46 protein-coding genes and 1 pseudogene (1 of these 47 cut by a window edge) are annotated in these 42,108 nt (G+C 57.2%); 13 read left to right on the top strand and 34 right to left on the bottom strand.

Annotated features, from left to right (window positions below):
- Positions 1-389: 389 nt before the first annotated feature.
- Positions 390-1,346: a GlxA family transcriptional regulator gene (locus tag GM154_RS09980; protein ID WP_219652113.1), complete on the bottom strand. Its 957-nt coding sequence runs from the start codon at positions 1,344-1,346 to the stop codon at positions 390-392.
- A gap of 104 nt (positions 1,347-1,450) precedes the next feature.
- Between GM154_RS09980 and GM154_RS09975 the strand changes: the two genes are divergently transcribed.
- The 4 genes from GM154_RS09975 (at position 1,451) to GM154_RS09960 (ending at position 4,770) form a co-directional block, all read left to right on the top strand.
- Positions 1,451-2,248 carry an SDR family oxidoreductase gene (locus GM154_RS09975; protein ID WP_074825582.1) on the top strand — a complete coding sequence of 266 codons (798 nt, stop codon included), beginning with the start codon at positions 1,451-1,453 and terminating at the stop codon, positions 2,246-2,248.
- A 31-nt stretch (positions 2,249-2,279) separates the two neighbouring features.
- A complete protein-coding gene (locus tag GM154_RS09970; protein ID WP_219652112.1) occupies positions 2,280-3,044 on the top strand; it encodes an SDR family oxidoreductase in 765 nt (254 codons plus the stop codon).
- 54 nt (positions 3,045-3,098) lie between these two features.
- Positions 3,099-4,280 (top strand): MFS transporter, encoded by a 1,182-nt coding sequence (locus GM154_RS09965; protein WP_219652111.1) that lies wholly within the window; start codon positions 3,099-3,101, stop codon positions 4,278-4,280.
- 157 nt (positions 4,281-4,437) lie between these two features.
- Positions 4,438-4,770: a GNAT family N-acetyltransferase gene (locus GM154_RS09960; RefSeq protein ID WP_219652110.1), complete on the top strand. Its 333-nt coding sequence runs from the start codon at positions 4,438-4,440 to the stop codon at positions 4,768-4,770.
- A 59-nt stretch (positions 4,771-4,829) separates the two neighbouring features.
- Here the strand turns inward: GM154_RS09960 and GM154_RS25935 are convergent, their stop codons facing one another.
- The 5 genes and pseudogenes from GM154_RS25935 to GM154_RS09940 all read right to left on the bottom strand — a co-directional run bounded on the left by GM154_RS25935 (position 4,830) and on the right by GM154_RS09940 (position 11,069).
- Positions 4,830-5,585 carry a methyl-accepting chemotaxis protein gene (locus GM154_RS25935; RefSeq protein WP_374940313.1) on the bottom strand — a complete coding sequence of 252 codons (756 nt, stop codon included), beginning with the start codon at positions 5,583-5,585 and terminating at the stop codon, positions 4,830-4,832.
- Between the two features lie 102 nt (positions 5,586-5,687).
- Positions 5,688-6,755 (bottom strand): annotated as a pseudogene (locus GM154_RS25930) (HAMP domain-containing protein); the annotation flags it as partial.
- 323 nt (positions 6,756-7,078) lie between these two features.
- On the bottom strand, positions 7,079-8,509 hold the full coding sequence (locus tag GM154_RS09950; protein WP_219652108.1) for an efflux transporter outer membrane subunit: 1,431 nt from the start codon (positions 8,507-8,509) through the stop codon (positions 7,079-7,081).
- A complete protein-coding gene (locus tag GM154_RS09945) occupies positions 8,509-9,540 on the bottom strand; it encodes an HlyD family secretion protein (RefSeq protein ID WP_219652107.1) in 1,032 nt (343 codons plus the stop codon). Before GM154_RS09945 ends, GM154_RS09950 begins: the two co-directional genes overlap by 1 nt.
- Positions 9,537-11,069 (bottom strand): MFS transporter, encoded by a 1,533-nt coding sequence (locus GM154_RS09940; RefSeq protein WP_219652106.1) that lies wholly within the window; start codon positions 11,067-11,069, stop codon positions 9,537-9,539. Before GM154_RS09940 ends, GM154_RS09945 begins: the two co-directional genes overlap by 4 nt.
- A gap of 96 nt (positions 11,070-11,165) precedes the next feature.
- On the opposite strand from GM154_RS09940, the gene GM154_RS09935 reads away from it, so the two are divergent.
- Positions 11,166-11,945 (top strand): IclR family transcriptional regulator, encoded by a 780-nt coding sequence (locus GM154_RS09935; protein WP_122042642.1) that lies wholly within the window; start codon positions 11,166-11,168, stop codon positions 11,943-11,945.
- A gap of 1 nt (position 11,946) precedes the next feature.
- Here GM154_RS09935 and GM154_RS09930 read toward each other — a convergent pair whose 3' ends face one another.
- The 5 genes from GM154_RS09930 to GM154_RS09910 form a co-directional block, all read right to left on the bottom strand.
- Entirely contained in the window at positions 11,947-13,023 is a 1,077-nt protein-coding gene (locus GM154_RS09930; RefSeq protein ID WP_150347476.1) for an alpha/beta fold hydrolase, read from the bottom strand.
- 151 nt (positions 13,024-13,174) lie between these two features.
- Entirely contained in the window at positions 13,175-13,489 is a 315-nt protein-coding gene (locus GM154_RS09925) for a hypothetical protein (RefSeq protein WP_083397888.1), read from the bottom strand.
- A gap of 79 nt (positions 13,490-13,568) precedes the next feature.
- Entirely contained in the window at positions 13,569-14,390 is an 822-nt protein-coding gene (locus GM154_RS09920) for a cytochrome c oxidase assembly protein (protein ID WP_219652105.1), read from the bottom strand.
- 21 nt (positions 14,391-14,411) lie between these two features.
- Positions 14,412-14,876: a DUF2243 domain-containing protein gene (locus GM154_RS09915; RefSeq protein WP_010798185.1), complete on the bottom strand. Its 465-nt coding sequence runs from the start codon at positions 14,874-14,876 to the stop codon at positions 14,412-14,414.
- A gap of 144 nt (positions 14,877-15,020) precedes the next feature.
- Complete coding sequence (locus tag GM154_RS09910; RefSeq protein WP_219652104.1) at positions 15,021-15,401, bottom strand: hypothetical protein; 381 nt, start codon at positions 15,399-15,401, stop codon at positions 15,021-15,023.
- A 189-nt stretch (positions 15,402-15,590) separates the two neighbouring features.
- Between GM154_RS09910 and GM154_RS09905 the strand changes: the two genes are divergently transcribed.
- Together GM154_RS09905 and GM154_RS09900 are read left to right on the top strand one after the other, a co-directional pair.
- A complete protein-coding gene (locus GM154_RS09905; RefSeq protein WP_037030913.1) occupies positions 15,591-16,529 on the top strand; it encodes an AEC family transporter in 939 nt (312 codons plus the stop codon).
- 89 nt (positions 16,530-16,618) lie between these two features.
- Complete coding sequence (locus GM154_RS09900) at positions 16,619-16,996, top strand: RcnB family protein (protein WP_219652103.1); 378 nt, start codon at positions 16,619-16,621, stop codon at positions 16,994-16,996.
- Between the two features lie 107 nt (positions 16,997-17,103).
- On the opposite strand, the gene GM154_RS09895 is transcribed toward GM154_RS09900, so the two are convergent.
- The 13 genes from GM154_RS09895 to GM154_RS09835 are packed head-to-tail and all read right to left on the bottom strand — an operon-like array spanning position 17,104 to position 26,229.
- Positions 17,104-18,147 carry an EscU/YscU/HrcU family type III secretion system export apparatus switch protein gene (locus tag GM154_RS09895; RefSeq protein ID WP_219652102.1) on the bottom strand — a complete coding sequence of 348 codons (1,044 nt, stop codon included), beginning with the start codon at positions 18,145-18,147 and terminating at the stop codon, positions 17,104-17,106.
- Positions 18,148-18,180: 33 nt separating this feature from the next.
- On the bottom strand, positions 18,181-18,993 hold the full coding sequence (sctT, locus tag GM154_RS09890; protein ID WP_219652101.1) for a type III secretion system export apparatus subunit SctT: 813 nt from the start codon (positions 18,991-18,993) through the stop codon (positions 18,181-18,183).
- Positions 18,994-19,002: 9 nt separating this feature from the next.
- Positions 19,003-19,272: an EscS/YscS/HrcS family type III secretion system export apparatus protein gene (locus GM154_RS09885; RefSeq protein WP_010798179.1), complete on the bottom strand. Its 270-nt coding sequence runs from the start codon at positions 19,270-19,272 to the stop codon at positions 19,003-19,005.
- A gap of 1 nt (position 19,273) precedes the next feature.
- Positions 19,274-19,930, bottom strand: coding sequence for a type III secretion system export apparatus subunit SctR (sctR, locus tag GM154_RS09880; RefSeq protein ID WP_010798178.1), 657 nt, complete (start codon positions 19,928-19,930; stop codon positions 19,274-19,276).
- Positions 19,923-20,921: a type III secretion system cytoplasmic ring protein SctQ gene (gene sctQ / locus GM154_RS09875; RefSeq protein WP_219652100.1), complete on the bottom strand. Its 999-nt coding sequence runs from the start codon at positions 20,919-20,921 to the stop codon at positions 19,923-19,925. The genes sctR and sctQ overlap by 8 nt, the downstream gene beginning before the upstream one ends.
- Before the next feature lie 38 nt (positions 20,922-20,959).
- Complete coding sequence (locus GM154_RS09870) at positions 20,960-21,442, bottom strand: hypothetical protein (protein ID WP_197870416.1); 483 nt, start codon at positions 21,440-21,442, stop codon at positions 20,960-20,962.
- Positions 21,439-22,767, bottom strand: a complete 1,329-nt coding sequence (locus GM154_RS09865; protein WP_374940312.1) for a FliI/YscN family ATPase — start codon at positions 22,765-22,767, stop codon at positions 21,439-21,441. Before GM154_RS09865 ends, GM154_RS09870 begins: the two co-directional genes overlap by 4 nt.
- Before the next feature lie 20 nt (positions 22,768-22,787).
- Positions 22,788-23,381 (bottom strand): type III secretion system stator protein SctL, encoded by a 594-nt coding sequence (gene sctL / locus GM154_RS09860; RefSeq protein WP_219652098.1) that lies wholly within the window; start codon positions 23,379-23,381, stop codon positions 22,788-22,790.
- Complete coding sequence (locus tag GM154_RS09855) at positions 23,378-24,049, bottom strand: hypothetical protein (protein ID WP_219652097.1); 672 nt, start codon at positions 24,047-24,049, stop codon at positions 23,378-23,380. Before GM154_RS09855 ends, sctL begins: the two co-directional genes overlap by 4 nt.
- Positions 24,046-24,828: a type III secretion system inner membrane ring lipoprotein SctJ gene (gene sctJ / locus GM154_RS09850; RefSeq protein ID WP_219652096.1), complete on the bottom strand. Its 783-nt coding sequence runs from the start codon at positions 24,826-24,828 to the stop codon at positions 24,046-24,048. Before sctJ ends, GM154_RS09855 begins: the two co-directional genes overlap by 4 nt.
- Position 24,829: 1 nt before the next feature.
- Positions 24,830-25,231, bottom strand: a complete 402-nt coding sequence (locus tag GM154_RS09845; RefSeq protein WP_219652095.1) for a hypothetical protein — start codon at positions 25,229-25,231, stop codon at positions 24,830-24,832.
- A 44-nt stretch (positions 25,232-25,275) separates the two neighbouring features.
- Complete coding sequence (locus GM154_RS09840; RefSeq protein WP_010798170.1) at positions 25,276-25,485, bottom strand: hypothetical protein; 210 nt, start codon at positions 25,483-25,485, stop codon at positions 25,276-25,278.
- 39 nt (positions 25,486-25,524) lie between these two features.
- Positions 25,525-26,229: a type III secretion protein gene (locus GM154_RS09835; protein WP_219652094.1), complete on the bottom strand. Its 705-nt coding sequence runs from the start codon at positions 26,227-26,229 to the stop codon at positions 25,525-25,527.
- A gap of 244 nt (positions 26,230-26,473) precedes the next feature.
- Between GM154_RS09835 and GM154_RS09830 the strand changes: the two genes are divergently transcribed.
- Positions 26,474-27,262 (top strand): tetratricopeptide repeat protein, encoded by a 789-nt coding sequence (locus tag GM154_RS09830; protein WP_219652093.1) that lies wholly within the window; start codon positions 26,474-26,476, stop codon positions 27,260-27,262.
- Positions 27,263-27,295: 33 nt separating this feature from the next.
- Here GM154_RS09830 and GM154_RS09825 read toward each other — a convergent pair whose 3' ends face one another.
- The 8 genes from GM154_RS09825 to GM154_RS09790 all read right to left on the bottom strand — a co-directional run bounded on the left by GM154_RS09825 (position 27,296) and on the right by GM154_RS09790 (position 34,697).
- Positions 27,296-27,685 (bottom strand): CpaD family pilus assembly lipoprotein, encoded by a 390-nt coding sequence (locus GM154_RS09825; RefSeq protein WP_219652092.1) that lies wholly within the window; start codon positions 27,683-27,685, stop codon positions 27,296-27,298.
- A complete protein-coding gene (locus GM154_RS09820) occupies positions 27,675-29,033 on the bottom strand; it encodes a type II and III secretion system protein family protein (RefSeq protein ID WP_374940311.1) in 1,359 nt (452 codons plus the stop codon). Before GM154_RS09820 ends, GM154_RS09825 begins: the two co-directional genes overlap by 11 nt.
- A gap of 52 nt (positions 29,034-29,085) precedes the next feature.
- On the bottom strand, positions 29,086-31,185 hold the full coding sequence (gene sctV / locus GM154_RS09815) for a type III secretion system export apparatus subunit SctV (RefSeq protein WP_219652125.1): 2,100 nt from the start codon (positions 31,183-31,185) through the stop codon (positions 29,086-29,088).
- A gap of 14 nt (positions 31,186-31,199) precedes the next feature.
- On the bottom strand, positions 31,200-31,547 hold the full coding sequence (locus tag GM154_RS09810) for a lipopolysaccharide assembly protein LapB (RefSeq protein WP_150347488.1): 348 nt from the start codon (positions 31,545-31,547) through the stop codon (positions 31,200-31,202).
- Entirely contained in the window at positions 31,544-31,918 is a 375-nt protein-coding gene (locus tag GM154_RS09805; protein ID WP_219652090.1) for a hypothetical protein, read from the bottom strand. Before GM154_RS09805 ends, GM154_RS09810 begins: the two co-directional genes overlap by 4 nt.
- Before the next feature lie 43 nt (positions 31,919-31,961).
- Positions 31,962-32,867 carry an FHA domain-containing protein gene (locus GM154_RS09800; protein WP_219652089.1) on the bottom strand — a complete coding sequence of 302 codons (906 nt, stop codon included), beginning with the start codon at positions 32,865-32,867 and terminating at the stop codon, positions 31,962-31,964.
- Between the two features lie 120 nt (positions 32,868-32,987).
- Positions 32,988-33,149: a hypothetical protein gene (locus tag GM154_RS09795; protein WP_010798161.1), complete on the bottom strand. Its 162-nt coding sequence runs from the start codon at positions 33,147-33,149 to the stop codon at positions 32,988-32,990.
- A 579-nt stretch (positions 33,150-33,728) separates the two neighbouring features.
- A complete protein-coding gene (locus GM154_RS09790) occupies positions 33,729-34,697 on the bottom strand; it encodes a DNA replication terminus site-binding protein (RefSeq protein WP_122042661.1) in 969 nt (322 codons plus the stop codon).
- A gap of 710 nt (positions 34,698-35,407) precedes the next feature.
- Here GM154_RS09790 and GM154_RS09785 point away from each other — a divergent pair.
- Positions 35,408-36,715 (top strand): alpha/beta fold hydrolase, encoded by a 1,308-nt coding sequence (locus GM154_RS09785; RefSeq protein ID WP_219652088.1) that lies wholly within the window; start codon positions 35,408-35,410, stop codon positions 36,713-36,715.
- 38 nt (positions 36,716-36,753) lie between these two features.
- On the opposite strand, the gene GM154_RS09780 is transcribed toward GM154_RS09785, so the two are convergent.
- Positions 36,754-37,116, bottom strand: a complete 363-nt coding sequence (locus tag GM154_RS09780; protein WP_219652087.1) for a putative quinol monooxygenase — start codon at positions 37,114-37,116, stop codon at positions 36,754-36,756.
- A 46-nt stretch (positions 37,117-37,162) separates the two neighbouring features.
- A complete protein-coding gene (locus GM154_RS09775; protein WP_219652086.1) occupies positions 37,163-37,900 on the bottom strand; it encodes an SDR family oxidoreductase in 738 nt (245 codons plus the stop codon).
- A 363-nt stretch (positions 37,901-38,263) separates the two neighbouring features.
- Between GM154_RS09775 and GM154_RS09770 the strand changes: the two genes are divergently transcribed.
- From GM154_RS09770 to GM154_RS09755, 4 genes are all read left to right on the top strand, one after another.
- On the top strand, positions 38,264-39,187 hold the full coding sequence (locus GM154_RS09770) for an AraC family transcriptional regulator (RefSeq protein ID WP_122042665.1): 924 nt from the start codon (positions 38,264-38,266) through the stop codon (positions 39,185-39,187).
- A 399-nt stretch (positions 39,188-39,586) separates the two neighbouring features.
- Positions 39,587-40,408, top strand: coding sequence for an NAD(P)-dependent oxidoreductase (locus GM154_RS09765; protein WP_219652085.1), 822 nt, complete (start codon positions 39,587-39,589; stop codon positions 40,406-40,408).
- 58 nt (positions 40,409-40,466) lie between these two features.
- Complete coding sequence (locus tag GM154_RS09760) at positions 40,467-41,369, top strand: SMP-30/gluconolactonase/LRE family protein (RefSeq protein ID WP_219652124.1); 903 nt, start codon at positions 40,467-40,469, stop codon at positions 41,367-41,369.
- Positions 41,370-41,434: 65 nt separating this feature from the next.
- Positions 41,435-42,108: the 5' portion of a TRAP transporter substrate-binding protein gene (locus GM154_RS09755; RefSeq protein WP_010798153.1), read on the top strand. Its footprint extends 310 nt past the window's final position; 674 of the gene's 984 nt are visible here — the first part of the coding sequence; its start codon is at positions 41,435-41,437; the stop codon falls past the right edge of the window.

Raw genomic sequence — 42,108 nt, 5'->3', positions numbered from 1 at the left:
AAATCGGTTACCGGAAAGGACAGCAATCCGGATGAAAGGGTGTGCTTGAGTTCTTGTGGAGTCATTTTTGTTGCACCTTGCTTGATGGCGTACGTGGCTAAGGAATAACTGCTACTTGTTGTACGACATCGTATGACTATAGAAAGTAAAGTGCAACCTAGATAAGAGTCTATGTCTGACTGGAAAGGCGCAACCTAGAGCAAGTGGCTGAAACAACAGAACAATTTCTTACAATTACAGGGCCAATAGGCGTCATGGCTTGGCTGCATGAAGAGCCTAACCGTTTTTATTCAAATCGGTAGAGTTGGCTTATTCCCAGTCCTTTTTATGCTTCCAACCGATTGAATATTGCCAAGCATCTTGCCGCACGGCTGTATGCGCCCTTCCCTTCAGAGCATCTCTTCAGTCATCGCATTACCTCGCCGTATTGCCTGTGGTGGCATGCCGAAGCCGCGTATAAAGGCCTCTCGCATATGGCGGCGATCACGAAAGCCGGTTTCCTTGGCAATCACATCCAACGAGTGACGGCTTTGCTCGATCATGAGCCGAGCCGCTTCCAGGCGCAGACTCTCGATAGCCTTGGCAGGTGATTGGCCAGTTTCCGCAGTAAAGACACGGCTGAACTGACGCGGGCTGAGGTGAACGGATTCGGCCAGCTCTTCCACGCTCAGGGGGCGGCTCAGGTGTTGTCGGGCATAGTTCAGGGCGTTCTGGATACGATCAGACTTAGGTGCCAGGTTCAGCATTTCGGAATGCTGGCTCTGACCACCGGCACGTCGTTGGTGCATGACCAGCTTGTGCGCTACCGACCGGGCAACCTCATTACCCAAATCCTTTTCCACGATTGCAAGTGTCAGATCAAGCCCTGCCGTCATCCCGGCTGACGTCCACATCGGACCGTCCGTGATATAGATACGGTCTTCCTCGACACGGATATCAGGGTAACGCCGCTGCAACTCCCGCGCATACGCCCAATGGGTGGTTGCACGCCGCCCTGCCAGCAACCCGGCTTCCGCCAGCACAAAGCCACCGGTACAAATAGCGGTCATCCGGCGCGCCTGGGTACTGGCGTCCTGAATAAAACCAAGCACAGCGTCAGGTGATGGTGCAGCCAGTGGGTTGTTTACCCCCGCCACGATCCAGGTATCCGCCTGGCTATTGGGCCCGAGTGCCCGGGAACCCACCATCAGGCCAAGCGAGGAGCGGACCTCACCGCCCTCCAGCGAGAAGTTCTCGACTTCGTAGAACGGCTCGCCTGCCACCACGTTGGCATATTCGAAAACCGTTTGCGTCGCCAGTGAAAGGATCTGGAACCCGTTTGACAGCATGTAACCTACCCGGTGCATGATCGTCTCCCTGACGATGTCCTGAAAACGAACCATAAACGTCATTTAGGTCGCGGTCAATTCACTGCATGATGCCTCCACACCCACCCAAACGGAGCAGCATCATGAACACTCTTCATCAAGGCACTGCACTCATCACTGGCGCCTCTTCCGGTATCGGCGCGGTATATGCCGAGCAATTGGCCCGTCGCGGTTATGACCTGATTCTGGTTGCCCGCAACCGTGAGCGACTCAACACTCAGGCCGAGCGCATTGCCACGCTGACCGGACGAGCCGTGGAGGTCCTGCCTGCCGATCTCAACGATAAATCATCTTTAGCAGCCGTTGAGGCAAAGCTCAAGGAAGACGCCAGCATCACTCTTCTGGTGAACAACGCGGGAATCGGTACTCACACCCCATTGCTCGGGAGCGATGTCGAGCAGATGGTGCGAATGATTGACCTGAACGTGACGGCACTCACTCGCCTTACCTACGCTGCCGTTCCGGGATTCGTCCACCGCGGCAAGGGCGCCATTATCAATATCTCCTCCATCGTCAGCCTTGCACCAGAGATCCTCAATGGCGTCTACGGCGGCAGCAAGGCGTACGTGACGGCGTTCTCTCAGTCTCTGAGCCATGAGCTGGCCGACAAAGGCATCCGCGTACAGGCCGTCCTGCCCGGCGCTACGGCCACTGAATTCTGGGATATCGGCGGTCTGCCGCTGGAAAACCTCGACAAACGCATCGTCATGTCACCGGAAGACCTGGTGAAAGCAGCGCTGGCCGGCTTTGACCAGGGCGAGCTGATCACCATTCCTTCGTTGCACGCCCTCGAACGCTGGGAAGCCCTTGAAGCGGCCCGCCAGGCCCTGGCCACGCAGCTCTCCAGCAATACGCCTGCTTCCCGCTACGCCACTTACTGATCACCTCTACATTCACCTAGGAGACTTCACCATGAACCTAAGCGGAAACACTATCTTCATCACTGGCGGTACGTCTGGTATTGGTCGCGCACTGGCCGAAGCCTTTCATCAACGTGGGAACAAGGTCATCGTGGCGGGCAGGCGCCAAGCCCTGCTCGATGAGGTCGCCAGGGCAAATCCCGGTATCGATACCATAGCGCTGGATATCAACGATCCGGAACAGATCAAAGCCGTCGTCCAAACAGTCATCGAGCGCCACCCTACCCTTAACGTCCTCATCAACAATGCTGGCGTCATGCCGTTCGATAATGCGGCCTCCGGCGCACTGGACGATGAACAGGCGGTGCAGCTGCTCACGACCAACCTCCTGGGTCCGGTCAGGGTCAGTGCTGCATTTGTAGAACATCTAAAGCGGCAGCCCGAAGCGTACATCATCAACAACAGTTCGATTCTGGCCTATGTACCGCTGGCAGTTACCGCACTGTACTCCGCCACCAAGGCGGCGATTCACTCCTATAGCCTGTCGCAGCGCTTCATGCTTCGGGATACGTCAGTAAAGGTGCTGGAAATCGCACCCCCGTGGGTCGATACCGATCTCATTCACAAGAGTGGTGATCCACGCGCCATGCCGCTGGATGAATTCATTACAGAGATTCTGGAGAAGCTGCAAAGCGCTGAAACGGAAGTCATTGTCGACCGTGTTGCGGCCTTCCGCGCCAATCCTGGTCCCAATGAGCATGCGTTGGTAGAGCAGTTCAACCAAGCCCTGATTGCCAACCCTATTCCTGTCGGCTGAATACGCCCCAGGCTACTCGCCACGGGTGGCCTGGGTGATTCACTGGAGACGCTCATGAAAGGTCTTATCGCGCCACCCACCTTGCTTGCATTACGATCCTTGAGTTTTGCGTATTTCGTCCAGGCGGTAGGTGCTTTGTCCGTGGTTGGCTGTCTGCAGCAGATTTCCCAGGAATGGTTGCTGACCGATACCCAAAGCGCGTACCTGATCTCCCTCTTCGGCATCACCTTTGCCCTGGCTGCGCCCCTGCTGCAGGTCGTTCTGGGACACCTTCCCAGACGGCGGCAGGTTCTGCTTGGCCTGGGCCTGTTCAGCAGCGCTTCGCTTCTTTTCGCACTGGCGCCAAATTACGGCGTGCTGGTGCTGGCTCGCGTTCTTATGGGATTGGGCGCAGGCTTTATCGGTCCGGTATTAGGTGCACTGGGCTCAGCCCTGGTTGACCGGGCCCAGCAAGGCCGCGCCATTGCCATTGTATTGTTGGGATTGAGCGTGGCGGGGATGGCAGGCATTCCCTTGGCCGCCTGGATTGCTCAGCATTGGGGCGTACGCTCGCTTTATCTGATGCTGAGCGTCGCGGGCTTCATGACTGCCCTTCTGATTGCCCGATTCGTTCCCGACCATGTGCAAGGTGAGCGCATTGCGGTTTCAACGGTTGTATCCCTGCTCACACGCCTTGGTTCGCTCAGTACCTTTCTGGTGGTGTTTTTCATCACTTCAGGCGTGTTTTCTACCTATGCGTTTCTGTCCCCCATCATCCGCGATGTGTATCACGGTGGGCCAGAAGACGTGTCTGTTGCCCTGGCGGTGCTGGGCATAGCGGGCGTAGCAGGCAACCTGTTCGTGACACGGGCTGCCGGACGTTACAGTGCAGAGCATATGCTTCTGTCCGGAATCAGCCTCCTGGCCGTAACGCTTCTACTCTTGGGATACGGTCCCGCTCGCCTCGGCTGGCTGCTGCCTGTGCTGGTTCTGTGGGCATTCGCTACGGACATGGTATGGCCTTCACAGCAACGGCGGGTGGTCGAGCGTATGCCGGAACGACGCGGTATCGCCCTGGCGCTGACGGCTTCCTTCATGTTTTGCGGCATTGGATTTGGATCGGCGGTGGCGGGCTGGGTCTATCCTGTCTATGGCTATACGGGCGTGCTAAGCGCCTCATTACTGTTCTTTGTTATGGCAACTGTCTGCCTTGCGGTGTCGTACAGTCAGACTAAGGCTGCTATTCCAGTAATGTAAATCCGTATGAAAGGTTGAACACAACACCCACCCTGTAAGACCTACCGTGGGAGAGCCGTATGGATACGATGACACTCAAACCGACTTCAGAAGCAGATTGCCCTTTTTTCTCGATTTGAGGAGACGCGCGCTCGTACCTCACGAAGTAGCAGCCGGTATGCAGCGCTCCGAGGAAGAGCATAAGGCCCGGGTATTGGCGCACCTTGAAAATGGTCAACTGGTAGTGCTTGAGAACACACCCATTGGGCTCATCAAGGTAGTGAAATCGGACCGTGTGTGGAAACTGCTTCAGCTCCAAATCATCCCGGAGCAACAGGGCAACGGCATCGCCACTACCTTGGTGACGAATCTGTTGAGTGAAGCGCGATGTGCATCCATCCCGGTGGTATTGACCGTCCTCAAGAACAATCCAGCCAAGCGGCTCTACGAACAGCTCGGCCTTTCCATAACCGGGGAGCAGGAGTTTGTGTACGAGATGCAGGCGGGATAGTACGGCACCGTAAAAGACGGTCAAAAATGAAAAGCCGCCCCGGAGGGCGGCCTTCGTTGCTACACCTTAAACTGATCCATCAGGGTCTGTTGATGGTTGGCCAGCGCGTTCAGCGACTGGCTGACCCGCGCGGATTCTTCCGCCTGCCCTGAAAGCGACTCCGTGACCTCACGGATACCACTGACGTTACGATTGATCTCTTCCGCCACGGCGCTCTGCTCTTCAGCGGCGCTGGCAATCTGGAGGTTCATTTCCGTAATGACCGAGACGGCGTCACCGATCTGACGCAGGGCCAACACAGCTTTACCTACATGCTCGACGTTACCCTGAGCCTGCCGGTGACCATCGTGCATGGAGTCGACCACGTTCCGCGTGCCCTTTTGTAAGTCTTCGATGACCTGACGAATCTCCTCAACTGACTCCTGAGTCCGCTTGGCCAACCCTCGTACCTCATCGGCCACCACTGCAAAGCCACGACCGGCATCCCCGGCACGTGCAGCCTCGATGGCCGCATTCAGCGCCAGCAGGTTCGTCTGCTCAGCAACACCCCGGATCACTTCCAGCACGCTACCGATCTGTTCGCTACTATCTGCAAGGCCTTCAACCTGGCTCATGGACGCACTCATGTCAGCGGCCAGCTTCTCGATGCTGCGGGTGGTTTCATTGATAACGGCAAGACCCTCATGAGTCGCATGGTCAGCACCGCGAGCGGCTTCCGCTGCCTGCGCGGCGTTACGGGCCACATCGTGGGCGGTAGCGCTCATTTCATTCGAGGCGGTCGCAACTTGATCCACTTCATGGAACTGATGCTGCATACCCTCGCTTGTACGGGTGGCGATAGCTGCTGACTGGTCCGCCGTTGTACGCGCGTCCTGAACCGAGCGTTTTACGTCCGCAATAATGGGTTGAAGCTTGTCGAGGAAGCGGTTGAACCAGCCCGCCAACTGTCCCAATTCGTCTTGCTTGGCATACCCCAGGCGGCGTGTCAGATCGCCTTCACCGCTGGCGATATCCTTGAGCATGGCTGCAACCGCCAGGATAGGACGCGTCACGCTGCGGGCGGTGAACCACATCAGCAGAAGGCCGCTGAGCACAGTGATCAGACCAACCACAACTGAGAATACGCTATCGGAGATCCGACGCTCATCCAGCTCATCAGACAGCTGAATGGCTCGGGACAGGACTATGTTCTTTGGCGCTTCAAGCAGGATGCCCCACGGCTTGGCCTCTGGGATAGGCTTGATCGGCTCGATGACGCGAACCAAGTCATTATGAGACAGCAAAGCCGACTGTCCCGTCGCCAATGCCTGCTTGAGCTCGCTGGCCTGGCTGGCATAAACCTTATCCAGGGACTCTCCCAGCCGCTTGGCATCATGGCTATGACCCGCCAGGAGCCCTGCCGGGCTGACAATGCTGACCTCGCCCTCACCCTTGTACAGCTTGTCGCTGGCTTTTTCGGCAATCTGCTGAAGTGTGTTCAGGCTGATATCAATGCCGATAACACCGGTCACCTTGCCGTTTTGCTCAATAGGCAGGGCGATGCTGGTCATCAGGACCTGCTGCTCATTCACCTCATCGAAATAAGGGTCCAGCAGACAGGCCTTACGCGTATCACGAGGACAAGTGTACCAAGCGTTATAGGCTGCACCACTCGGCCCGGGAGTCGTCTTGGTAAGCTCCTCCTCAGTCATTGATTCGAAATCGAATGTTCCCGGCTCCCCTTGAGACCAGTACAAGGCAAAACGGCCACTTGCGTTGCTGCTTTCCTCTTTCGCATTGATGAACTGTCTGTCCTGTCCGTCTAGTGCGTTGGGTTCGAAGGCAATGTACAGCCCCAACAGGTCAGGGCGTGCCTTGAGTGCGTTGCCCACGACCTCAACCAGCTCCTGACGCAATTCACGGGCACTGATAGCCCCTCTTGCCTGCTGCCCACTCAGCAGCTTGACCTGGCCTGCCAGGCCCAGTCCGTAGTGATAGGCACTCATGAAGTCGCGCTGGATACGTAGCGCCTGGGCTTCGCCCGAGGTTTGCAAGCGAAGCTCCGCAGACTGCTCAAGCATGCTGAAACTGGTCTGCTTGACCACCTCACCGCTACGCTTGGCCTGGTAAAGAGACGCACCGACCAGCAGTGTCACAATAGCCAGCAGGCATAAGCCTGCCAGCGCAGTGATCTTCAGCTGGATTGAAAGACGGTTGAACATAGTAAAGGCCTGATTAAATTGATGCCTTTGCTATCGGCCTATTCTCGCTGCGCTTGATTAGATTATTCCTATGAAGGATTTAAACATTCCTATTGCAGGGTTACGGTTTAACCTTGATGGACCGAAGCCTTCGGCCATCCACCGGCCAATACCTTGTACACCTGCACCAGATCCGTCGAGACGCGGGTGGCACTGTCCACCAAGGCGCTTTGAGTCTGGATCAGCTCACGCTGGACATTCAGCACGTTGATGAAATCAATGGCGCCTTCCTTGTAGCGCGCCTGGGCTGTTTCCAGCGCGATACGGTTCTGACTGACCGCTTGTGCAAGCGCCGCATGGTGACGTTGCTCAGCACTGTAGGACGTCAGTGCATCGTCTACTTCATGCCAGGCAGCCAATACGGTGCGTCGGTAATTCAAAGCCGCTTCCTGTTGCTGACGTTCGCGCAACTCCAACGTGCCGGTCAGGCGTCCACCTTGGAAAACAGGCAGGTAAAGGCTGGGACCGATCGAGAACTGGCGGGCGCTCCATAACCCGAGATTAGAGCCTTCCAGTGCCTGGAAGCCAAAATTGCCGCCCAGGCTGATGCGTGGATAGAAATCCGCTTGGGCCACGCCTACGGCTGCTGTAGCCTGATGCAGAGCTGCTTCGGCCTTCTGGATATCCGGACGACGACGGGCAAGCTCCGACGGCAACCCCACCGGTACGGCCGACGGCGGCTCTGGCAAGTCTCGCGGCTGCCCCAACTCCTGGCCGAGCGCATGGGGCTCCTGGCCAAGCAGATAACTCAAGGCATTGATGAGACGGGCCTGCTCTGCCTCCAGTAACGGAATACGGGCTTCGATCGTGGCCACTTGGGCAGCCGAGTTGGCAGTGTCCAGGTTGGTTGTTACACCATTCTCAAAACGGGTTTTGGTAAGTGCCTGACTTTGCCTGGCAATATCCAGGTTCTGCCGGGTAACCGCCAACGTTGCCTGAACACCCCGCAGGCGCAGGTAGTCCGCTGCGGTTTCTGTCGCAATGCTCAAGGCGACGCCATTCCGTTCAGCCTCGCTCAAGGCAACGCCTGCGTTGGCAGCCTCCAGGGTACGCCTGACATGGCCCCAAAGGTCTACCTCCCAGCTTGCCTTGAGGCCGTACTGCCAAAGATTGAAATCGGACTTTCCATTATTGCCCGAGGCATCCATAAGGCCTTGCTCGCTGTTGCGTGCACGTTGGTAGCCTCCTGTGGCCGAGACGTCTGGCAGTACATCGGCACCGGCAACCTGCAGCAGCGACCGACTCTGCTCGAAGCGGCTGCTGGCAAGGGCCAGGTCCAGGTTGGTGGAGGCGGCCCGCTCAACGAGTGAGGTCAGGAGTGGATCGTTGAACTGTGTCCACCACGCCTTTTCAATGGGATGGCTAACCGTCACGCTGCCAACGGCCTGTGATGGGCCTTGCCAGGCCTTGGGCAGGACCGCCTCAGGTTTATGAAAATCAGGTCCCACGCTGCATCCGGAAAGCACGGCCAACGTGATAGCCAATAGAGAGCGGCGCATCAGTGAACCTCTCCCTGCGTATCGACAGTCGCCACCACCGACAACCCTACACGCAGATTGGCAACGGCTGGCTGATCAGGCTCGAACACGATCTTGACCGGGACCCGCTGGGCGACCTTGGTAAAGTTGCCGGTGGCGTTATCGGGTGCAATCGCTGAAAACGCAAGGCCTGTAGCGGGTGCAAGACTTTCGATATGGCCATGCAGGACCTGATCCGGGAAAACATCGACCCGCACATCGACCGGCTGATTGGCCTGCATCCTTCCCAGCTGTGTTTCACGGAAATTCGCCACCACATAGGCTTCACTGACCGGTACCACGGCAAGCAACGGTTTGCCCGGCGCTACGTAGGCACCTACCCGAACCGAGCGTTGGGCAATCACGCCATCGCGAGGCGCTACAATATGAGTATATGACACATTCAGGTCGGCTTGTTCGCGTGCAGCTTCGGCCTTTGCCTGGGTGGCTATTGCGACATCGCGCTGCGCCTTGAGTACGGCCAAGTGCTTCTGGGCCGCGACGCGGGCTGCACTGTCACGATCCCTGGCGGCCTGCCATTGCAGGAGTTCGGCCTCAGCCTTCTGCTGCTCCTCGACGGTACCGGCCCCTGCCCTGGACAGGTTGCGATAGCGCTTGGCATTGGCTTGGGCAAATGTAAGCGATGCATCGGTAGCACGCACCGTCGCCGCCGCCTGATCGATGATGGCAGCCTGACGATCGATTTCAGCGGTCAGGTTGGCCACCTCGGCCGCAGCAGCCTTCACCGCCGCCTGAGCCGAAGCCTGCGCCGCCACGAAATCACGATCATCGATACAGGCCAGCAACTGGCCGGCCTTGACCGGCTGATTATCCGAGACAAGCACCTCGGACACCATGCCTGCGACCTTGGGCGCAACCAGTACTGAATCAGCGGTGATAAAAGCATCGTCCGTGCTTTGCGTTCCATCATTCTGGGCGACATGGACACAGGCATACAGGGCGCCAAGCACAACGGCGACGCCGACAAGAGAAAACGCGGTTTTATGACTCATGGCATTACCGGAGGTTGAGGTGGATAAGCCCGCTTGGGCAGGGTCAGCAGGACCAGCAGCATGAATGCCGCGACGCCGATCAGCGCCAGATAGGCGTCGCTGAACGACAGGACGAACGCCTGCTCGCGAACGCGGTGGCTCAAGGCCGACATCGAATCGTTGGTCAGCAGAGGTGATAGCTGGGCCTGCGCCGACCCGAGCCGGTCAAGCAGGACATTAGAATGAAAGTGCTCACGCACCGTGATGAAATGCTCCAGCAGCGCCGCACCGATTACAGAGAAAAGACCCCGTACGGTATTGACGGTGGCGGAGGCAAAAGGACCTTCAATAGGCTGTACCACACCCGTGGCGCACATGAGCAGCGGAACCACAATCATCGGCTGCGCCAGGGTCTGCAGGATTTGCAGGGTGTAGAAATCGTCCCGAATCCAGTCGCTTGTCAGCTGTGAGCCACCCAGGCAGGCCAGCGTCATCAGGCCAAGGCCACAGGCAATGACCCAACGGGAGTCCACCCAGTTGCGATTGATGACAGTGGCTACCAACGGCGCCATAAGAAGCTGTGGCAAGGCGATCATCAGAGCAATCGGCATGGTTTGCAGGGGACGGTAGTCATGCACGTGGGCAAGATAAGCGGACGGAATCGCCACACCCGACATGCCCAAGATCAGAAAACTGGCCAGCGTAATAATGCCGAACGAGAAATTGCGTCGACTGAGCAGTTGCAGCTTTACCAGCGGAAGCGGGTGAAACCACTCGTTGATCAGAAACAGAGGAAACAGGATGGCAGCGCCAATGAACAACGTGCGGATCAGTGGCGAAGCCAGCCAGTCCAGCCGCTCCCCCTGCATCAGGGCAATCACAAGCATAGCCACACTGCCACACCCAAGCAGTGCACCCAGCCAGTCGGCTTGTTTGAAGCGCTCAAGGCGCAGCGGGTCCTGCGGCAAGCCATAAGCGATACAGGCGGCGGCGATCAGGCAGGAAGGCACCACCTGCCAGAACACCAGATGCCAGTCCAGATAATCCGTCCAGACGGCAGCCAGCGGTACGGCAAGGTTTGGGCCGAACGTCGCGGTCATGGCATAGGCTGAAAGACCATACAACTTGATATGCCAGGGCAGGAAGCGTAGCGCCGCCGTCATCAGGAGCGGCGGCAGCGCCCCTCCGGCCAATCCCTGGAGGACGCGTAAAAACAGCAGTGACGGCAGATCTGGTGCAAACGGACACAGCAATCCCAGGAAGGCAAACGCCAGTGTTACCCCGATAGCAAATCGGCGCAGCGAAAACGTGACCGCCAGCCACGGTGAAATGAGCATCGCCGACACCTCGGCGGCTCCGTACAATGCGCTGATCCAGGTGCCTTCGTCATGACCGATTCCAAATACGCCCCGTATATCTGCAAGGGCGATTTCCGTTACGCGGTCGTTGAGACCTGAAGTCAACGCTGCAATCAGGACACCGATAAGTCCAATAGCCAAACGCCAGCCAAAGGGTGCTGGAGCTGGCGCCGGTGGCGCAGTAGGAGACATAGAATTTCCAGAAACGAAAGGGCTCGAAACTGAGCCTATGGTGCAGAAGCAATATGCGGTACAGTGTACCGAACAGTGATACACAGGACAATATCTATGACGACCTCTGAGCCGGAACGTGGTGCCATTCAGGTCATTTCACGGGCCGCGGCCATCCTTCGTTGCCTTGAAAATGAACCCGCAGGGCTAAGCCTTGGCGCTATCGCCAAACGCATCGACCTGCCCCGCTCCACCGTGCAGCGGCTGGTGGATGCACTGGCATTGGAGCAGCTGCTCGAAGTTCATGGCGCTGGCGGCGTGCGGTTAGGACCAGCCCTGATCCGGTTGGCGTCCCGGAGCCATGGCGATATCACCCAGCGGGTGCGCCCCTTTCTGGAAGAGTTGTCCAAGCACACTGGCGAGACGGCTGTACTGGTACATGCCAATCGCGCTGAATTGATGGTGCTGCACTCGGTTATATCCAGTCAGGAACTACGAGTAGCACCCACCCCCGGTAACTTTCTGGCCATCCATGCTACTTCGGGTGGAAAAATGCTGCTGTCGGGCATGACGGACAGCGTAGTAACCCAGCTGCTTGGACCCGAGCTAAAAGTGCTTACCCACAAGACCCTTTCCACCCTGCCCGCCTTGCTCGATGAGTTGCAGCAGATTCGGGAGGATGGCTTTTCCTATGATCGCGAAGAGCACATGCTGGGTGTCCATGCCATGGCTATCGGCATCGAAACGCCTCAGGGCCGGTATGCCATTTCCCTGGTTGGCCCTGCCTGGCGAATGGAGGCAAATGACGAGGGCCTGCGCCGCGCGTTAACAGATTGCCGTAACGCACTAGCCGACGCGCTGCGTAGCCCTCAGGTCGATCATCCGCCGGCTGGATGAGTCAGGCGAGTTCTGCACCTTCTGCAACCAATGGATCGACTCCAGCATTTTTGTCGGCCAACTGAAGCACCTCGCTGATTGCCTGACTGACAATGCTCGGGTGGTCTTCAGGATTGAAATGTCGCCCGCCGGGAATGGATACCAGAGAGGCGTTCAGCTCAGCTGCCAACTGCTGGCCCGAAGCGAACGTAATGGAGTCCGAATCTCCCCAGACGATCCGCTTGGGCCCACGGATGATGGACAGTTTCCCCGCCAGTGCCTGGGTGTCTTTCGAGTCCAGACAACTGATCTGATGCGCAAAGGCCTTGGGGCCGATGGTTCGCGAGTACGGCTGCCAATGCAGGCTGATCGACTCCTGGCGGCGAGCCTCATTATCGTGTCCCAGGTTGTACACACCGCTTAAAAAGAGTGGCTTGAACAGACTGGGTGGAAGCTGTTCGATGACCGACGCCTTGAGTTTGGCCAGGCGCACCGTAGGAACGGGCCAGTTGTCATACGCGACGCTATCGACTAGCACCAATCCGCTACTAAGCTCAGGATGCCTGACCAGGAGTTCCTGAAGTACGCCCCCGCCCAGATCATGTCCGACGAATACGGCTTGGGTGATGTTCATGTGCTGCAGCCAGTCGTACAGGTAGTCCGCTTGTTTGGGGAGCGAAATGTCGCGCTCAAGGCCCTCTTCCATCGACCAGCCAAAGCCCACCAGCTCCCAGGCAAGGCAACGCACACCCGGCTTACAGACCTGCGGAATCACATAACGCCACAGACGTGGATGAGTAGGAATACCATGTACCATGATGACGGGTACTGCACCTGGGTCGGAATCACCGTGCTCCTCCCACCGCATAGTGATGCCATTGACGAGGGCTGTACGAATAAGCTCGGGCGCTGCCTGCTCATTCGCATCGATTGACGCCTCATTGGCACTCGGCTTGAGCAACGCGCTACCCAGCCCCAACGCCGCTGCAGCCGACACCATACTGCGCAGCCCTCCACGGGGCATGGCCAGTGCACAGGCCGCCGCCACGCTACTCAGGATCAAGCGTTTCTTGTCGAAATTGAAAGATGACTTGTTCATGTGACCTCCAAACCTGTTCAAGGTGTGGGCCACAATATGAGACCGGAGGTTCCGGTCAGAACCAGAGAGACGACAAAGGGCGTGTACTGGCAAGGCAGACAACACCCTCTGAATAATCGGAGCCTAACGCTGAAAGGCGCCGTGTAGGACCTTACTGGTTAGGCGCGTGGCCATATTTCTTGATGAACTGCTTTTCCATTTCCTGGCAGGACTGCTGGATCGAGAGACGATCCCCTGAGCCAGCGGCGGCAGCATCAGCGCGCTGATGACAGGCTTCGATCGTACTCCGTTCGTTGGCTTCAACCTGAGGCGAAGGCCCGCGGGTAAAGAGATAGATCATGCCGCCAAACAGTGCGAAGGCAAAGGCAATGGCACCGACGGTCATCCAGAGGCAGCCGGCCTTACTGGGCGGCGGCTCGGGCTCGTCGGTATTGAGATGGATATGGGGGCTTTTATCTTCTTTCACAACGGGACCTCTAGCCGTGGGAACGCGAATCTAGCATGTCTTTAACGCTTCGATAACTGAAAGGATGTGCAGGTTCTCCTTATCCTGTCCTGGTCAGCCCATAAACCAGCGGCTGATGACTGTACGCTTGGGCCTGGAGGCGTTTGCGATGACGAAACCACACCCTGCAGAACGCAACGGCCAGTAGCACCTCTGCCAAATCACCACCGTAGTACATCCATTGAGCGGCAGATTCGATTTCGGTACGCGCATAACCAAGCCCATGGGGATAACCAAACCCATACATGATCTTGGCCAGCCCTGCGTGGGCGGCCATAGCGATGAACAGCACGACCAGTCGCAGGCGCAGCGTAGGCCGATGAGGCGCGGAATCAGGTCCGGCAATGGCCCAGGTGAACAGATACCCCGACAGGATAAAGTGCAGATGCAGCCAGGTATGAACCCATGGGCTGGTCTGGCTTAGCGCAAAAAATGAGGTCAGATACAGAACATACATACCGCCTATATCCAGAAGCGCCGCCGCAATCGGATGAGTCAGCACACGCATGAAGCGCGTCGCCAACAAGCGAACCAGTACCCGTGCCGTATCAATGGGTATAGTGCGCAGCACCAGCGTACCCGGTGCGCCAAATACCAGGCCCAGCGGCGCAAACATGCCCAGCAGAAGGTGCTGGAGCATATGCCCGCGAAGGTCCTGATGAGCAAAGCTCGATACCGGTGGCATGAAGGCGACTACGATCAGGGCGATGCCAGCCGCAAAGCTGAGCGTACGCCAGCCGGACCATGTCCGTCTTTGTCGCTGCAAGCAGATTACACCGAAGCAGTAGAACAACCAGACGATGATAGCCAGCAGGATCGGGAATACCGCTACGTGGCCCGGCCCCAGGAAATAGGCATGCATTATCAGCAAGGCTCCTAGGGGTTATGGGCTGACGTAGGTGCGTCGGGCTCTTCTCAGCAATAAAAGGCCAATCAGCAGCAATACGATACCTGCGAGGTTCCAGAGCAGGTCATACAGCATTAGATTGTCGACGTATCGGACCTGATGCAGGCGCAGGACTTTGTGGTCAATCAGGCCATCGAACAGTTGAAATGCCCCCATCCCCATGAAGAAGCCGGCCCAGGCCTGGGGTTTGGCAAAGGCTTTACGCTCCCGCAGTTCGGCCACCATGAAAAACCCGACAATAATCAGAATGAGTTCGGCCGAATGCAGGATGCCATCGGAAAGCAAGGCGAAAGCACCCGTGCCACGATCCACAAAATGATGCCAGGCCAAGACCTGGTGAAAAATGATTTCATCGATGGCGGCCATGAAGCCGATCCCAATAAGCAACGCAGCTGTCAGGGATCGGCGCGCCAGAAGCGTGGCTGATGTTCCGGTAGCCATGGGCATTCCTTCTTGTCTCGGTCACTCACTCGTCTTATCCAGTGGTCTGGACAAGCCTCTGTGAAGTAAGACGCAAGACGAGCGGGATCGTTCGAGGAAAGCCACTGGTTCAGCGCAGGCAGCAATTACCTGTCAGGCAATTTATTACTCTACTCGTATGGCGGAATGCACATCCTTGCTTTCAATCCATCCCTCTACCGGCTGCTGATCACCCGTAGAGATCTGGATCTTTTTCCAGCGCTTGTATTCACGCGTATCCACTATCCGTACGGATGTGCCAGCTGCCAGACGAGTCTGCACATTCCCCCGCCGAGCCGCTGCCGTGTCATACACAACAGGCCATTTACGCACCAACACGTTGTCTGTCTGCACATGCCAGGTTTGCTCGGGACCTGCTTCACGAAACGAAACTTCAGCCGCATGCACTGTGATCGAGGAGAAAGAGGCACCCAAAAAAGCCAGGCCTAACATGAGGGTTTGCGCGGCCTTCAGCCTGTGATTCGGGTGTTTCCTTGGGGTTGCCATTAAGTCGCTCCATGCAATGATGGCGCTATGACAGTGTTCGATGCAGCAGGTTCGATGCAATTAATCATTATTTGAATGAATTAAGAAAGGCGGTACGGATCATAGCCGTAAGAACGCTGGCATCGAGCCTGGCCCTGATCCTGCCAAGCTGCCATGATGAGTCAAAACAACAAGGACGCAGCGGTTACCGTGCTACAGATACTGTCCATCACGACCCCTATCTTCATCCTGATTGGTCTTGGCTTTTTTGCTTCCAAGAGCGGCATTCTGGTGCGAGAGCAGATCCGTGGTTTGGGTAGCTTCGTCATCACATTCGCAATGCCGGCCCTGATCATCCGGGCGTTATCCGAAAGCCCGATCGATCAAGTGTTCAATAAATCCTATCTGATCGCTTACGCGGTAGGATCGCTTCTAGTCTTCACCGGCGGCTTTTGCTTTACCCGCTACAAGCTCAAGCAGACCCTGGATGTCAGCGCCATTACAGGCATGGGCATGTCGGTGTCCAACAGTGGCTTCATTGGCTATCCGATTGCCGTATTGGTACTGGGACAACCGGCTGCGGTAGCGTTGGCCCTCAACATGCTGGTGGAAAACATGCTGATGATTCCATTAGCGCTGGCGCTGGCTGAAGCCAGTCGCTCCAGTGAAGGCGGTGTGTTGAAAGTGCTCTTGGACATCGTCAAGCGACTGGGCAAGAACCCGATGATCATTGCGATTCTTGTCGGGCTCCTGCTGTCGGCACTACAGATCAAACTGCCTATCGCGATCTATACGGTGATCGACATGCTGGCCCACGCCTCAGCGCCCACTGCGCTCTTTGTAATTGGCGCCACGTTGTATGGCCTGAAGGCAAAAGGCATGCTGGTCGATGTCGGCCGGATTGCGGGCAGCAAACTTATCCTACATCCACTGGCAGTATTTCTGATGACCCTGATGCTGCCCTCCATTGATCCAACGCTCAAGCTCGCAGCCGTTTTGTTCGCCAGCGCGCCGATGATGAGTATCTATCCGATCATAGGACAACGCTATGGACTGGAGGGCCGTTGCGCGGCTGCGCTCATGGTGGCCACAACCGCCTCGTTTTTTACAATCAGTGCTTTGCTCATGTTTATCAGCCCTGCACCGTGACGCGGGGCCGCAGCGGAAAATAAAACGCCTTGGGGATATCCAGGAGCCAATGCAGGTCTCATGTGTAGACTCGATCATTGGAGGACGAGATGAATATCAAAGCACTATCGGCCATAGTAGCCATCAGCACATCCCTTGCAAGCGGTGCCCTTTTCGCCCAGCAAGCCGCTGGCGATCACCAGCCTTCCAACAGCAAGTACCAGTCCGAAGTAATGAAAAAGGCACCTAATCAGTCAGAAGATGCCACCGTCATGGACCCGAACAGCAACAACGAATATAAGGTAGGCAGCGAAGCGCCTGATAAATATCAGCGTGATACCTACCGAATCAAGGATTGGAAAGCCCACGGCCTGAGCGCTCCCGAAGAGAACCAGCACTGGGTCAAGATCGGTAACGATTATGTGCTCCTGAAAGACACCGAAGGCGCGATCATCAAGATCGTCAAAGGGCAGGACTCGAAGAAGTAACAGCGGGCTGATCAAGCTTGTCAGTACTACACATAAGGGCCGGAACAGTTACCGGCCCTTATTCTATAAGTTTGACTTACTCCTTAGCCTGCGCCCTTGTCTATCAGCTAAATCAGGCGAGCACCTACCAGAATGTCCGCCACGGCCTGAAAGGTCGCTTCCGGCACCCCTTCTCCGGCTGTCCGCTGGGCAATGCGCTCAGCCAGTCCTCCGTTGACCGCATGAGGGAGCCGCAGCTGCTGTGCGTCCTGAATCATCTGGTGGGATTGCTCGGGTTCTGCACGGCAGACAATGACCGGCACCGGTGTCTCGCCCCTGACATATCTCAACCCTACGACCCACTGCCCAGGCGCACCAATAATGAGCGAGGCATGCTGCAGGCCACGCTTGGCTGAAAGGCTCTGCATGTCGCGGCGTAACCGCTGGCGCTCACGCTTGACCATCGGGTTGCCGTCAGTGTCCTTGAGTTCGCGCTTCTGTTCGCTCTTGGTCATGCGCATTTCCCGAGCAAAGAGCCAGCGCTGCATCAGCACATCGAAACCGCCTACGATCAAAAAAGCGATGATAGCCGTGATAACCAAAGGTTTTAGAAGCCCCAGGAACGTGGCATACAGGCAGGAGGTACCGCAGTAGGAAGACTCCATTAGCCGTTGCAGCCCCAGCCGGTAGACGATGGTGAACGCCACCGCCATTGCGCAGAGCTTGATAAGCGCCTTCAGAAATTCGATAACGCTGCGCATGGAAAAAATACGCTTGAAGCCGGCAACCGGATCGATCCGCTCATACGTTGGCTTCACCGGCTCGGCCGAAAAGACCATACCGCGCATGACCACAATATTCGTCAGAATCACTGTGACTACCGTGACAGCAAACAGCGGTAACGTAGCGGCCATCAGGACATCAAGCCCCAGCATTTGCAGCCTTGGCCAGACTTGGGTAAATGGCTCGACGTAGATTCGGCCTGCCTCAAGCAACAGCGCCTTTACACGCGCCTCGATATCGGGCGCTATCACGACCACGCACAGGGTGCAGGCCAGGATAACCATACCGGTTACCAGATCCTGGCTTTTGGGTAGCTGCCCTTTCTTACGTGCATCACGCAGTTTCTTGGCTGAGGCCGGGAGGGATTTTTCCTCAGTCTGCTGACTCATGACACCACTACCTGAAAGCGCCTGTTCATTGCCCTAGCCCTCAGAGACGGCCTGTTCCAACCAGTCGAACACCTCATACAGGCTACCCAGCTCCGATAACATGAGCGGCACAAGGAAGGATGCGTAAAGCACCATCAAGAACGAAAACAGCAGATTCTTTGCCGGGAGAGACAGATCGAATACATGCAGCTGGGGCGCCATACGGGAGAGATAGGCCAGCATCATGTCAGCCACTAGCAGCGCCACGACAATGGGTGCGATCAGCAACACCCCGATCTGCATCACACGGTCCAGTATCCGCACGATTTCCAGCGCCGTGTTTTCTACCACGATCGGGCTAAAGGTCAGGGTCGGCCAGAGGCCATAGCTGCGGTAATACCCATCCACCATGAGCGTAAAGCCCCCAGACATGAAAAACAGTGTGATCAGGGTAACCGTCAGGAGCGTGGCGGAAATGCTCGTCTCACCGGCGCCCAGTGGATCTATCAATTGGGCCATGGTAGATCCACGCTGAAGATCGACCAGCTCACCTGCAACCTCTGCGGCCCAGAACGGAATACCGAAGGCAAGACCAATCACCAAGCCAATCGCCATTTCCTTGATCAGCAGCCCTGCAATGGCAAAACCAGTCGGTGCGTCTGCCAGCGAAAGCCCGGCATAGATGACTGGCGCCACCGGAATGGCCAGCACGACGGCTACCGCCGAACGGATCATGCCGGTCAGTCCCAGACGATTGAATGCCGGACTGATGATGACCATGCCCAACGCCCGTGCCACTGCCAGGCCAAAGGCCGCGAGGAAGGGGTAGACATAGTCCAGAAGCGCCTGGGCAACGGCAAAATTCACGTCAGTGCCTTACCGTGTCCAGGCTGCGAAATTATCGAGCATCCGTTCGGCCAATTGCCCCACTTGCCCGGCCAGAAGCGGGCCGACCAGGATCAGCACAAGCAGCACAGCCACCAGCTTAACGGCCTGCGGCAGCGTTTGATCCTGAATCTGTGTAAGAGCCTGCATGAGCCCTACCCCAAAGCCGATCACGATGGCGACGATCAGAGCCGGCGCCGACAGGAGCAACACGGTAAGCAGTGACTCCTTCATCAAGGAAAGAAACAGATCCTGTCCCACCTCAGCCTCCGTAACTCATGATCAGTCCGTGCATCAGGCGTGACCATCCTTCAACCGCCACGAACAGGAAAATTTTCAGGGGAATGGAAATCAACGTAGGCGACACCATCATCATGCCCATGGCCATGAGGGCATTGGAGACGATCAGGTCGATCACCAGAAACGGGATATATAAAAGAAAGCCGATCTCAAATGCGCGGGTCAGCTCCGAACTGACAAAGGCGGGAATGAGTACAACCAGATCATCGTCCCGTAAGTCTGCCCGCGCCTCCTCCGACCAGATGCTCTCTGTCGCCTGCATGAAGAACGCGCGCTCATTATCATTGGCGAACCTCGAAAGATGGTTCTGCAATGGCTGACGAAGCGCTCCAGCGGCTGCTTTGACACCGTCCACGCTCTCCAAACTGATCGGTTGATGCTCCAGCTGCCGGTACATCTCACCTACCAGCGGAGTGGTCACATACACGGTCAGAATCAAAGCAATACCGTACAAGACGAGGTTCGGCGGCGTTTGCTGAATGCCCAAGGCATTGCGGATCAGAAACAAGACGACAGAGATCTTGAGAAATCCCGTCATCGTGACGACTGCAAGCGGAACCAGCCCGATCGTCGCAACAACAATGATGATCTCAATCAGGTTGGGCTGAAATTCATCCATGTGTTGATAGGCTCGTGATCCGTACGCCTAGCCCTTCGCCAATCCTGACCAGGGTACCGCGGCCGAGTCGGCGGCCGTTCACAGTGATCTCAACGGCCTCGTCAGTCGAGTCCGGAAACGCAAGGATGCTTCCCTCCGACAGCGCCTTGACCTCACCTAGCGGCAACTCCAGCCGCCCCGCCTCACATACCAATGTAACAGGCACCTCCCCTAATGGATCATCCTCGGCGGTTGTTTTATGCATGGACGTATCACTCATGTCCCATTCCTTACTGACAGACGTTAAAACCAATGCGGTTTGCAGCTGGTATCCCGAGGCCACTACTGCCAGAGGCGCCCTGAGCCGGTTTTCAACCGATATCCAGGCGCCCTGGTTCGAGCGCAGCATCACTACATCACCAGGCTGTAAACCTTGCAGTTCACTCAGGCGCACCTGCTGGCTGCCGATGCAGAGCATTAGGGGGAGCCGCAGCTGAGAAAGAGGCAAATCACCGGCAGGAAATGTTTGATCGAGGCATGGCAAGAGCGGACCAAGGGTTATGGCTGAAAGATCCAGCATCACGGGATAGGTCTTGTCCCGCAGCGTTACCTGAAACAAGAGCCGTATGGGATGAGGAATGTCCACGGGACCGGCTGCGAACCGAATGGAGAATTCGGTGGATTGCTCAATGGGCTGAATAGAGGTCAGGAGCGCCTGCTCGATCAGCAAGGCCCGGAAGCGCGCCGGAGCGCCGATGCCCTCCAGTAGCGCTCCGCCAAGTGCCTGAACCAGCGATGATGGCAGCTGCAGACAGGCTGGCTGCTCATTGAACATGAGCGGAAACGACAAGGCGGACTGGATGGGCTGGGAGTTCCATGCAAGCCGAACGCTGACGGGATGACCTGTAATCTTTCCCTGCCAGTCTTCACGCGAGCGATACACACGATTGGCAAGCCTGACGTCTTCAAGTGTGACAAGGGGAAACACCAGAGGGGCAACCTCTTTACTCATGCAAAACTCATCATCAGCTGATGTATCGGTCATCCACATCACGGGGTCTTCCTGGCTTGCGGGCGATCTTCCGTCTCGATATCAGCCTGCATCTCTTCTGCAAGACGCACGTTTTTATGCTCATTGGCCAGTAGAAGGCTGACGGCCTGCCTCGCTTTCCAGCACTGGTTACGCGTCTGCAGGGCTTCGCTACGCCTGAGCAGCGCCATGGCATGCTGCTCGTCCAGTCGGCGGAGTTCGTCCTCTAGATCCATCCGACGTCCGGTCAATGCCTTGAGCGCCTCGTCCACCTGCTGTACTTCACGATGCCCAAAGGCTCCATGAGCCAGAGTGGCCATCAGCTGCGCCTCCTGCTGATGCTGGTCGACGCAATGGGCGTGATGCTGTTTCCGGGCATTTGCAGCAGCCTCCTGCGCCTCGCTGGAGCGCTGTGTAGCAGCTGCCAGTGCTGCCATGGCATGTTCTTCACGCCGTGTGCGCAACGCAATCAACACATTCAGACGGCTTCTGGAATGGGTCATGATGCAAGGCTCGCCAAGCGCCGCACGGTTTCGGCGAACGCCGCGCGTTCCTCGGTAGGCTGCCGTAAAAAGGCTTCGATCGCGCCCTGTTGCGCAATGGCCTGATCTGTCATGGCGTCGCTGCCAGTCGTGTATTCACCCACCTTGAGCAGCAACTCGATGTCGGCATAGCGCGCCATCAGCTCACGTACCTGGCCCGCCCATCGGCGGTGCGCCTCGGACGCAACCGTGTCCATCAAACGGCTACGACTACGCAACACGTCAATGGCTGGGAAATGATTGCGTTGAGCCAACTCTGCACTCAGCACGATGTGTCCATCCAGAATGGACTTGGTTTCTTCGGCGACGGGATCAAGGGTGCCGTCCCCTTCAGTCAGGACGGTATACAACGCAGTAATCGTTCCGTGCTGCCCGGGGCCGGCCCGTTCAAGCAGCCGTGGCAATGCGGCAAAGAAGGATGGCGGGTACCCTCGTCGAGTAGGTGGCTCCCCTGCCGCCAGGCCGATCTCCCGCTGCGCACGGGCATACCGGGTAATGCTGTCCATGAGCAGCAATACATTCTTTCCCTGGTCACGGTAATACTCGGCAACGCTGGTCGCCACGTAGGCGGCCTTGACGCGCTCGATGGCAGGCCGATCCGAGGTAGCCACCACCGCTACGGTACGTGCCCGTGCCCGCCTGCCCAATTGAACATCCAGCAGTTCGCGCACTTCGCGACCACGCTCGCCAATCAACCCCAGAACAATGATGTCCGCCTCGGTGCCTTTGACAATACTGGCCAACAAAGAAGACTTGCCGATACCGGGTTCACCAAAAATCCCGACGCGCTGACCCCGGGCAACCGTCATGAGTCCATCAATAGCGCGAATACCTAATTGCAAGGGCTCCTTGATCAGGCTTCGCTCGAACGGCGCTGGCGGCTCGGCCTGAAGCGGATAGCGGCGCGTATCATGCCCATCAACTGTTCCTTCGACACGATCCAGCCGCTCGCCGGTCGGACTGATAACCGCGCCGAGCAAATGATCACCTACGGTGATTGTCATCGCCTGACCGGTGGAGATGACTTCTGTCCGGGTCGACATACCCTCCAACTCACCCACCGGTGTCAGCAGCGCCTCGTCATGCTCGAAGCCGATGACTTCAGCGGGAATCGTGCGTCCCGTGAGCGGGTCGCGTAGGTAGCAGAGTTCACCAACCCGCGCTTGGGTCAACATGGCATGCACCATGATCCCGCGAATACACTTCACACGTCCGCGTACCGGACGCGCCTCTGCCCGATCCAGGCGCGCTTTCAAGCTGGGGATGATCGTCTGGAGATCTAACACTTCCAACACCGACTCCTGCATTACACCGCCTCAGACTCGCTAGGGCTGACCAAGGCGGTACGAAGCGCCTCCAGCTGCATGTCCAGGCTGGCATCCACCACAGCGACAGGACTGGCGATAACGCATTGAGTCGCTGTGAGCTGGGCATCGGGCTCGACGCGAAATGAGGCTGATGGTCCAGCCCCTTCCAGCAGCATTGCTTCCACGTGGGCCACATGCTCTGGCGCTACCCTCACGGTTATCGTGTGCTGACCACGAAAGGTCGTCAGGGCTTCGCGAGCGAGACGGGCCACCAGCTCGCCGGGCTCAAACTGGCCCAGAACGCGGCGGACCACATCCAGAGCGAGGTCGGTCAAAGCCTCCGGCAGACTGGCCAAATACCGGTCCATCTGGTGGGTGGTATTCACCAGGATCTTGTTTGCCGCCTCGATGCCGGCGCGCTGGCCTTCAGCGTAGCCTTGAGTGCGGGCGGCATCGACCTGCGCCTGTGTACTGGCCAGCAGGGCATCCGCTTCCTGTCGGGCCTGCTCGAGAAACGTGTAGCCATCCATCCATTGGGCGGCCTCAGCTTGCCGAAGAATGGTTTGGGTAGGTTGACGGGGCAGTTCGCTCAAGAAGCCTTCCTCACTGTTGCATAGGCCTGAACGTGCGGCGCTATACGCCTGACGATGGCGGGCCCGCGTTGCAGCAGGTCCGTCGAAAGTGCGCGGCTGTAGATAGGCTCATCCGTCGCCTTCAGTCGCAGCCAGGCGGCGAGCGAGGTAGGTTGAGCAGCCAGCCAGGCGGCGATACAGGCCCCTCCATCCAACTGAACGGCCCGCTCCAATTCATCGAGATCGGTCAGAACGGTGGAGGTGCTGGCCAGATCGGCATTGGTTACGGCCAGGGCGAATAAGTCCTCACCAAAGCGCGCTTTCAGCGCATGCAAGGCCGACGCTCTGATCTCCTGGGTGAAGGAGCGTCCATGAAGGACCACACCACACGGCACCGCCAGTGCAGCAAAGTGTTCCGGCGCCAGTAACGCAATGGCCAAGTCCTCTTCAACGGGCGGCTCTACCTCATTTAATGGCGGCAGCGCGAAGTGATCCTGGAACAAACGCTCAAGTCGAGACTGAAACCGCTGCTCGGCCTGGATGGCGGCCACGATTGAATACTCGCCCCACTCACTGAAGCACTCAGCAACGTGCTTGCCGTGTACGAAGCGCAAAGGGTTGGTCTTGAAGAGGTTCCACCCGTTTTCACCACGAAACAACGGCAGTTCTGCAGACTGTGTCAGGCTCATTTCAATGGCACCAATTCGTAGGGTTGAGCACGCCGGGACTGCCACACCACGTAAACCAGTGAAGTGGCCAGCGCCAGCACGAGGAAAAGCAGCCCGCCCATGATCCAGGCGGCCTTGCCGACGTTCGATTGAAGCATCCAGACCCCCATGAACGAAGCCAGGGGTTCGCCCTCTTGGGAGCCTTCGACCCGCCTGACTGCCTCGACCGGTACGACTGAAACGTTCTGATAAGTCAGGCCCGAAATGCCATTAGCGACCAGGGTCTTGATCTGTGGAATCAGCGGATTGATATCGAGCCCCGGTTCATACCGGATAAAAACCGATGCGGAAGATGGCGTGACATTGCGTTTAAGCAGGTCATTATCGGGCAATACCACATGCACCCGGGCCGACAGCACTCCATCGACCTGCGATACGGTATGCGAGAGTTCTTCGCTCAGGGCATAGATCATCTGAGCACGTTCCTGAACAGGCGAAGACACCAGCCCATTGCTCTTGAATACATCGCCCAGGTTGGCAAAGGATTGCCCTGGCAAGCCAGCTTCGTCGAGGATATGCATGGCCTCGGCAAAGCGTGCCTCGTCTACCTTGACGGTAAGACGGCCGTCCTTCTGAACGACGCGTTCAGCAGAAATGCCGCGCCGCAATAACTCCGCCACCATGCTGTTCGCATCGCGTTCTGAGAGGTTGGTATACAGGTCCGTTTTACATCCCTGCAGCAACGCCACCAGCGTGAGCAGTACTACCGTTTTTGCAAACCATCCGTTCCAACCGGTCATCTTATTGACCACGCAGCAGGGTGTTGGCCGCCCCGGAAACCTGGGTCGCGCCTCGGACAACCATCTGGGTTTCGATCGAATGATCGAACATGCGGCTCAGTGCGGTGACAACCTTGTCCATCTGGCTGTCCGGAAGCGCCGCGCCTTCGGCCTGGGAGCTACGGATCACCGGGCCGAAGGTCTGCGTCTGATCAACCCCGCCGTTGGCCCGTTCAGCGAAGCGATGGGAACGATCCAGAAAGCCATCCAGCCGCTCCATCAATCCCTGGCTCAGTTGAGCCGGGCTTGCTCCCTGAGGAAGGCCCTGCGCATGCATCGCCATGTGCTCGAAGAGATTCTGGGCAGCCTGCGCGGCAGGTTCCGGCATGGGCTGCGGGGCTACAGGAGGAATACTGACAGTCATGAATATCTCCAGACACACGTCGATAATGCACAGGGCCGCCAGACTTACTCGTCCGACATCGCCTCATTCAGGATTTCGTTCGCACGGGGCATGATGATCATCTGCCCGGCGACGGTCACCGCACCGTCCACCAACTGCTGGGTGAACTCTTCATCGGTCATGCCGGTATCGGACGACTCGAGTGCAGCATCAAATGTCTGCTCGCTGTTAGTGACGCTGCCGGTACTGCTGTTATCTATGGGTGCTGTTGCCATGTCCTTCTCCTTGTCTGTGAGGGCCAAAAGGCCAGATGTTCAACCCTGTCCGCTAAAGACTTCGGTTTCCGCGCCACCCCTAAAGATACGAATGCCCTGGCTTTTTCCCCTCGAAATAACGGGCCTTTCCAGGCCTTCGAGACTGCGCTGCACGTAGCCAATGTAGGCAGGCGGCCCGGATACGCTCAGAACCGAGCGGCCGGGGTTGAGCTGTATCGATACGTTCTCGCCTACCAGGCCCAGCTGGTCGAGCACGCCTCTCAAAGCCTTCTGATCGAACCGGCGGGTATCGATGATCTGACTGATCAGCTCGCGGTTGGCGTTCACATGCAGGGCGCTGCCGTCGTAGTACCAGACCAGCCCTTGGGTGGCGCTGATACGCGAGAGAAACTCACCCGCGTGCTCCGCCCGCACATGGCCCTGTACCCTGCCCTTGACCTGATCGGACAAGACCACAGGCAATGACAGATTACGACCGAACTCCATCAGTACGCCGCGTACATCCTGATCAATCACAACGTAGTGATAGGGCTGGTCCAGCCAGGCAGGTTTCTCTGTCTGTGCCCAGCCATCAAGCGCAACCCCTGCAAGCGCAAGCAGGCAACACAGTGAACGTAAACAGCGAGCGGTAAAAACAGGCAACGGCATGGCTTGCTCGTTCTTCTTCATCTCTTCCATACCCGGCTCGATGCCACATACGACTCGAACCGATGGCAGACAGTGATCCATCCCTGTACGAAGCAAACCAAACGACGACTCCGGCTTATCCTTTATCCGGAACGTTCGGACACTTTCTCGATGCCCCGAGTATGGTGAGGCTTTGTGACAAGCCCGTTGCAAGTCACCCAATGAGTGTTGTCTGTATCACAGAACCAGGGCGGTACAGGACAAGCCTCAAACACAGCCGGGCGCTGTCATCGCGCTGTCATGTTTGTCCGGCCAAATGCGCAGGATGTGGCTCTTTGCAGTCAAAACATGGAGTGTGATTTTGCCTACCTCCCGCCCTACCCGGCTCGCCCTGGCTGTTGTGTGCTCCTGGCTGGCCGGTTGCAGCTCTGCACCTTCCAATCCCCACTCTGATCTTCAGCTGGACAAACTGGCATCCGACATCGAACGCCGGGGCGACCCTGCCACCGCGTCGGCCCTGTATGCACGCGCGGCTCAACAGCAGCAGGACGCTCCCGCGTTCATTCGTCTGGGTAATGCCCGGCTTGGCAGCGGAGATGCCAACGGTGCTGCCCAGGCCTTTCGCGAGGCTTTGATAAAGGAACCCCATAATCCCGACGCGCTGTTGGGATTTGGTAGTGCCCAGCTACGGCTCGGCAATGCCAGCAGTGCGGCCAATGCGCTGAAGGAAGTTGCCCCGCTCAAGAAAACGGCCAGTACCTATAGCAAGCTGGGCACGGCCTACAGTCTGTTGGGCCAGCCAGCCGCAGCGGAAACAGCCTTTTCCCAGGCGCTTGAATTGGCGCCCGGCAATCTGGACATCCAAAGCAATCAGGCCGTCGCCATGGCGTTGGGAGGCTCACCGGATCGTGCCGTCACACGGCTGCGTGAAGTCACCCGCTCCCCTCTGGCCATGCCAGGCCATTACCGCAACCTGCTTCTGGCACTGGTACTGGCCGGTCACGAGCAGGAGGCTACGGGCTTGGTCATTCCCCAAACGACACCGGCTCAAAAAGCCCGGCTGCTCGAACAGGCCCGGCAGATCAAGTCCCTGCGCGACCCGATGCAACGCGCCCAGGCGGTAGGGCTTATCGCCACTCATCCCAATTAAAGATGTTCGCCAGACCTGATCTGACGAACATCATCACATTCCGGCAGCGTTACGGCTTGCCGCCTCCTGCTCCAGCCGTTGCCGCCTGAGGTCATCGGCGGTGTGCCCGGTGATATAGGCTTCTGCCGCACGCGCTACCGGAGCGGCCATAGCGGGTCCCATCGGACGCCCACGCTGTAGGTCAGTAGGTCGCTCGATCATTTTGGCCAGATTAAGCGCATTGGCGCAGCCCATGGGTAAACGATCGGGCGCTGCCGCCGTTTCGGGACTCAAGCACACACGGGGCACCCATACCGCCTGACCGTTGCGATCAGCCAGACGGACATAATCCGATGCATAGGACACCGGCTCCAGCGAGCACCCCGTCAGCAGCATGACAGCCACGCCGAGCACAGCAAGGGAGTGTCTTGAATCAATCCACATAAAACCCGAACTCCGAGTAAGGCTTGGTGGGCGCGGTAGACGTTCGCGCCAAGTGCTGTGCAGGATTGGACGCGCTCGGATCAAGTGGCGTAGCCAGCGTGTGGTCTGACTCAGGCTCGACAAGGTACGGCGTGATCAGAATGACCAGTTCGGTTTCGTTGCGCTGAAAGCGTTTGGACTGGAACAATGCGCCCAGGATCGGAACGTCACCCAGCATGGGAAGCTTGTCCATGTCCTGCGCGCTGTTGCGCTGGAAAAGACCGGCGATGGCAAATGTCTGACCGCTGCCTACCTCCACACGCGTATCGGCCCGCCTGACCTGAAACGTTGGCACACTGGTACCCGCTATCTGCACAGCACTGGTCGTTGAAAGACTGCTGACCTCGGGGCGAACCTGCATAGCAATACGCCCACTGGGAAGCAGCGTAGGCGTAAAGAGCAGCGATACACCAAATGGCTTGTATTCAATACCTACCAGGTCACGACTTACAGGAACCGGTACCGGCACTTCGCCCCCTGCCAGGAAACTGGCCGTTTGCCCCGTTACCGCCGTGATGTTTGGCTCTGCCAGAATTTCGAGAATGCCGTTACTTTGCAGCGCATCGAGTAGCACATCGATATTGGCGCTGCCGGAGCTGTAACCTGCCGAGATCAGATTCGTGGCCCCGGCTACTGCCGACTGCGCCAGCGGACCGCCTGTCACCAGCCCGAACGAAAACGAACCACGGGTAATGAGCGCATTCCAGTTCACCCCATACCGCAGCAACTGCTCGCGTGACACCTCGGCGAAACGTACCCGGATATTGACCTGGGGCGATTCAGGGTAAGTCGTGGTGTTCAGGGGTGGCGGGCCACCGGCTGGTGTCTGGCTATCGAGTAATGCATTTACATCCAGCGCCGACGCAACGTCCTGGGTGGCTCCCTTGGCTATCAGCCGCTGGCCGGATTGCGCCACCGAAACGCTGCTGCCTGGCTGCAATGCCTGTACGGCCTCCTTGATCGGCCCGACATTGGGCTGGACCTTGAGCTGCCAAGTGCCTTGAATGTCCTCGCTTGCATTCAGGGCAATCAGATTAGTTTCGCCACTGGTCTTGCCATAGACATACACCACTCCCGGCGAGACAACGCGCAGATCGGCAATGGCAGGATCAGCGACAAATACCGACTCTACCGGCGCCTTGAATTTCACAATCTGGCCCTCCCCCGAGGCGAGGTAAAGCACACGCCCCTCAGAACTCGCCCCCTCAACAGGTTGCGCAACGGCCCACCCGGGAGCCAGCCAGCCGCCGGACAGTAAAAGACAACCGAAACCGATAATCAGCCATTGTCTTAACGTTGGTCTCGGCACACACCCTGCCTGCCGGTAATCCTCAAACACCCTCACCATCCTTTCTGTTCCCTTACAACGGTTGTGGAGCCGTCAACGATTCCGTTACGGTGTGTGGCAAGGCCGCATTGGCCTCCGGTAGCGTGAGCGTCGTCAGCGACTGCACGGTGAATTCCCGGGTCAGGTCCTGGTAGCACAGCACGGGAACATCCAGATCATGCCGGGTCAGCAACTGCCGGAGCGGGCGACGGATGTCCGCCGTCACCATGACCACCGGATTCAGATCATGACTGGCAACGTCATACGCGTGCTGAAGCTGGATCGTAATGGTGCGGGCCAATTCGGGTGGCAGCACCGTAGGGCGGCCTTTATCACTACGGCGCAGTGGCGCCCGTAGTGCCTCCTCCAAATCCCGGGAAAAGACATAGGCCGAAATGACGCGGTGACTGTCGGCGTACGCATAGCAAATCTGCCGGGCTAGCGCAGCACGGACGTGCTCGGTCAGAATGGGCGTATCCAGATCACGCGGTGCCCACTCCACAATCGCCTCAAGAATGGCGCGGCGGTTGCGGATGGAAATATGCTCACTGACCAGCCGCCTCAGCACATCCGCGATTCGCTGCAAGGGCAGCACACGGAGGGCCTCTTTAACGAGCTCGGGATACTGCTCTTCCATCTCGATCAGGATCTGACGGGCCTCCTGGATACCCAGGAATTCAGCCGCATAGCGGCGTAAGGTCTGATCCATGCAGGCGTCAAACGTCTGCGCCAGATCCAGATGCCCTACCCCAGCCTCTACCAGCGTGGCAGCCTGTTGTGCATCCACCCACAGGGCAGGCTTACGGCGTAACAACGGGGCCGAGGCTGTATGCTCGATTGCCAGCAGCTCGAGATGAACTTCATCGTCCTGCAGCAACACCGCATCAGGGCGGATAGCTCCCTCCATGACGGGCACGCCCTCCAGATCAATCCTGAACCGCTCCGCCACGGCGTTGCGGTCAATGCGCAAGCCGATACGGGGAAGCTCGACACCCAAGTCCTCACTGATCTCGTAACGAGTACTGTCCAATCGCTGCCTAAGCGTATTGAGCGAGAGCTGTGCCACATGGGCTTCACTGATCCATAGCGTAATGCGGAAATGACCCGTGTCTTCCGCGTCTTGTATTGGCTCAGCCGTAACCTCACGTGGTTCCGGCTCCTCCTGAGCAGCCGGAACTTGTTCCGCGGTGTGTTTACGCCGATGCATGTAGAAGGCCGTTCCGCCCAGGACCAGCGAAATGGCGATGAATACAGGCGCCGGGAATCCCGGAATAAACGCAACGCCCAGCAGAATGGCCGATGTCAGTGCCAACGCCCGCTGGTTGGCGCTTAGTTGACTAATAATTTCCGTGCCGAGATCTGTCTCTGCATCGGTTGTGACGCGCGTGACTACCGTGCCTGCGGCAACCGCAATCAACAGGGCAGGAATCTGGGCAATCAACCCATCGCCTACGGTTAATAGCGAATAGGTATGCACCGCCTCGCCAAAGGGCATGCCCCGCTTGATCATACCGATCAGCAAGCCACCCAGCAGGTTCACGCACAGGATGACCAATCCGGCGATCGCATCTCCTTTCACGAATTTCATGGCACCGTCCATAGCCCCATAGAGCTGGCTTTCCCGCTCCAGGCGTGAGCGACGCCGACGGGCTTCGGCCTGATCGATATCACCATTACGCAGATCGTTGTCGATACTCATCTGCTTGCCTGGCATCGCATCCAGAGTGAAGCGAGCCGCCACCTCGGCCACTCGCTCGGCGCCCTTGGTGATAACGATGAACTGCGCCACGGTAATGATCAGAAAAACCACCAGGCCAATGACCACCTCACCGGCAATCACGAAATTGCCAAATGCCTCGACAATATCCCCCGCTTCTCCGTTGAGCAGGATCAACCGGGTCGTGGTAATGGAAAGCGACAGGCGAAACAGCGTACTGAGCAAAATTACCGGCGGGAGTGCAGAGAAATCCACTGAATGCGACACGTAGAACGCAACGACCAGAACCAACAGACTGAACGCGATATTGGTGCCGATAAGCACATCGACCATTACTGTGGGTAGCGGGATGATCATCATCACGATGGCCAGCATCATGAACAGCGCAATGACGATATCGGTACGCTGTGAGGCCATTACAGCCAGGCGGTTCAATCTGGCGAGCACGTTACGGCCCTCCGACTATCCAGATACTCACGAAAACAGCGTCGTGCCTCGTCTTTGGCACCCAACGCCCATAATGCGCGGCTACGCAGAAACTTGAGCGGCATGCTTGACCCTTCAAGCTGCTCCAGCCTTCCGATAGCAGCCAGTGCCCGCTCCCCATCACCTGTGGCAATAAAGCCATTGGTGAGCGTACGCAGCAAAGCGGTATCTGCCGGGTCGATCTGAATAGCCAGAAGCAGATAGATCAGCGCTCGTCGCTGTTGTCCGCTGCGTAGATACAGAGCGCCAAGCGAGTGCAGCAGTTGTACTGCCTCTCGATCCTGTACGTTCATAAATCGTCGATCTCGCTCAACCGCATCCCAAGCTCCCGACGTTGCTGGATTTCCTGCTCAAGCAGGCTGGCAGCAAGTGCCTTGATCTCCGGCTCGGCGTCCAGCCGAGGCAACACCGTATCAATGATGTGCTCCAGCACCTGAAGCGAGTGGCCAGGGCTGAAGATGCCAGGGTCGTTAACGGGAGGGCCGATCAGCTCCGCCAGCTCGTTACGCAGGGATTTGAACGGAGTCCGGCTGCGCAGCCGCAGCAGCGACTCGAACACCTCACTCTGCCTAACCCTGGCAACCGAGCCGGTCCGACGCAGGGATTCGCTGGACGCCTCTTCAGGCCGCTGCAGGTCCAGCGGTCGGCTGGTATCGATTCTCATCGAAAAGGCCTCCCACCCAGGGGTTGTGTAAGCAATGGCAGCGTCATAGGGTCAGGGCAAACTCGTGGCCGTTGCGACTCAGGACAATCCGCTGCGGCTCTATCCCCTTGAGCACCCAGCCGTCGTCCAGCGATGCGCCGGGGTAAAGACGTGTACCGGACTCACTAACCACATAAGGATCCTGTCCCAGCCATACCGCCTGGAACCTGACACGGGGAGAAACCGGCGCCTTGCGTAGCGTGACCGAGCTGACCAGTACATGGCTGCTGCCATATTCACCATCGAACCACTTCTGGATATCGACCCAGGCTGGTTGCTGAGCAGTATCAATTTCACCAGAGAGCATGAAATGGCGACCTTGTGATTTCACATGCAGCGCGGAAAGTCCAGCGGCCTCAAGTCGGGACAGCAATTGCCGGGCAACCTGATCGTCCCGCACCACGGGCTCCTGATCAGCGCCGCTGTCGAGTGCCGGGCTAACTGGCGCGTTGGCAATAGGCAATAAGCGATCTTCGGCTTCGCTGGTGCCGATCAATGTATACAGGCCTAGCAATACCGCCGCGCCAAAAAGTGCCATCATACCGGCGTGGGTAACAGGCCATCGCTTGGGAGGCGCAACCAACTTTGTCAGCGGAGCAGATAAGCGGATTCGAGCCTCTCCAACGGATAACTCGACCGGTAATGGCAGGCGCAGCCCCTTGCCCAAAGGAATTCGTTTTTCAGCCGTGAGTACATCGCCTCCAATTGCCTCAACGGCGACTGTATTTTTCTCCAGACGCAACACGGCATGGCGAGGCGCAACGCCTGCATCCCTGAGCACCAGATCCACCTCGTCGGAGGCACCCAGGCAATAGGCAGGTTCATCCAGCGATACCGATACGCCGGTATGCAGTCCCGCAATGACCTCAAGAGTAGGCACTGCAGGTTTTGAGCCGGGAAGAGAAGACATTGCGGACATCATTGTTTTGCCTGACCCGGCACGCATGGCAAGGCCAGCCTGCATGCAGGTCCAATCTGGAAAGCTGTCTGAACAAACAGACGGCGCCATAAGGCGCCGCCCGTCCACACCTTAGTTCTGAGGACGCTGTTTGGTCGCGTCAAGCTCAGTTTTCTTCTCGGTGGTGATCTCAGTGATCTTCGCGGATTTTTCGATGGCGGCATCGAAAGCGGCAGTCATTTTGTCGATAGCAGCGTCGGAAGAACTGGTGCTGGTCGGAGTAACATTACTCATATCAATATCTCCTTATTGAAAGATTAGACATGCGCCAACTGCTACTACACGGCTGCAGAGAAGAGCATATTTCCAGCAACGTCCTGATTCTTTCGAACCCCAATCGCTGCCAGAAGAGTGAATGTTGCCCCGCAAGGCATGAACATTTAATTACACGAATATTAAGAATTATAAATAGCTGCAAACCGACCCTTCATATAATGAGCTTTAATGTCTTAACGCCATGATTTCCAAGCAATTAAGAATTCTTTTCCACTTTATCGGTCAAGATTGCAACGCACTAATTATGCGAACAGATTCACTAAGCAGCATATTCAAACAGTTAATTGAGTAAATATTTGTAAATAACCGTTAACAAGCAGATGCTTATATATGAACTGAGCGAGTATTGCTTTGTATAAAGCATTACTCGCTTAGCAAACAGCATATGAATAAGATTTGGCAATGCCCCGCACATGAATTGAAAATAGAGTCTTTCAGTCATCGAAACGGAACATATTCCATTCAACCAATGCGTTAGTCTGTTGACCCTTATTTAATCCACCTTCTGCGTACATATTGTGAGTGTCCGTTTACCACTCAACGCTTTTGATAAGTAGACGAGACTAACGCTCGCGCCACGGCGGTCGAGTCCCCACGGGCCGTCCTGGGGCTGCGCTTACGGTCGGGCGCGGTTTTAAGGTACAGCCCCAGGCGCGGAATGATTTCCTGGCGGGGCACCTTGTCCGAGCGCTCAGCCTGAGCGTTTTCTGCATCAAACTCTTCGAGCGCATCGACCCGCGGCCACGGCTGCTTCTCATCCAGTGAAACAAAAATCGGCAGATTGGCGTGAGGCATGGCGTCATAACGAGGGCTTTTGGAGAAATACAGCATCACGCGCGGATGGGGCGCAATAGGACGGTAGCGATGCAGTTCGGCCTTCGCATCCAGAAACCCCAACGCCTTGAGCTCAAGCCTCAGATTGCGTTCCTTGTCCATATCAGCCTTGGCCACGGCATCAGCCAGCTGCGTTTCGATCTTTTCGATCACATCCTTGACAGGGATGCTTTCCGGGGCCGCCGTTTTACCCGCCCAGGTGAACAGGATACGCCGTGGCACCCCTTCAAACACCTGGATATGGCGCTCGATCTGCTTGATGACGATCGGCAGCTTGAGAATGCTCCGAAGATGCTTTCCCTTGGATAGCGATTTCAGGTTCATGGAGGCCGTTTCCTGAGCCAGAACCTCAAGAAAACGATCACGCGCGGCATTGGCCTCGCGGGCGTACTCCAGCACTGACTGCGAAACGCCGATCCACCCTGGGAGCCGCATGACAGTACTAGGGTGCTGCCCCTCCTCCTGCTCGAATTGCAGGATGGCCTTTTTCGCAGCCTCGATGGCAGGCTCGCCCACTAGCTCCATCGGTGTGATTTTAGTCTGGCCTTTAGGCTCCTTGTTGATGGGAAGCAACCAGACTTGTGCATGAACCACCGCCGAAGGCCACGTTGCGTTGAAGGCTCGCTGAGCTTCTACCATTTCCTGCCACGCTTCGCGCACGTCAGTGATCATGAGCACCTCTTTCCTCAATAAGTAATACCAACATTCATTATAGCCGTCTCATCCCAATCTGACCGATTAAACATATTCACAATCAGATAAAGCCATTGTCAATGCGCCTATTAACCTGCACTAAGCTGCAACAGGCTGGAAATGCGGCTCGCTTACTTATTATCAGGCTGGTATTACAAGACAGGGTTCCGTCTACCTCTCTAGTCAGCTTCAACGTATCGTTCGATCGGCTCCGTCATCGTTTTGCAAGGGATAAAAGGTACTTACGTTCGTCGCTTCCAAGGCACTTTTTCTTTTCCAAACTATCGGTCATTAAGCAAGGCATATATTTGCTGACCTTGCCCTTTTCACATTCGAATCGGTACGAGCTTATGCTCAGACCGATGGTGATACGCCGTGACATGAGGAGTCTTGAGATGTGCAGCCCCATTTATTTCAGCCGCTATTCACTGCGGAACCTGCTCATCATCACTGATTACTTCCCGGCAATAACTTCCCCTCTGGGCCCTTGATGGAACGGGCCCTTTCGCGGCAGCGAGCTGTTCAAAGCTCGTTTTGGCCCGCTCTGCGGGCCTTCTTTTTTCTGCATGTTCAGACGACATTTACAATGCTCACGCCCAGGAGCCCGCGCATGCCGCATGATTGGCTCATGATGCCTTCAGGCACGCTGCGACCTGGGCAAGGCTCGATATACATGGGAGCTGTCCCTTATGTTCAAACTCGCTTACGCCCCTTACAAAACCTGGACGACTATTCCTTCGCTCGGCATTCGCATGCACGCCCGCACTTGGCTAGCCCATGAAGACGATCCACATCAGGTTCCAATCATCCTGATTCATGGCCTGGCGCTTTCAAGCCGCTATATGGTCCCGCTGGGGAGACGTCTCGCATCGATGGGTCATAACGTCATGGCCCCCGATTTGCCCGGTTTCGGGCGCTCGCCTGCGCCGCGGATGTCCAAGTGGCCGGCAGGCCCGGATGTCAGAGAGCAGTCGAATCATCTGCTGGCCTGGATGGACGCCAACGGAATCCACAAGGCGGTGCTGTGCGGCAACTCCGTAGGCGTACAAATCGCCGTTGAAATTGCGGCACGCTTTCCGGATAGAGTCGAGCGCCTGATCCTGATCGCACCTACGCCAGACCCGGCCTATCGGACACCGGCGCGGCAGTACGCCCGCCTCGTCCTGAACATGCCGTTCGAGGCACCCTCGATCAACCCGCTGATGCACATGGAGTATCTTTCCAATGGCCTGCCACGCATGGTTCAGCAGCTTCGCAGAACGGTGGACGACCCCATAGAAAACCGTCTGTCCCACGTGCATGTTCCTGCCCTTGTAATCCGTGGCCAATACGATAAGACCCTTACCCAGCAGTGGGCAGAGGAATTCACCAGTCTACTTCCCAACGGCAAACTGGTGGTTGTAGAAGGCGCGGCGCACAACGCGCACTACACCGCCGCGCCGCTCATGTCGCAGCTGGTCCATCGGTTCATCACCGGTCGTTTCGATACCCGGGCAACCGACATGAGTAATGAAATTGTCGTCTCTGGCATGGATCAGGGTCGTGATCGGCTGGCGCCAGCCAAGTTATTATCACCTCGCATGCACGGCCTTCTGGACTATGCCTCTGCAGGCCTCTGTCTGGCGTTGGCAGGTGTCAACGAGTGGGGACCGCGCACCCGCCAACTGTTTGCCGTTGCAGGTCTTTCAACCGCAACCTACAGCCTTCTGACCAACTACGAGTATGGTCTGGTGCGCAAGCTGCCCATGACGGTTCATCTCAATATCGATACCTGCAGCGGATTGAAGCTCCTTCTGGCCGCCGCTACCTTGCTTCGCGGCGAGCCCGTAACCGGACGCTGGGCCGTTGCGGCTCAAGGTACGTTCAATCTGCTGGCTGTGGCGGCAACACGAGTTCCAATGGGCCCGGCTCGCCTGGTGCCGGTGCAAAACCTGAGCCTCTGCGCTCCTACGGACTACCACCCCGCTACCGCCGATGAGAACACCTACTCCCAATGACGTAAAACGCAGCTCACAACTTACAATGGCGCCTGCGCCTAGCCACAACAGGCATAGGAGCCGCAACCAGGCGAGCTGAACCGTGGAGTTGCCCAACGATAGGCGTTGGGCAACTCGTTACCTTCGAACGTCATGAACTCCATACGGGCCGCAAGGGAGCCATTTACCAGGCGCATCCACAGCTCGGCTGGAAGCGTATTGAAGTAGCTGTCCATATCCGACTGCGACTGCCATTGGCCATACACCAACCAGCAGTTTTCCTCTTCTGGCGATGGCATGACGGTAAAGGTGAGACACGTCTGCCCTGGATAAGGCAATCCCCTGAGACATGCCCTGAGGGCTGCGGAGCGCCCGGTACGGGCATGGATCAAGAGCAACGATATATAAGGCGATGCGGACATGAGTCCTCCTCCGAGATGAAGTGCCATGGGATGAAACCGAAAGCCCTTAATAAGGGCTCGCGGTCGGCCTGACGATAATCTCGCTTACGTCCACTTCGGCAGGCTGCTCGATTGCAAACGCAATGGCGCGCGCGATGGACTCCGGTGAAATAGCCCCTCGGCGAAACGCGTCCATGGCTGCCTGAGCGGTTGGATCGGTGATGGTGTCAGCCAGCTCAGACTCCGTTACCCCGGGCGAGATCACAGTGACGCGGATATCGGCCCCTACCTCCTGACGCAACCCTTCGGAAATGGCCCTGACGGCAAACTTGGTTGCACAGTAAACCGCGGCAGTAGGGCTGACAGCATGCCCGCCAATCGAAGACAGATTGATGAACTGTCCGCTACGCTGCTGCTGCATGACCGGCAAGCCCGCTGCTATCCCGTGGAGCACGCCCCGAATGTTTACATCGATCATGCGATTCCATTCGTCAACCTTGAGCGCTTCAAGCTTGGAAAGCGGCATCACACCCGCATTGTTGACTAATATATCCAGATGTCCGCCCTGCTGCTGAGCGAACTGCACAAACGACTCCATATCCTCCAATGCGGTAACGTCGAGCCGGCGGTAGTCAGCCTTGCCGCCCTGCGCCCTGATTTCAGCTACCAGGGTCTCAAGCCGCTCTGTACGACGCGCCCCTAGAATGACGAAGCCGCCCTGTGCCGCCAGATACCGTGCGGTTGCTTCGCCAATGCCACTGCTTGCGCCGGTAATTGCGATGACCTTGCCTTCTAGACCTTTCATACGAATCTCCTTGCCTGTCAGTGAGGGCGGCCGGTGTTGCCGCGTTAGTGACAAGGCTAGAGCCGAAAGGCATTCAGACGTTAGACGGATCCTGCTCGCTTCTTGCCTGATCCTGCACGGAGAAGAATGCAGTGGGCCAGGGAGCGCCTATCCAACACGATTATTCGCGCTCTGCAGGCAAGGTTGGACTACGCTGGCTTTCACAATCCTGCGGACCGCGGGCATACCATGACAGGATCAGGCAAGAAGTCAGCAGAATTGATATAACCCTGCATTGCCACTTTTGGTTATCGTGACGCCTGACTTGATCGGTACGCCTGTGCACGCCGATACAATGGGAACCACAAGCTTCAGGGGATCAGCATGGACTGTGTAACGCATGAATCCACTCATAGTCGAGACACGCTTCAGCAGCAGGAACTGGCAGCGCTGATCGATCAGCTTACGTTGACAGATGGCGCTCATACCACCCGGATCGACGGTCTCTGCCTGATGCGTGCAAGCCAGCCCTCAGACCCTGTGCATGGGATCAGCAACCCCAGCTTTTGTGTCATCGCACAAGGTCGCAAGCAGGTTACGCTTGGCGATGAATGCTTTACCTATGACCCGCTGTATTACCTGGTGGGCTCCGTCTCGCTTCCTGTAACTGGCCAGATTATCGAGGCTACCCCCGAGCGCCCCTATCTCTGTATTCGGATCAACCTGGACCCGGCAGAAATTACCCGCCTGATAGCCGACGCCGGCCCGACAGGTGTCCCCGTCGTACCAGCCCACCGGGGCCTGTACGTCGAGCGCGTGGATAATGCCATGCTCGATGCCGTGACTCGACTGGTTCGTCTCTTGCACACCCCGCGTGACGCGGCGATGCTGGCCCCTCTGGTGCTACGAGAGATCTATTATCGGTTACTGCGTAGCCCCCAGGGATATCGACTGTACGAAATGGCAATAACGAACAGCCAAACCCACCGTGTGAATCGCGCCATCAACTGGTTGAATCAGAACTACATCGAGCCGTTGAAGATCGATGAGCTTGCCCGGCGCGTCAATCTGAGCCCTTCAACGCTACATCATCGCTTCAAGGCGGTGACTGCGATGAGCCCACTGCAATATCAGAAGCAGCTACGCCTTCAGGAAGCCAAGCGCCTGATGCTCCATGAGGGCATCGATTGCTCGTCGGCAGCGCACCGGGTGGGTTATGAAAGCCCCTCTCAATTCAGCCGCGAATACAGCCGGTTGTTTGGCGCGCCGCCCATGAAGGATATGGCCCGCTTAAGAGCGAGCGCGTAGTAACACCTGACGTCCTACCGCCCGCACTTAGAACCTTGCGCGCACCTAGCACGGCAGACTACCCCGGCGGGATTAGACCTTTGTCTAACCAACAGCAATGACCTATCGGTCAAACCCAGCATTTCTCTGCTCCGCTCTTATCAATCAGGTCATTACGCCACTATAGGGCGCTTGTACCCTGGCTTTGAGCTTAATCGACACCCTTAAAAGCTTGTAAGAGAATGTTTCCAGCGAAGGGTTTCCTTACAGGAGTCTTGGCGAAACTCGTAAGATACGACAACTTACCGCCTCCAAGAAAAAGGCGTCGTTGACATCGCAGGTAAGCACTGTTAAAAATTTCGCCATCTAGTCGTATGATGTCTTACGACTCAAAATAATACTAATAACCAGGAAACTGACATGGCGACCAGTTCTGTAGAGAATCAGCGTTTGAACCGTATCCTTCTCACCGGCGCCGCAGGCGGTCTCGGGAAGGTACTCCGCGAAGCCCTCCGCCCTTACGCTGAAGTGATTCGGCTTTCCGATATCGCCAACATGGCACCCGCCGAAGGCCCCCATGAAGAAGTCGTTCCATGCGACCTTTCTGACAAAGCCGCCGTCGATGAACTCGCCAAAGGTGTAGATGCGATTCTGCATTTTGGCGGGGTTTCGGTTGAGCGTCCTTTCGAGGAAATCCTGGAAGCCAACATCAAAGGCGTCTTCCACATTTACGAAGCGGCACGCCGCCATGGCGTCAAGCGCGTCATCTTCGCCAGCTCGAACCACGTCATCGGCTTTTACAAGCAGACCGAACGTATCGATGCCAGCTCGCCGCGCCGCCCAGACAGCTACTACGGGCTGTCCAAATCCTATGGTGAAGACGTCGCCAGCTTCTATTTTGATCGCTATGGCATCGAAACCGTCAGCATCCGTATCGGCTCCTCCTTCCCCGAGCCGCAGAACCGCCGCATGCTGGCTACCTGGCTGAGCTACAACGATCTGACCAATCTGATCGCCCGCTCCCTGTTCACGCCCAATGTTGGCCACACCGTCGTGTTTGGAGCCTCCAAGAACCGTGACGTATGGTGGGATAACCGCCTGGCCGCTCACTTGGGCTGGGAGCCACAGGACTCCTCCGAGCAGTTCCGCGAGAAAGTCGAAGCAGAGCCGGCTCCGGCTGCGGATGATCCGTCCATGGTGTATCAGGGCGGCGCTTTCGTTGCCTCGGGTCCGTTTGAATAAGTACGCCGTTGCTTGCGATGGATCAGGACGATCGGACTGAACAAGAGAGATAAGAATGATGCAAGCTGAACTGATTCTGGATGCCCGCAACGGTACGGGAGAAAGCCCGGTCTGGAACCCACGGGAACAGGCGCTCTACTGGGTCGATATCCCTGCTCGTACCCTCAACCGCTGGAGTGCTGCCGATGGCAGCACCCGCGCCTGGCTGGCTCCAGAAATGATCGCCTGCGTGGCACGCTATGACGGCAGTGAGACTGCATGGTTGGCAGGCCTTGAGAGTGGTCTGTTCAAGGTAGAGATCACCGACGGAGACACCTTGCAAGCCACAGCCTTGGCCAACGTGACGCACCCGACCGGAAACATGCGTTTCAATGATGGACGCTGTGACCGCCAGGGTCGCTTCTGGGCGGGAACCATGGTCATGGATATGGCAGCTGCAACACCGGCGGGAAAGCTATACCGCTTCCCTGAGCAACACTCGACCGCAGCCGATGGCCTGACCCCGATTCTGGAAGACCTTATCGTACCCAACGGCCTGGGCTTCAGCCCGGACGGCCGGACCATGTATCTGTCCGACTCCCATCCCAATGCACAGCTGATCTGGGCATTCGACTACGACACGGATACCGGCACGCCCCACAATCGCCGCCTGTTCGTTGACATGAACAATCATCCAGGTCGCCCTGACGGCGCCGCGGTGGATGAGGACGGTTGCTATTGGATCTGCGGTAATGATGCTGGCCAGATCCATCGCTTTACCCCGGATGGGAAGCTGGATCGTTCGCTGACCGTACCGGTAAAAAAACCGGCCATGTGCGCCTTTGGCGGACCGGGCCTGGATACGCTGTTCGTCACCTCCATCCGACCTGGCGGTGATCTATCTGATCAACCTCTGGCGGGCGGTGTGTTTGCCTTGAGGCCTGGCGTGAAAGGCCTGGAAGAGCCGACGTTCAGAGGATAGAACAACGCCTTCTACTACCGCTGTACTCCTCATAACAAAGACAAGATGTACTAAGGAGTTATCTCATGAATTTCAAACGTAACCTGTTGGCCGCTGCATGCTGTGCGCTTCTGACTCCCGCAATCGCACTGGCTGATATCACCCTGAAGTCTTCGGACGTTCACCCGGCGGGCTACCCGACGGTCGTTGCCGTCGACAACATGGGTAAGAAACTCAAGAAGGAAACCGACGGCGAACTCAGCATTCGCATGTTCCCCGGCGGTGTTCTGGGTAGCGAAAAGGAAGTGGTCGAGCAGGTTCAGCTGGGCGCGATTCAGATGGCTCGCATTTCCATCGGCTCGGTAGGCCCGGTAGTGCCGGAAGTCAACGTGTTCAACCTGCCCTTCGTCTTCCGCGACGAAGCGCATATGCGCAAAGTGATTGATGGTGAAGTAGGCCAGGAGTTGCTGGATACCGTAACCAACTCCAACTTCAATCTCGTCGCATTGGGTTGGATGGATGGCGGTACCCGCCATCTGTACACCAAAAAGCCGGTGCGCAAGATAGAAGACCTTGGCGGCATGAAGATCCGTGTAATCGGCAACCCGATCTTCATTGACACCCTGAACGCCATGGGCGGCAGCGGTATTGCGATGGCAACCGGTGAGATCTATAGCGCCTTGCAGACCGGCGTGATCGATGGCGCGGAAAACAACCCGCCTACCATGGTTACGCAGAACCATTTCCAGGTAGCCAAGTA

This window comes from Pseudomonas sp. MAG002Y, assembly GCF_019400845.1.
In the GTDB taxonomy this organism is placed as follows: domain Bacteria; phylum Pseudomonadota; class Gammaproteobacteria; order Pseudomonadales; family Pseudomonadaceae; genus Chryseomonas; species Chryseomonas luteola.
The sequence above is the reverse complement of the archived record's forward strand: the minus strand, read 5'-3'. Positions and strand labels throughout refer to the sequence as shown.

Bases quoted from the DNA above. Each gene is read 5' to 3' on its own strand.
- GM154_RS09980 (WP_219652113.1), bottom strand. From the start codon at position 1,346: ATGCACCGGGTAGGTTACATGCTGTCAAACGGGTTCCAGATCCTTTCA.
- GM154_RS09975 (WP_074825582.1), top strand. From the start codon at position 1,451: ATGAACACTCTTCATCAAGGCACTGCACTCATCACTGGCGCCTCTTCC.
- GM154_RS09970 (WP_219652112.1), top strand. From the start codon at position 2,280: ATGAACCTAAGCGGAAACACTATCTTCATCACTGGCGGTACGTCTGGT.
- GM154_RS09965 (WP_219652111.1), top strand. From the start codon at position 3,099: ATGAAAGGTCTTATCGCGCCACCCACCTTGCTTGCATTACGATCCTTG.
- GM154_RS09960 (WP_219652110.1), top strand. From the start codon at position 4,438: ATGCAGCGCTCCGAGGAAGAGCATAAGGCCCGGGTATTGGCGCACCTT.
- GM154_RS25935 (WP_374940313.1), bottom strand. From the start codon at position 5,585: ATGCAGCATCAGTTCCATGAAGTGGATCAAGTTGCGACCGCCTCGAAT.
- GM154_RS09950 (WP_219652108.1), bottom strand. From the start codon at position 8,509: ATGCGCCGCTCTCTATTGGCTATCACGTTGGCCGTGCTTTCCGGATGC.
- GM154_RS09945 (WP_219652107.1), bottom strand. From the start codon at position 9,540: ATGAGTCATAAAACCGCGTTTTCTCTTGTCGGCGTCGCCGTTGTGCTT.
- GM154_RS09940 (WP_219652106.1), bottom strand. From the start codon at position 11,069: ATGTCTCCTACTGCGCCACCGGCGCCAGCTCCAGCACCCTTTGGCTGG.
- GM154_RS09935 (WP_122042642.1), top strand. From the start codon at position 11,166: ATGACGACCTCTGAGCCGGAACGTGGTGCCATTCAGGTCATTTCACGG.
- GM154_RS09930 (WP_150347476.1), bottom strand. From the start codon at position 13,023: ATGAACAAGTCATCTTTCAATTTCGACAAGAAACGCTTGATCCTGAGT.
- GM154_RS09920 (WP_219652105.1), bottom strand. From the start codon at position 14,390: ATGCATGCCTATTTCCTGGGGCCGGGCCACGTAGCGGTATTCCCGATC.
- GM154_RS09915 (WP_010798185.1), bottom strand. From the start codon at position 14,876: ATGGCTACCGGAACATCAGCCACGCTTCTGGCGCGCCGATCCCTGACA.
- GM154_RS09910 (WP_219652104.1), bottom strand. From the start codon at position 15,401: ATGGCAACCCCAAGGAAACACCCGAATCACAGGCTGAAGGCCGCGCAA.
- GM154_RS09900 (WP_219652103.1), top strand. From the start codon at position 16,619: ATGAATATCAAAGCACTATCGGCCATAGTAGCCATCAGCACATCCCTT.
- GM154_RS09895 (WP_219652102.1), bottom strand. From the start codon at position 18,147: ATGAGTCAGCAGACTGAGGAAAAATCCCTCCCGGCCTCAGCCAAGAAA.
- sctR (WP_010798178.1), bottom strand. From the start codon at position 19,930: ATGGATGAATTTCAGCCCAACCTGATTGAGATCATCATTGTTGTTGCG.
- sctQ (WP_219652100.1), bottom strand. From the start codon at position 20,921: ATGAGTAAAGAGGTTGCCCCTCTGGTGTTTCCCCTTGTCACACTTGAA.
- GM154_RS09870 (WP_197870416.1), bottom strand. From the start codon at position 21,442: ATGACCCATTCCAGAAGCCGTCTGAATGTGTTGATTGCGTTGCGCACA.
- GM154_RS09855 (WP_219652097.1), bottom strand. From the start codon at position 24,049: ATGAGCCTGACACAGTCTGCAGAACTGCCGTTGTTTCGTGGTGAAAAC.
- sctJ (WP_219652096.1), bottom strand. From the start codon at position 24,828: ATGACCGGTTGGAACGGATGGTTTGCAAAAACGGTAGTACTGCTCACG.
- GM154_RS09845 (WP_219652095.1), bottom strand. From the start codon at position 25,231: ATGACTGTCAGTATTCCTCCTGTAGCCCCGCAGCCCATGCCGGAACCT.
- GM154_RS09840 (WP_010798170.1), bottom strand. From the start codon at position 25,485: ATGGCAACAGCACCCATAGATAACAGCAGTACCGGCAGCGTCACTAAC.
- GM154_RS09825 (WP_219652092.1), bottom strand. From the start codon at position 27,685: ATGTGGATTGATTCAAGACACTCCCTTGCTGTGCTCGGCGTGGCTGTC.
- sctV (WP_219652125.1), bottom strand. From the start codon at position 31,185: ATGGCCTCACAGCGTACCGATATCGTCATTGCGCTGTTCATGATGCTG.
- GM154_RS09810 (WP_150347488.1), bottom strand. From the start codon at position 31,547: ATGAACGTACAGGATCGAGAGGCAGTACAACTGCTGCACTCGCTTGGC.
- GM154_RS09805 (WP_219652090.1), bottom strand. From the start codon at position 31,918: ATGAGAATCGATACCAGCCGACCGCTGGACCTGCAGCGGCCTGAAGAG.
- GM154_RS09800 (WP_219652089.1), bottom strand. From the start codon at position 32,867: ATGTCTTCTCTTCCCGGCTCAAAACCTGCAGTGCCTACTCTTGAGGTC.
- GM154_RS09795 (WP_010798161.1), bottom strand. From the start codon at position 33,149: ATGAGTAATGTTACTCCGACCAGCACCAGTTCTTCCGACGCTGCTATC.
- GM154_RS09790 (WP_122042661.1), bottom strand. From the start codon at position 34,697: ATGATCACTGACGTGCGCGAAGCGTGGCAGGAAATGGTAGAAGCTCAG.
- GM154_RS09785 (WP_219652088.1), top strand. From the start codon at position 35,408: ATGTTCAAACTCGCTTACGCCCCTTACAAAACCTGGACGACTATTCCT.
- GM154_RS09780 (WP_219652087.1), bottom strand. From the start codon at position 37,116: ATGTCCGCATCGCCTTATATATCGTTGCTCTTGATCCATGCCCGTACC.
- GM154_RS09775 (WP_219652086.1), bottom strand. From the start codon at position 37,900: ATGAAAGGTCTAGAAGGCAAGGTCATCGCAATTACCGGCGCAAGCAGT.
- GM154_RS09770 (WP_122042665.1), top strand. From the start codon at position 38,264: ATGGACTGTGTAACGCATGAATCCACTCATAGTCGAGACACGCTTCAG.
- GM154_RS09765 (WP_219652085.1), top strand. From the start codon at position 39,587: ATGGCGACCAGTTCTGTAGAGAATCAGCGTTTGAACCGTATCCTTCTC.
- GM154_RS09760 (WP_219652124.1), top strand. From the start codon at position 40,467: ATGCAAGCTGAACTGATTCTGGATGCCCGCAACGGTACGGGAGAAAGC.